This window comes from Novosphingobium huizhouense (assembly GCF_020179475.1).
Taxonomy (GTDB): domain Bacteria; phylum Pseudomonadota; class Alphaproteobacteria; order Sphingomonadales; family Sphingomonadaceae; genus Novosphingobium; species Novosphingobium huizhouense.
This window is the reverse complement of record NZ_JAILXZ010000003.1, coordinates 614,848-669,358: the sequence shown is the minus strand read 5'-3', so window position 1 is coordinate 669,358 and position 54,511 is coordinate 614,848. Positions and strand designations below refer to the sequence as shown.

General features: G+C 67.9%; 55 protein-coding genes and 1 tRNA gene (2 of these 56 running past the window's edge). 24 read left to right on the top strand and 32 right to left on the bottom strand.

What is annotated here, in order from left to right; translation table 11 throughout:
* On the top strand, positions 1-11 hold the end of the coding sequence (locus K3A85_RS15155) for a nuclear transport factor 2 family protein (RefSeq protein ID WP_225207342.1). It extends 403 nt beyond the left edge of the window; 11 of the gene's 414 nt are visible here — the last part of the coding sequence; its start codon lies beyond the left edge, outside the window; the stop codon is at positions 9-11.
* A 74-nt stretch (positions 12-85) separates the two neighbouring features.
* On the opposite strand, the gene K3A85_RS15150 is transcribed toward K3A85_RS15155, so the two are convergent.
* The 5 genes from K3A85_RS15150 to K3A85_RS15135 form a co-directional block, all read right to left on the bottom strand.
* Entirely contained in the window at positions 86-313 is a 228-nt protein-coding gene (locus K3A85_RS15150; protein WP_225207341.1) for a hypothetical protein, read from the bottom strand.
* Positions 307-429 carry a hypothetical protein gene (locus tag K3A85_RS18070; RefSeq protein WP_263624860.1) on the bottom strand — a complete coding sequence of 41 codons (123 nt, stop codon included), beginning with the start codon at positions 427-429 and terminating at the stop codon, positions 307-309. Before K3A85_RS18070 ends, K3A85_RS15150 begins: the two co-directional genes overlap by 7 nt.
* 66 nt (positions 430-495) lie before the next feature.
* Complete coding sequence (mhpA, locus tag K3A85_RS15145) at positions 496-1,953, bottom strand: bifunctional 3-(3-hydroxy-phenyl)propionate/3-hydroxycinnamic acid hydroxylase MhpA (protein ID WP_225207340.1); 1,458 nt, start codon at positions 1,951-1,953, stop codon at positions 496-498.
* Positions 1,954-2,003: 50 nt separating this feature from the next.
* Positions 2,004-2,843: a fumarylacetoacetate hydrolase family protein gene (locus K3A85_RS15140; protein ID WP_225207339.1), complete on the bottom strand. Its 840-nt coding sequence runs from the start codon at positions 2,841-2,843 to the stop codon at positions 2,004-2,006.
* A complete protein-coding gene (locus tag K3A85_RS15135) occupies positions 2,840-3,859 on the bottom strand; it encodes a VOC family protein (protein ID WP_225207338.1) in 1,020 nt (339 codons plus the stop codon). The genes K3A85_RS15140 and K3A85_RS15135 overlap by 4 nt, the downstream gene beginning before the upstream one ends.
* Positions 3,860-3,938: 79 nt before the next feature.
* On the opposite strand from K3A85_RS15135, the gene K3A85_RS15130 reads away from it, so the two are divergent.
* On the top strand, positions 3,939-4,568 hold the full coding sequence (locus K3A85_RS15130; protein ID WP_225207337.1) for a TetR/AcrR family transcriptional regulator: 630 nt from the start codon (positions 3,939-3,941) through the stop codon (positions 4,566-4,568).
* Between the two features lie 30 nt (positions 4,569-4,598).
* On the opposite strand, the gene K3A85_RS15125 is transcribed toward K3A85_RS15130, so the two are convergent.
* Positions 4,599-4,673: transfer RNA gene (locus tag K3A85_RS15125), tRNA-Gln, on the bottom strand.
* Positions 4,674-4,767: 94 nt separating this feature from the next.
* Positions 4,768-5,610: a glutathione-dependent disulfide-bond oxidoreductase gene (gene yghU / locus K3A85_RS15120; protein ID WP_225207336.1), complete on the bottom strand. Its 843-nt coding sequence runs from the start codon at positions 5,608-5,610 to the stop codon at positions 4,768-4,770.
* 95 nt (positions 5,611-5,705) lie between these two features.
* Between yghU and K3A85_RS15115 the strand changes: the two genes are divergently transcribed.
* Complete coding sequence (locus K3A85_RS15115) at positions 5,706-6,743, top strand: DNA topoisomerase IB (protein ID WP_225207335.1); 1,038 nt, start codon at positions 5,706-5,708, stop codon at positions 6,741-6,743.
* Between the two features lie 418 nt (positions 6,744-7,161).
* Positions 7,162-8,121 carry a bifunctional helix-turn-helix transcriptional regulator/GNAT family N-acetyltransferase gene (locus K3A85_RS15110; protein WP_225207334.1) on the top strand — a complete coding sequence of 320 codons (960 nt, stop codon included), beginning with the start codon at positions 7,162-7,164 and terminating at the stop codon, positions 8,119-8,121.
* A 13-nt stretch (positions 8,122-8,134) separates the two neighbouring features.
* Here the strand turns inward: K3A85_RS15110 and K3A85_RS15105 are convergent, their stop codons facing one another.
* Positions 8,135-8,812 carry an HAD-IA family hydrolase gene (locus K3A85_RS15105; RefSeq protein WP_225207333.1) on the bottom strand — a complete coding sequence of 226 codons (678 nt, stop codon included), beginning with the start codon at positions 8,810-8,812 and terminating at the stop codon, positions 8,135-8,137.
* A gap of 62 nt (positions 8,813-8,874) precedes the next feature.
* Between K3A85_RS15105 and glmU the strand changes: the two genes are divergently transcribed.
* From glmU to glmS, 5 genes are read left to right on the top strand one after another with little or no spacing between them, the layout of a single operon-like run.
* A complete protein-coding gene (gene glmU / locus K3A85_RS15100) occupies positions 8,875-10,290 on the top strand; it encodes a bifunctional UDP-N-acetylglucosamine diphosphorylase/glucosamine-1-phosphate N-acetyltransferase GlmU (protein ID WP_225207332.1) in 1,416 nt (471 codons plus the stop codon).
* A gap of 7 nt (positions 10,291-10,297) precedes the next feature.
* Positions 10,298-10,756, top strand: coding sequence for a DUF3291 domain-containing protein (locus K3A85_RS15095; protein ID WP_225207331.1), 459 nt, complete (start codon positions 10,298-10,300; stop codon positions 10,754-10,756).
* Between the two features lie 31 nt (positions 10,757-10,787).
* The gene (locus tag K3A85_RS15090; protein WP_225207330.1) at positions 10,788-11,042 is read left to right on the top strand and encodes a ribbon-helix-helix domain-containing protein; all 255 of its coding nucleotides are present in this window, start codon (positions 10,788-10,790) and stop codon (positions 11,040-11,042) included.
* Between the two features lie 3 nt (positions 11,043-11,045).
* Positions 11,046-11,411 carry a type II toxin-antitoxin system VapC family toxin gene (locus K3A85_RS15085; protein ID WP_225207329.1) on the top strand — a complete coding sequence of 122 codons (366 nt, stop codon included), beginning with the start codon at positions 11,046-11,048 and terminating at the stop codon, positions 11,409-11,411.
* An 18-nt stretch (positions 11,412-11,429) separates the two neighbouring features.
* The gene (gene glmS / locus K3A85_RS15080) at positions 11,430-13,253 is read left to right on the top strand and encodes a glutamine--fructose-6-phosphate transaminase (isomerizing) (RefSeq protein ID WP_225207328.1); all 1,824 of its coding nucleotides are present in this window, start codon (positions 11,430-11,432) and stop codon (positions 13,251-13,253) included.
* Positions 13,254-13,384: 131 nt separating this feature from the next.
* Here the strand turns inward: glmS and K3A85_RS15075 are convergent, their stop codons facing one another.
* From K3A85_RS15075 to K3A85_RS15050, 6 genes are all read right to left on the bottom strand, one after another.
* Complete coding sequence (locus tag K3A85_RS15075) at positions 13,385-14,011, bottom strand: hypothetical protein (RefSeq protein WP_225207327.1); 627 nt, start codon at positions 14,009-14,011, stop codon at positions 13,385-13,387.
* Positions 14,012-14,463: 452 nt separating this feature from the next.
* Positions 14,464-16,833, bottom strand: a complete 2,370-nt coding sequence (locus K3A85_RS15070; RefSeq protein ID WP_225207326.1) for an MSCRAMM family adhesin SdrC — start codon at positions 16,831-16,833, stop codon at positions 14,464-14,466.
* 47 nt (positions 16,834-16,880) lie between these two features.
* Positions 16,881-17,720 (bottom strand): COG1470 family protein, encoded by an 840-nt coding sequence (locus K3A85_RS15065; RefSeq protein WP_225207325.1) that lies wholly within the window; start codon positions 17,718-17,720, stop codon positions 16,881-16,883.
* Positions 17,717-18,226, bottom strand: coding sequence for a hypothetical protein (locus K3A85_RS15060; protein WP_225207324.1), 510 nt, complete (start codon positions 18,224-18,226; stop codon positions 17,717-17,719). Before K3A85_RS15060 ends, K3A85_RS15065 begins: the two co-directional genes overlap by 4 nt.
* Positions 18,223-18,894, bottom strand: coding sequence for a hypothetical protein (locus tag K3A85_RS15055; protein ID WP_225207323.1), 672 nt, complete (start codon positions 18,892-18,894; stop codon positions 18,223-18,225). Before K3A85_RS15055 ends, K3A85_RS15060 begins: the two co-directional genes overlap by 4 nt.
* A 275-nt stretch (positions 18,895-19,169) precedes the next feature.
* Positions 19,170-19,778: a hypothetical protein gene (locus K3A85_RS15050; RefSeq protein WP_225207322.1), complete on the bottom strand. Its 609-nt coding sequence runs from the start codon at positions 19,776-19,778 to the stop codon at positions 19,170-19,172.
* Positions 19,779-20,036: 258 nt separating this feature from the next.
* On the opposite strand from K3A85_RS15050, the gene K3A85_RS15045 reads away from it, so the two are divergent.
* Positions 20,037-20,972: an NAD(P)H-dependent flavin oxidoreductase gene (locus tag K3A85_RS15045; protein ID WP_225207321.1), complete on the top strand. Its 936-nt coding sequence runs from the start codon at positions 20,037-20,039 to the stop codon at positions 20,970-20,972.
* A gap of 4 nt (positions 20,973-20,976) precedes the next feature.
* On the opposite strand, the gene K3A85_RS15040 is transcribed toward K3A85_RS15045, so the two are convergent.
* Complete coding sequence (locus tag K3A85_RS15040; protein WP_225207320.1) at positions 20,977-22,026, bottom strand: NAD(P)-dependent alcohol dehydrogenase; 1,050 nt, start codon at positions 22,024-22,026, stop codon at positions 20,977-20,979.
* A gap of 127 nt (positions 22,027-22,153) precedes the next feature.
* Between K3A85_RS15040 and K3A85_RS15035 the strand changes: the two genes are divergently transcribed.
* On the top strand, positions 22,154-22,945 hold the full coding sequence (locus tag K3A85_RS15035) for an SDR family oxidoreductase (RefSeq protein ID WP_225207319.1): 792 nt from the start codon (positions 22,154-22,156) through the stop codon (positions 22,943-22,945).
* A 61-nt stretch (positions 22,946-23,006) separates the two neighbouring features.
* On the opposite strand, the gene K3A85_RS15030 is transcribed toward K3A85_RS15035, so the two are convergent.
* Positions 23,007-23,576: an SEL1-like repeat protein gene (locus K3A85_RS15030; RefSeq protein WP_225207318.1), complete on the bottom strand. Its 570-nt coding sequence runs from the start codon at positions 23,574-23,576 to the stop codon at positions 23,007-23,009.
* Positions 23,577-23,635: 59 nt separating this feature from the next.
* Positions 23,636-25,447, bottom strand: a complete 1,812-nt coding sequence (locus K3A85_RS15025) for an acyclic terpene utilization AtuA family protein (protein WP_225207317.1) — start codon at positions 25,445-25,447, stop codon at positions 23,636-23,638.
* 204 nt (positions 25,448-25,651) lie between these two features.
* On the opposite strand from K3A85_RS15025, the gene K3A85_RS15020 reads away from it, so the two are divergent.
* The 6 genes from K3A85_RS15020 to K3A85_RS14995 all read left to right on the top strand — a co-directional run bounded on the left by K3A85_RS15020 (position 25,652) and on the right by K3A85_RS14995 (position 33,432).
* Positions 25,652-26,743 carry an acyl-CoA dehydrogenase family protein gene (locus K3A85_RS15020; RefSeq protein WP_225207316.1) on the top strand — a complete coding sequence of 364 codons (1,092 nt, stop codon included), beginning with the start codon at positions 25,652-25,654 and terminating at the stop codon, positions 26,741-26,743.
* On the top strand, positions 26,740-27,945 hold the full coding sequence (locus tag K3A85_RS15015; protein ID WP_225207315.1) for an acyl-CoA dehydrogenase family protein: 1,206 nt from the start codon (positions 26,740-26,742) through the stop codon (positions 27,943-27,945). Before K3A85_RS15020 ends, K3A85_RS15015 begins: the two co-directional genes overlap by 4 nt.
* Before the next feature lie 84 nt (positions 27,946-28,029).
* Positions 28,030-29,010 carry an NAD(P)H-dependent flavin oxidoreductase gene (locus K3A85_RS15010; protein ID WP_225207314.1) on the top strand — a complete coding sequence of 327 codons (981 nt, stop codon included), beginning with the start codon at positions 28,030-28,032 and terminating at the stop codon, positions 29,008-29,010.
* A complete protein-coding gene (locus K3A85_RS15005) occupies positions 29,007-29,789 on the top strand; it encodes an SDR family oxidoreductase (protein WP_225207313.1) in 783 nt (260 codons plus the stop codon). The genes K3A85_RS15010 and K3A85_RS15005 overlap by 4 nt, the downstream gene beginning before the upstream one ends.
* 19 nt (positions 29,790-29,808) lie before the next feature.
* Entirely contained in the window at positions 29,809-31,857 is a 2,049-nt protein-coding gene (locus tag K3A85_RS15000) for a 3-hydroxyacyl-CoA dehydrogenase NAD-binding domain-containing protein (RefSeq protein WP_225207312.1), read from the top strand.
* Between the two features lie 108 nt (positions 31,858-31,965).
* Positions 31,966-33,432 (top strand): ArnT family glycosyltransferase, encoded by a 1,467-nt coding sequence (locus tag K3A85_RS14995; RefSeq protein WP_225207311.1) that lies wholly within the window; start codon positions 31,966-31,968, stop codon positions 33,430-33,432.
* Between the two features lie 12 nt (positions 33,433-33,444).
* Here K3A85_RS14995 and K3A85_RS14990 read toward each other — a convergent pair whose 3' ends face one another.
* The 8 genes from K3A85_RS14990 to K3A85_RS14955 all read right to left on the bottom strand — a co-directional run bounded on the left by K3A85_RS14990 (position 33,445) and on the right by K3A85_RS14955 (position 41,143).
* The gene (locus tag K3A85_RS14990; RefSeq protein WP_225207310.1) at positions 33,445-33,975 is read right to left on the bottom strand and encodes a VOC family protein; all 531 of its coding nucleotides are present in this window, start codon (positions 33,973-33,975) and stop codon (positions 33,445-33,447) included.
* Positions 33,972-35,420, bottom strand: coding sequence for a dihydrolipoamide acetyltransferase family protein (locus tag K3A85_RS14985; protein WP_225207309.1), 1,449 nt, complete (start codon positions 35,418-35,420; stop codon positions 33,972-33,974). Before K3A85_RS14985 ends, K3A85_RS14990 begins: the two co-directional genes overlap by 4 nt.
* 13 nt (positions 35,421-35,433) lie before the next feature.
* Positions 35,434-36,447, bottom strand: a complete 1,014-nt coding sequence (locus K3A85_RS14980; RefSeq protein ID WP_225207308.1) for an alpha-ketoacid dehydrogenase subunit beta — start codon at positions 36,445-36,447, stop codon at positions 35,434-35,436.
* Between the two features lie 16 nt (positions 36,448-36,463).
* On the bottom strand, positions 36,464-37,435 hold the full coding sequence (locus K3A85_RS14975) for a thiamine pyrophosphate-dependent dehydrogenase E1 component subunit alpha (RefSeq protein WP_225207307.1): 972 nt from the start codon (positions 37,433-37,435) through the stop codon (positions 36,464-36,466).
* 13 nt (positions 37,436-37,448) lie between these two features.
* Positions 37,449-38,663: an acyl-CoA dehydrogenase family protein gene (locus K3A85_RS14970; protein WP_225207306.1), complete on the bottom strand. Its 1,215-nt coding sequence runs from the start codon at positions 38,661-38,663 to the stop codon at positions 37,449-37,451.
* Positions 38,664-38,671: 8 nt separating this feature from the next.
* On the bottom strand, positions 38,672-39,823 hold the full coding sequence (locus tag K3A85_RS14965) for a thiolase family protein (protein WP_225207305.1): 1,152 nt from the start codon (positions 39,821-39,823) through the stop codon (positions 38,672-38,674).
* A complete protein-coding gene (locus tag K3A85_RS14960) occupies positions 39,820-40,227 on the bottom strand; it encodes a Zn-ribbon domain-containing OB-fold protein (protein WP_225207304.1) in 408 nt (135 codons plus the stop codon). The genes K3A85_RS14965 and K3A85_RS14960 overlap by 4 nt, the downstream gene beginning before the upstream one ends.
* Positions 40,228-40,372: 145 nt before the next feature.
* Positions 40,373-41,143, bottom strand: a complete 771-nt coding sequence (locus K3A85_RS14955) for a helix-turn-helix transcriptional regulator (protein ID WP_225207377.1) — start codon at positions 41,141-41,143, stop codon at positions 40,373-40,375.
* Between the two features lie 145 nt (positions 41,144-41,288).
* On the opposite strand from K3A85_RS14955, the gene K3A85_RS18155 reads away from it, so the two are divergent.
* Entirely contained in the window at positions 41,289-42,395 is a 1,107-nt protein-coding gene (locus K3A85_RS18155) for an acyl-CoA dehydrogenase family protein (protein ID WP_225207303.1), read from the top strand.
* 12 nt (positions 42,396-42,407) lie between these two features.
* On the opposite strand, the gene K3A85_RS14945 is transcribed toward K3A85_RS18155, so the two are convergent.
* From K3A85_RS14945 to K3A85_RS14935, 3 genes are all read right to left on the bottom strand, one after another.
* Positions 42,408-43,550 carry a serine hydrolase domain-containing protein gene (locus tag K3A85_RS14945; protein WP_225207302.1) on the bottom strand — a complete coding sequence of 381 codons (1,143 nt, stop codon included), beginning with the start codon at positions 43,548-43,550 and terminating at the stop codon, positions 42,408-42,410.
* Between the two features lie 113 nt (positions 43,551-43,663).
* Positions 43,664-44,452 carry a ThuA domain-containing protein gene (locus K3A85_RS14940; protein WP_225207301.1) on the bottom strand — a complete coding sequence of 263 codons (789 nt, stop codon included), beginning with the start codon at positions 44,450-44,452 and terminating at the stop codon, positions 43,664-43,666.
* A complete protein-coding gene (locus K3A85_RS14935; RefSeq protein ID WP_225207300.1) occupies positions 44,449-45,870 on the bottom strand; it encodes an aromatic ring-hydroxylating oxygenase subunit alpha in 1,422 nt (473 codons plus the stop codon). The genes K3A85_RS14940 and K3A85_RS14935 overlap by 4 nt, the downstream gene beginning before the upstream one ends.
* Positions 45,871-46,038: 168 nt before the next feature.
* On the opposite strand from K3A85_RS14935, the gene K3A85_RS14930 reads away from it, so the two are divergent.
* Genes K3A85_RS14930 through K3A85_RS14920 form a run of 3 tightly spaced genes read left to right on the top strand, consistent with a single transcriptional unit; the run spans position 46,039 to position 48,417 of the window.
* Entirely contained in the window at positions 46,039-46,821 is a 783-nt protein-coding gene (locus tag K3A85_RS14930; RefSeq protein WP_225207299.1) for an SDR family NAD(P)-dependent oxidoreductase, read from the top strand.
* Positions 46,822-46,825: 4 nt separating this feature from the next.
* Entirely contained in the window at positions 46,826-47,641 is an 816-nt protein-coding gene (locus K3A85_RS14925) for an SDR family NAD(P)-dependent oxidoreductase (protein WP_225207298.1), read from the top strand.
* A complete protein-coding gene (locus K3A85_RS14920) occupies positions 47,638-48,417 on the top strand; it encodes an SDR family NAD(P)-dependent oxidoreductase (RefSeq protein ID WP_225207297.1) in 780 nt (259 codons plus the stop codon). Before K3A85_RS14925 ends, K3A85_RS14920 begins: the two co-directional genes overlap by 4 nt.
* 188 nt (positions 48,418-48,605) lie before the next feature.
* Here the strand turns inward: K3A85_RS14920 and K3A85_RS14915 are convergent, their stop codons facing one another.
* From K3A85_RS14915 to K3A85_RS14900, 4 genes are read right to left on the bottom strand one after another with little or no spacing between them, the layout of a single operon-like run.
* Complete coding sequence (locus K3A85_RS14915; protein ID WP_225207296.1) at positions 48,606-49,382, bottom strand: SDR family NAD(P)-dependent oxidoreductase; 777 nt, start codon at positions 49,380-49,382, stop codon at positions 48,606-48,608.
* Between the two features lie 16 nt (positions 49,383-49,398).
* A complete protein-coding gene (locus tag K3A85_RS14910; RefSeq protein ID WP_225207295.1) occupies positions 49,399-49,839 on the bottom strand; it encodes a nuclear transport factor 2 family protein in 441 nt (146 codons plus the stop codon).
* Between the two features lie 50 nt (positions 49,840-49,889).
* Entirely contained in the window at positions 49,890-50,465 is a 576-nt protein-coding gene (locus tag K3A85_RS14905) for a VOC family protein (protein WP_225207294.1), read from the bottom strand.
* Positions 50,462-51,784, bottom strand: coding sequence for an aromatic ring-hydroxylating oxygenase subunit alpha (locus K3A85_RS14900; protein ID WP_225207293.1), 1,323 nt, complete (start codon positions 51,782-51,784; stop codon positions 50,462-50,464). The genes K3A85_RS14905 and K3A85_RS14900 overlap by 4 nt, the downstream gene beginning before the upstream one ends.
* Positions 51,785-51,989: 205 nt before the next feature.
* Between K3A85_RS14900 and K3A85_RS14895 the strand changes: the two genes are divergently transcribed.
* The 3 genes from K3A85_RS14895 to K3A85_RS14885 all read left to right on the top strand — a co-directional run.
* Positions 51,990-52,676, top strand: coding sequence for a TetR/AcrR family transcriptional regulator (locus K3A85_RS14895; RefSeq protein WP_225207292.1), 687 nt, complete (start codon positions 51,990-51,992; stop codon positions 52,674-52,676).
* Positions 52,677-52,794: 118 nt separating this feature from the next.
* On the top strand, positions 52,795-54,135 hold the full coding sequence (locus tag K3A85_RS14890; RefSeq protein WP_225207291.1) for an aromatic ring-hydroxylating oxygenase subunit alpha: 1,341 nt from the start codon (positions 52,795-52,797) through the stop codon (positions 54,133-54,135).
* 3 nt (positions 54,136-54,138) lie between these two features.
* Positions 54,139-54,511 carry the 5' portion of an SDR family NAD(P)-dependent oxidoreductase gene (locus K3A85_RS14885; RefSeq protein ID WP_225207290.1) on the top strand. Its footprint extends 311 nt past the window's final position, so the window shows 373 of its 684 coding nt (coding positions 1-373); its start codon is at positions 54,139-54,141; its stop codon lies off the right edge, out of view.

The window sequence follows — 54,511 nt, the reverse complement described above, 5'->3', positions numbered from 1 at the left end:
CGCTGGACTGACGTATCACCGCGGCACCAGCCGTAGCGGGATCGAGGCTATGCCGCGCAGCAGGTTGTTGCGTGCATAGACGGGCTCACCGCCTTCGATCCGGTCGTCCCCGGGCGACCACTTTGTATCGCGTGATGTCGAACCGTTCGTGCTCGTCCCGGCGGCGCTCGTCGCGATTGCCCGAGGCATAGAGCAGCAGGGCCCGCGTGCCCGCCGGAAGCTGCGTGGCTCCGACCTCGCAGGCGGTGGTGGTGAGGCGGGTAAAGCCGCGGATCGGCGATCCGAGGCTGGGGCCGAGGTAACCGATCAGCATCGTCGAGGCATGTGGACCACCGGGCCGAGCGCTCGCAACTGTGCATATACTGCATAGGGCGCGAGGGTTTCGGCGTCCGCATAGATGTCGATATCGAGCGTCGGGATCGCGGTCATCGGGTTCCTGCCGGTTGCGCCGGGCCGGCGACGGGCCGGGGCCCGGGAGCGAGGAGCCGCAGGCGCCTAGGCCTGTTGCAGTTCCCCGCCGACAAGGGCAGCGTCCCACCGCGCCGCAAGATCGCCGGGTGACCCGGTGCCGAAAACGTAGCGATCCGGGCGGACCAGCACGGCCTCGGCCTGATGAAGGTCGAGCCAGGCAGCAAGGGTGGGGGCGAAAGCGGAGAACCTCGGCGTATCGAGGTCCTCACGTGCGATCAGCCAGTGGCCGAGGCCGAGCGCATCGTCGAGCCGGCGGCCCCGCGGACAAAGCGGTTGCGGGAAGTAGCTCCCGGCGCCTGGGCTCCCGGTGAGAATCGCGCCGGTCGAGATCGGGGGATAGTCTGCGGGTCCGTCGGGCAGCTTGCCGAGCGCGCGGGCGAGGCGAAACTTGGTGTCGCGCACGAAGGCGCCCCAGCGACTGGTGGTGCAGACCATCCGTCCCATCATCACCGCCATGTCGATCGTCGCGCGCAAGTTCGGCGCGCGCTCGGGCTGGTAGCTGTCGAGCAGATCGTCCCCGGCATCGCCCCCGATCACCGAGGCGAGTTTCCAGGCAAGATTGGCGGCATCGCGCAGGCCCGAGCACATGCCTTGTCCGGCAAAAGGCGGGGTCTGATGCGCCGCGTCGCCTGCCAGCAGTACGCGGCCCTTGCGCCATTGCGATGCGATCCGGGCGCGGAAGGTATAGACCGCCTTGCGTTCGATCCGCACTGCGTCCGCAACGTCCCAGGGGGCGAGCAGGGTTTCGATGAAGGCATCGTCGCTGACCTTCTCGGCCGTCTCGCCGGGCTTGATCATGAATTCCCAGCGGTGGCGGCCTTCGCCCATCAGCACGCAGGTGGTCGGGCGCGCGGGATCGCAGATCTGCAGGTTGGCGGACGGCAAGCGGCTTGCATCGTCGACCAGGACATCGACCACCAGCCAGGGTTCCTCGAAAGCGAGGTCGTCGAAGGCGATCCCGGCGGCTTCGCGCACGGGCGAGCGCGCGCCGTCGGCACCGACAAGATAACGCGCCCGGATCTCGCGCGGGCCTTCGGGCGTCGAGAGTTGTGCGGTCACGCCCGCTGTGTCCTGGCTGAACCGCTCGATCGTCCAGCTTGGATGAAGCGCGGCGGTATCGCAGCTTGCGAGCGAGGTTCGCAAGGCCGCCTCGACCGAGGGCTGGTGGATCATGTTCGCGCCGGGCCAGCCGCCCGCCGCCATGCGGTCAGTGCGATCGAAGCGCAGCAGGACTTGCCCGCGCGCGTTGAGAAAGTCGTAGCGCGGTGTTCGCCGGCTCGTCGCGAATACCGCATCGGCCGCACCCGCTTCCTGCAGGATGCGCATGCCTTCGTGGTCGATGTGCGCGGCGCGGGGAAGCGGATAGATGCCGGCTTCCTTCTCGGCCACGATCACCCGCACGCCGCGGCGCGCCAGCAGGATCGCGAGCGTGACGCCGGTCGGCCCGCCGCCGGCGATCAGGACGTCGCAGTCGAATTCCATCGGCTTACCCCTCCCAAGGCTGCCCGCATCGTTTCGACGTCGGGGACGGTTCAGCCCTCGGCCACCATCGTCCCTTCGATGTGGCCGATCCCGTCGACCTCGCAGCGCACGACGTCGCCCGGCTGCAGGAAGCGTCGCGGATCCATCGCTGCGCCGACCCCTCCCGGCGTGCCCGTGAACAGGCAGTCGCCCGGCTCCAGCGTCATGCCCACGGAGAGATGTTCGACCTGTTGCCAGATGTCGAAGACGAGGTGGCGGGTGTTCGAATCCTGCCGCTTCTCGCCATTGACGAAGCAGCGCAGGCCGAGCGCGTGCGGGTCGCCGATCTCGTCGGCGGTGACGATCCACGGACCCATCGGGGCGTGGGTGTCGAAGCTCTTACCGAGCGACCATTGCGGTCCGGCATGTTGCCACATGCGTTCGGTGACGTCGTTGCCGACGCAGTAGCCGAACACTGCGGCAGGCGCGTCGGCGGCTGCGATGTGCTTGCCGCCATCACCGATCACCGCGACGAGCTCGACTTCGTAGTCGGCGGTCATCGTGCCGCGCGCAATCTCGATCCCGGCGTAGGGCGCGTTGACGCTGGTCTGCGCCTTGGTGAACCAGACCTGCCGCTCGGGCGTCGCCATGTTCGATTCGGCGATATGATCGGCATAGTTCAGCCCGATCGCGAAGATCTTGCCCGGGCGCTGGACCGGCGCCTCGAGCCGTACGCTGGCGAGCGGCACGCCGCCGCCGGCTGCCGCCTTCGCCTCCAGATCGGGCTTCAGCGCATCCCAGGCGCGGATGAGGTCGATCATCGTGCCTTCGACACCGGTGTCGATCACCCGGTCGCCGACGACGATGCCGGTGCGGGTCTGTCCTTCGTGGGTATAAGTCGCGAGCTTCATGCGGGCTGACCTTTCGGCTGGCGGCGGAACAGGCGCTTGAGGCGCAGCTGCAGCGCGGTGATCGTGGAAACAATGGCGGGGGGCGGTGCAACGGCGCCGGCGAACATCGGGTGCGGGCTGCCCCATTGCACTGCGAGCAGCGCGCTCATCGGCAACTTCTGCGGCGGATCGGCTGCGGTTAAGAGGTCGCCGTCGGTCCAGTGTTCGAGCTCGTTGCCGAACGGGTCCTTCCAGTAATCGAAGATCTGGCTGCCCATGACGTGCCGCCCGACGCCCCAGGCGGCGCGGTACTTGCGCGCCTTGAGATGGTCGTGACCGAGCATGAGGTCGTCGAGATTGGCGACTTCGAACGCTGCGTGAAGCAGGCCGAGCTTGCCCGGCAACTGGGCCAGGAAGATGGTATGGTGATCGGCAAGCTTGTCGCCGCGGTCGCAGCGCATGAAGGCGCCGAGCGGCACGTTCTTCGCGGCTTCGACCTCGTCCGAGGTCAGGAAGCCGAAGCGCTCCTTGTACCACGCCTCGGAGCGGCGGAAGTCGCTGACCTTGAGCACGGCGTGGCCGATCCGGCGGACATGCGCCGGTGCGGGGGTGAGGCGGATGGGCTCGCGCTGTCTGACCTTGAGCGCGGCGGTGTTGAAGGCTTGTGCGAACGGCGCCGGGGCTGGTGCTTCGACCTGCTGGCCGGCGACCACTTCGACGCCGTAGCCGTCGGGATCGATAAGGCGGACGATGCTTCCGCCGCCGGGCTCGGCGAGGCGTTCGACCGCGACGCCCTCGCTTTGTGCGAGGCGCTCGAGATCCTCGATGGAGGCCGCGCGCAAGCCGATGGCGAGAAACTTCGCCTCGCCGGGTTCGGTGACGTGGACGAAGGGGCGGCCATCGCTGCCCTTGCCATAGAGGCGACCGTCCGCGTCGAACACCGTCATCCCGAAATCCTCGAGAAAGGTGCGCATTGCGCCAAGGTCGGGTGCGGCAAAGCGCACGTGGGCGATGTCCTCGACCTTGATCACTGGCATGTCCTGTCCCGCCGACTCTGTTCTGACTATTTGGTCAATGTGATTGCAAATGACCGTCTGGTCAAGTAGCGAAAGCGCGATGGCCAGCCGCTCCGATCTTTCGCCCCGCGCTGCGCGCACGCGCGCCGCGCTGATCGCGGCGGGCTTCGACCTTCTTGCCCGCAAACCGATCGATGCGATCCCGATCGACGAGGTCGTGGCGCTGGCCGGAGTCGCCAAAGGCAGCTTCTTCAATCACTTTGCGGACAAGCCCGCGTTTGCCGACGCGATCGCCGCCGAAGTGCGGCTCGAGCTCGAAGAACAAGTGGACCGCGCTAATGCGGAGATTGCCGACCCGGTCGCGCGGATCGCCGGAGGCATGCGCGTCGCCGCCGCCTTTGCCCGAGCGCACCCGACGCGGGCCACGGTCCTGCTGCGCAGCGCGGGCCGTTCGACCGACCGCAGGCATCCGCTCAACCGCGGGCTTTCCGCCGATTTCGCTGCGGCCATCGCCCAGGGACGGTTGCGGGCCGAGGCAGAAGAACTCGGCGTGGTCTACTGGCTCGGCCTGTGCCAGGTCCTGATGACCAACCTGCTCGAACAGCCCTGCGACGAGCCGGGCGCCGAAGCCCGCGTGACGGCCATGATCGCAATGGGCCTTGCCGGCCTCGGCGTCGCGGACCGTGCTGCGGGGACGGGGGCGGGGGCGGCGATTACACGTCCGGGCTGAGCTGGCCGGAATGTCACGGCTGGAACGACCTGGCTGGGGCGGCAGGATTCGAACCTGCGAATGCCGGTACCAAAAACCGGTGCCTTACCACTTGGCGACGCCCCAGCAGGAGGCGCGCTTATACTTGGCTTTCGCGTGGTGAAAAGGGGGCTTGTGGGGTGGCCTTGGGGGCAGGCCGGGAGGGCCTGCCCCGTACGGCTCAAGCCTTTGCGAGCGCGTCGAAATCGGCGGCCGAGTGACGCTCGGCGATGCCCTTCTGGATGTTGTTGACGAGCCGCCCGCGCTGCGCGCCCGGCCTTGCGTCGATCTCCTTCACCCAGCGCCCGACGTTCTCGTATTCGTGCATCGACAGGAACGTCGCCGCATCGCCGTAGGCCTGGCCGTTGTAGAGCAGCCCGAACCACGCGTAGGTCGCGATGTCGGCGATGGTGTAGTCGTCTCCGGCAAGGAAGCGCGTCTCGCCGAGGCGGCGGTCGGCGACCGAGAACAGGCGCTTGGTTTCCATCGCGTAGCGGTTGATCGGGTATTCGAACTTCTGCGGGGCATAGGCGTAGAAGTGGCCGAAGCCGCCGCCGATGAACGGGGCCGAGCCCATCTGCCAGAACAGCCACGACAGCGTCTCGGCGCGGCCCTTGGCGTCGGTCGGCAGGAAACGCCCAAACTTTTCAGCGAGGTGGAGCAGCATCGCGCCCGATTCGAACAGGCGGATCGGTTCAGGGCCGCTGCGGTCGACCATCGCCGGGATTTTCGAGTTGGGGTTCACGTCGACGAAGCCGGTGGTGAACTGGTCGCCTTCGAAAATCTTGATCAGCCAGGCATCGTATTCGGCCTCGCTAACGCCCGCCTCGAGCAGTTCCTCGAGCAGGATGGTGACCTTCTGCCCATTGGGCGTGCCGAGCGAATAGAGCTGGAAGGGATGCTCGCCCACCGGCAGCTCGGCCTCGCGCAGCGGCCCGGCGACCGGACGGTTGAGATTGGCGAAGACACCGCCGTTGGGCTGGTCCCAGGTCCAGACCTTGGGGGGAACGTATTCTTCCGACATGGGATCGATCCTTGCTGGCAGGTGAACGCAACGCGACGGGGGGAAGTTGGGGGGCAGGGGCAGGAACCGCAAGGGGGCTGTCCCGTTCGCCGGAGATGGACAGCAAACCCCAGGCGCTGCGTTTCGGCAAGACCCGGCTGATCTACGTCGACGATTCCTTGCCCGGCATCCGCCGCCGCCGCTGCGGGCGGGGCTGGGGCTACTGGGACGCGCAGGGCCAGCGCATCACCGACCGCGACGAGATCGACCGCCTCAACGCCATCGGCCTGCCGCCCGCCTATGGCGAGACCTGGTTCTGCCCCGCCGCCAACGGCCATATCCTGGCGACCGGGATCGATGCCAAGGGGCGCAAGCAGTATCGTTATCACCCCGAGTTCCGCACCGCGCGCGAAGGCGAGAAGTTCGACGGTTGCGCCCGCTTCGGCCACCTGCTGCCGCTGGTCAGGAAGCGCGTCGAGGACGACCTCGCCGCGCCCAGGCTGACGCGCGAGCGGTGCATCGCCTCGGTCGTGCGGCTGCTCGACACCGGCGGCATCCGCATCGGCAACGAGGCTTATGCCAAGGCCAACGAAAGCTTCGGCGCGACGACGCTGCGCATGGACCACGCAGCGGTGAAGGGGCAGGTGCTGCGGCTGCGGTTCAAGGCCAAGTCGGGCAAGCTGCGCGAAATGCGCATTTCCGATCGCAGCCTCGTCCGCTTCGTCAAGAAGATGCAGGACCTGCCGGGCCAGCACCTGTTCCAGTACCTCGACGAGCATGGCGAGGCTTGTCCCGTAGGCTCGGCCGACGTCAACGGCTACTTGCGCGAGACGATGGGCGAGGACTTCACCGCCAAGCATTTCCGCACCTGGCACGCGAGCGCGCTGGGCTTCGAACTGCTCGCCGGCGCGCGCGAGAAGGTGCCGCTCAAGGCCTTGCTGCTCGAGGTGTCCGAGCGGCTGGGCAACACGCCGGCGATCGCGCGCAAGTCGTACATCCACCCCGCCGTGCTCGCGCTGGTCGAGACGCAGGAGACCTGGCGCGAGGCCTTGCGCCTGCCGCGCGCGACGCGCTGGCTGAGCCGCGCCGAACGCGGGTTGATCGCGCTGCTGGAAGAGGGCCCGCGCGCGGCCGAGCTGCTCAAGGCGGGATAGGGCAAGGGCCCACAAGTTGACAGAGTTGACACTGTTCAGCGGTGTATTTTCGCCCCCCTCTTCGGGTGGGCCCGCGCCGGGCGGCAAATGGCAAAGTTGACAGAGTTGACACTGTCCAAGGGTGAGCTTTCGCCTCTCCTTTCGGGCGGGTCCGCGCCGGGCGACAAGGGGCCAGGTTGACGGGGTTGACACAGTCCAGGGGTGGCGTTCGCAGGGGCCTGCACCGCGTTCGAGGACGCGATGCCGAAGGCATGGAATCAACGGTTTGAAAGAGCATGGTGGCGGCAGTTCTACGCGCCCGGCGGCCTGTAGGAAAGCGCCCTAGATCATTGCATATGCAAGCTACGCGCCTGACCATTCCGGGCTTGACGGCACGGCAATTCCATATCACGTTATATAACACGATATGGAGATGCATATGGCAGACGTTCTCGCGGACATGGGGCCCTCGTTTCTCGGCAGTCGCCTGCGCCGTCTGGCCGAGCGTCTCCAGTCCGGCGCGACCCAGGTGATCGACGAGGCCGGGCTGCCGTTGCAGCCGGCGCACATGGTCGTGCTCGCGGCGCTGCGGACCGGGCCGATGACGGTCGGCCAGCTCGCCGAGGCGGCGGGGATCAGCCAGCCGGGCATGACGCGCAGCATCGGCCAGCTCGAGCAGCAGGGGATCGTCGCCGAGGAACCGGGCGGCGATCAGCGCACCCGGCGGATGGCGCTGACGCCGGCCGGGCGCGAGGCAGCACGGCGCGCCGCTGCCGACATGTGGCCGCGGATCGGCATGGCGGTGGAAGACATCCTGGGCGAGGGCACGCGGCGGTTCATGGCCGAGCTGGCGGCGATCGAGCGCGCGCTCGATGCGGCCTCGATCGCCGAGCGCGCGAGCCGGATGACGCCGCAGGGCCTGACCTTGCTGGAATACGACGACACGCTGGCGGCCGATTTCCACGACATCAACGCGCAGTGGATCACCGCGATGTTCGCGCTCGAGCCGACTGATCGCGACGTGCTGGAAAACCCGCGCGCGCGGATCATCGATGGTGGCGGCACGATCCTGTTCGTCGCCGCGCCCGGCTTGGGCGTGGTCGGCACCTGCGCGCTGCAGCAGACCGGCAAGGGCAAGTTCGAGCTGACCAAGATGGGCGTGCGCGAAAGCGCGCGGGGGTTGAAGGCGGGGGAATTCCTGCTTGCCGCGATGATCGAGCGCGCCCGTGCGATGGGCGCCGAGCTGCTGTACCTCCTGACCAACCGGCGCTGCGAGGCCGCGGTCCATCTTTACGAGAAGCTGGGCTTCGTCCACGACGCGCAGATCATGGCCGATTATGGCGCGCGCTACGAACGCTGCAACGTGGCGATGCGCTATCCATTGCCAGGGAGAATGTGAAGGAGGGCCGCGCTCACCCCCGCCCGATCGCCTCCAGCGCGGGGATGAGGTCGTCGAAGTGGTCGATCGCCGCGTCGGCGCCGAGGTCGTCGGGGGGCACGTCCCAGTAGCCGAAGCGGCAGGCGACGACGGGGAGGCCGGCGGCGCGGGCGGCGCCGATGTCGAAGGTGGTGTCGCCGACGAAGGCGCCGCGCGTGCCGCCGCAGCGCGCCATCATTTCGTGCAGCATGTCGGGCGCGGGCTTGGCGCGGCCGGGGCCCAGTGTGTCGCCGCCGATCACGCAGGCGAAGCGATCGAGCAGGCCGAGTTCGTCGAACAGGCGCACGGCGAGGCGCTCGGGCTTGTTGGTGGCGATGGCGAGCTTCACCCCGCGTGCAGCGAGCGCGTCGAGCATCGCCTCGCCGCCGGGGAACAGGCGTGAATGAACGGCAATGTTGGCGGCGTAGGAGGCGAGCAGGCCGGCCTGCAGTTCGGGGAAGGCGGCCTCGTCCACCCCGCCGCTCGCGACGAGCGCGTTGCGCAGCATCTGTGTGGCGCCGCCACCGATGAAGCGGCGCACTTGCGCCAATGGCACGGGCGCGCGACCGGCAAGCGCGAGCGCGTGGTTGAGCGCGTTGCCGAGATCCTGCGCGGTATCGAGCAGGGTGCCGTCGAGATCGAAGCCGACCACGTCGAATGAGAAATGCGTCATGTTGCGCGCACGTGCCGGGCCGTTCTGGAAACTGCAAGCAAATGCTGGCAATAGCCCGTGCCATGACCCAGGCTTCCTCCCCGCCCGCCGCTCCTCTCGCCGCTCCTCTCGCCGCCCCCCTCGCGGCCCCTCTCGCAATCGTCGTGCTCGCTGCGGGCAAGGGCACCCGCATGAAGAGCGAGCTGCACAAGGTGCTCCATCCGATCGCCGGGCGGCCGATGCTGATGCACCTGCTGGCAAGCGCGGCGCAGCTCGCGCCCGAGCGGCAGGTGGTGGTGGCAGGCCACGGCCGCGAGCAGCTCGAAAAGGCATTGGGCGGCGCGGCGACGATCGCGGTGCAGGACCCGCAGCTCGGCACGGGGCACGCGGTGCAGCAGGCCGAGGGCGCGCTGCAGGGCTTCGGCGGGGATGTGCTGATCCTTTATGGCGACGTGCCGTTCGTGCGCGCCGGGACGATGCGCGCGATGCTGGAGCGGCTGCACGGGGATGACAATCCGGCGGTGGTGGTGCTGGGCTTCGAGCCGGCCGACACGCTGCAGTACGGGCGCGTGATCGCGCACGATGGCGTGGTGGCCAAGATGGTCGAGCACAAGGACGCGACCGAGGAAGAGCGGGCCTGTCGCTTGTGCAATTCGGGGCTGATGGCGGTGCGCGGCGCCGATCTGTTCGGCCTGCTGGCGCGCGTTGGCAACGACAATGCGCAGGGCGAATACTATTTGACCGACATCGTCAACGTGGCGAACGGCGACGGGCGCGTCTGCGCGGTGGTGGTCACCGACGATGCCGACGAGGTCATGGGCATCAACAGCCGCGGCGAGCTGGCGGTGGCCGAGGCGCGCTGGCAGGACAGGCGCCGCGCCGCCGCGATGGCCGACGGGGCGACGCTGGTCGCGCCCGAAACGGTGTGGTTCGCCTGGGACACGCAGGTCGGCCGCGACGTGACGATCGAGCAGAACGTGGTGTTCGGCCCGGGCGTGACGGTGGCCGACAATGTCGTGATCCACGCCTTCAGCCATGTCGAAGGGGCGAGCCTGGCAAGCGGCGTATCGATCGGGCCGTTCGCGCGGATCCGTCCCGGCTCGGTGCTGGAAGAGGACAGCAAGATCGGCAACTTCGTCGAGATGAAGGCGGCGCGGCTGGGCAAGGGGGCCAAGGCCAGCCACCTGACCTACCTCGGCGATGCGGAGGTGGGCGAGGGCGCCAACATCGGGGCGGGCACGATCACCTGCAACTACGACGGCTATTTCAAGCACAAGACGGTGATCGGCCCGCGCGCGTTCATCGGCTCTAACTCGGCGCTGATCGCGCCGGTCAAGATCGGCGCCGACGCGATCGTGGCGGCGGGCAGCGCGGTCAGCCGCGATGTCTCGGACGGCGAGCTGCGGCTGGTGCGCGCCGAACAGCTGATCAAGCCGGGCTGGGCCGACCAGTTCCACGACGCGATGAAGAAGAAGAAGGCGGACAAGGCGAAGGGGTGAGGTCACCATGCCGATCGCCCAGATCAACGTCGCGCGGTTCCGCGTCGCCAAGGACGATCCGGCCAACGCCGACTTCATGGCCGCGCTCGATCACGTGAACGCCATGGCCGAGGCTGCGGACGGGTTCGTCTGGCGGCTGATCGGCGAGGGCGAGGCCAACGACGCGACGGCGATCGAGGCGGTGGCGGGCGATCCCGACTTCATCGTCAACATGTCGGTGTGGCGCGACGTGCCTTCGCTCGAAGCCTTCGCCTATCGCCAGGCGGACCATCGCGCGGTGCTGGCGCGGCGCAAGGACTGGTTCGACCCGATCGAGCCGTCGATGGCGCTGTGGCCGGTGGCGGAAGGCCACGAGCCGAGCGTGGCCGAGGGGCTGGCGATGCTGGCGAAGCTGGGCACGGAAGGGTCAAGCGATGCGGTGTTCACCTTCCGCTGGTGGCGCGAAAACCGGCCCGCCAAGGCTTGACGATATCATGATATGATATCATGATATCGCTATGACCCGCATTCTCGCCGATCTGCCCGACGAAGATATCCGCTGGCTCGATGCGCGCGCTGCCGAGCAGGGCAAGTCCCGCGCTGCGCTGGTGCGCGAGGCGGTGGCGACCTACAAGGCGCAGAGCCCGGCTTCGGGCAGCAAGGAGTGGATCCAGCGCGGCGCCGGGTACTGGAAGAATCGCACGGATATTCGGGACGGCGTCGAGTACCAGCGCGCCATTCGCGAGGATCGTCGCTCCTACGACGACCTCTGATCCGTGTCCGACCCGTTTTTCGACACCAACATCCTGATCGACTGGCTGCTGGATCGCCCGCAAGCGCTGGCGGAGCTCTCGCGCTATGCCCGTCCCCGGATCAGCCGCATCGCCTGGGCCGAAGTTCTCGCCGGCGAGCCGCTCGAGACGCGCGATCATGTCCGCGAGTTAATCGCGCCGTTCGAAATCGTAGAGGTGGACGGACGTATAGCGCTGACGGCGTCGGACATTCGCCATCGCACCCGAATGAAACTGCTCGATGCGCTGATCCTCGCCACCGCGCAGGTGAACGGCGCGATCCTGGTCACCCGCAATATTAAGGACTTCCCGGCCGAGATGCCGGGCATCCGCGTACCCTATACCCTCTAAGCGAAGGCAGTTGCTCCCATGTGCGGAATCATCGGTATCGTCGGCAAGGAACAGGTGGCCGACCGCCTGGTCGATGGGCTCAAGCGGATGGAGTACCGCGGCTACGACAGTGCGGGGATCTGCACGGTCGAGAACGGCGCGCTGGTGCGGCGCCGCGCCGAGGGCAAGCTCGCCAACCTGGTGCTCGAACTTGCACGCAACCCGGCCTCGGGCACGATCGGCATCGCCCATACGCGCTGGGCGACCCACGGCGCGCCGACGACGAGCAACGCCCACCCGCACGCGACCGGCGAAGTGGCGCTGGTCCACAACGGCATCATCGAGAACTTCCGCACGTTGCGCGAGGCGTTGACCGCGCGCGGGCGCAAGTTCGAGAGCGAGACCGACACCGAAGTGGTCGCGCACCTGGTGTCCGAGCAGGTCGAGGCGGGGCTTTCCCCGCAGGAGGCGGTCAAGGCGGTGCTGCCGCAATTGCGCGGCGCCTTCGCGCTCGCCATCGCGTTCCGTGCCCACGACGACATGCTGATCGGCGCGCGGCTGGGTTCGCCGCTGGTGGTGGGCTATGGCGAGGGGGAAACCTACCTCGGTTCCGACGCGCTGGCGCTTGCGCCGCTGACGCAGAAGATCAGCTACCTTGAAGAAGGCGACTGGGTGGTGATCACCCGCGAAGGGGCGCAGATCTTCGATGCGCAGAACAACCCGGTGACGCGCGCGGTGGTCGCCTCGGGCGCGACCGCGGCGGCGATCGAGAAGGGCGAGTTCCGCCACTTCATGCAGAAGGAAATCTTCGAGCAGCCGACCGTGGTGGCGCAGACGCTGCGCAGCTACCTGCGCCGGATCGACCAGACCGTGGCGCTGCCGCAGATCGACTTCGACCTGTCGACGATCAACCGCGTGACCATCGTCGCCTGCGGCACGAGCTTCTACGCGGGGATGGTGGCGAAATACTGGTTCGAGCAGTTCGCGCGCCTGCCGGTCGACATCGACGTGGCGAGCGAGTTCCGTTATCGCGACCCGGTGCTCGAGCCGGGCGGCCTTGCCCTGTTCATTTCGCAGAGCGGCGAGACCGCCGATACGCTGGCGGCGCTGCGCCACTGCAAGGCGGCCGGGCAGACGATCGCCGTCGTCGTCAACGTGCCGACCAGTTCGATGGCGCGCGAGGCCGACCTGCTGCTGCCGACGCACGCCGGGCCGGAGATCGGCGTTGCCTCGACCAAGGCGTTCACCTGCCAGCTGGCGGTGCTGGCGGCGCTCGCCGCGCACCTTGCGGTCAGGCGCGGGCGGCTGTCGCGTGCGGAAGAGGCCGACCTCGTCGACCAGCTGGTCGAGACGCCCGCCGCGCTCAACGCAGCGCTTGCCCACGACGGCGAGATCGCAGCAATGGCGCACCTGATCGCGCCGGCGCGCGACGTGCTGTACCTGGGCCGCGGGCCGGACTATCCGCTGGCGCTCGAAGGCGCGCTCAAGCTCAAGGAAATCAGCTATATCCACGCCGAGGGCTATGCCAGCGGCGAGATGAAGCACGGCCCCATCGCGCTGATCGACGAAGCGGTGCCGGTGATCGTGCTGGCGCCCTCGGGGCCGCTGTTCGAAAAGACCGTCAGCAACATGCAGGAGGTGCGCGCGCGCGGCGGCAAGGTGGTGCTGATCTCGGACGCCGAGGGCATTGCCGAGGCGGGCGAGGGCTGCCTCGCCACGATCGAGATGCCCAAGGTACATCCGCTGATCGCGCCGCTCGTCTATGCCGTGCCGGTGCAGCTGCTCGCCTACCACGTCGCGGTCGCCAAAGGCACCGACGTCGACCAGCCGCGCAACCTTGCCAAAAGCGTCACGGTGGAGTGACGCGACCGGCAAAAGCGCGCGTCACCGTGGAGTGACGCGGCAGGCGAAGCGAAAAGGCCGCCGCGAACCGATGTTCGCGACGGCCTTTCGTCCGTGGATGGTCCGGCGGGGGTGAGCCCGCCGGCGGAGGATCAGGGCATCGACACCGCGTAGGTCACGCGGCCGGCGTTGAGGTTCACGCCGCCGTAGGTGCCGGCTGCGACGATGTTGGTGTTCTTGTAGCTGAAGGTCCACTTGGCATCGAGGTTGGTGACCTTGGTGCCGCTGGTCGGCGTCAGGTTGATGCTGGTCGTCGCGTTGTCGGCCAGCGCCGGGTGGGCCAGCGCGGTCGTGCTGGTGTTGGTCGCCACGCCGACGTTCATCTGCGCCCACGAGATGCTGTCGCCGTTGCCGTTGCTCAGCGGACCGGTGGTGGTCGAAGAGAAGGCGATGGTGCCGTTGTTGCCGGTGACGCGGGCGGTGACAACGCCGCCGGTCAGGTCACCGCCGGTGCCGGCGACCGAGGTGCCATCACCGACGTTGGCGGCGGGCACGGCGAAGACCAGGTTGTCGATGTTGGTGTTGTTGGCAACGTTGGTGCCGGTGCCCACGCGGATGTAGACGAACTTGGGAATGGTGATCGTGAAGTCGAGGCTGGCCGACGCGGTTAGCGGCGAACCCGTGCCGGTCACGAACTTCGATTCCGCGTGCGCGGCCGGGGCCATCGCCACCGATGCGGCCAGCGCGAAAAGCGACGCGCTAAGGATCTTCTTGGTCATCAAACTAGCTCCACACTCTTGCAACCGGCCCCCCCTCATCGGTGGCCTCACTGAGGAAACTGCCCCAAAATGGTTTAAAAGTCATTAATGGTAAATTTTGGACGAGAATGAAATTCGTAAATACACCAATGCCGAGCCGAATTATAACTCTAGTTAGTCCGAAAATATCTTCGGTATAATTTATCAACATTGACTTCCCGTCTTCATGACAAGCGAGGATCGATCAACAAATTATGCCAAATATTGTGAAAGGGTGTTCGCTGTAAAGGTCCCACATTTGACGAAATGATCAAAGTCGAGATCCGTCCATTGTGATTCCATCTCGGACGCCGTCCGCGGCGATTTTGCTGCGCGACAGGCGCGCTCGCCGCCGAAGTCGCGAGCGCGGCGAAAATAGTTAACGTTGATCGTGGCAATCCATTGCGGAGCGGACGGGAGTTAACCGTCCCCGATCATTCCCGCGCGGCAGCGATGTCGAGCTCGGTGACCCTGCGGACGCCCACGTCGACGGTCTGGAGGTAGTAGCTGCGCCCGCCCGGCGCGTCGGGCAGCACGATCGTCCAGGGCAGCGGCAGCGCATCGGCGTTGAGCGTGATGCGGTGCGCGCCCTCGGCGACGTGGTCGAAGCGGTAGTAGCCGTTCTCGTCGGTGCGCACGCCCTGGATGCCGTCGATGAACACCAGCACGCCGGGCGCGCCCTTTTCGTCCGGGTCGCGGCGGCGGTTGCCGTTGGCGTCGAGATAGACCCGCCCGACCAGTTCGCCCGTGCCGGCATAAGGGTAGCGGGTCAGCCCGTTCGAGGGAATCGCGCTGCCCGCCGACATCGAGTAGCGCAAGGTGAGGTAGCCCGCGACCAGCCGGAAGGTGCTTTTCTGGCGGCTGTTCAGATCGTCGGGCAGCGTCCCGATCGGCGACTGCGAGGGATCGCTGAGGCCATAGCGGCTGAGCGTGTTCGAGCGGGTGTTGATGAACGAGGCGATCAGCGACCACTTCGAGGACAGCCGCGCCGACGCGGTGATGTTCGCGGTCAGCGTGCGCCCCGACTGGGTCGAGAGCATGCTGAGGACGCCGCCGCCGGCATCGACCGGCCCGTAGATGCTCGAGGCGAGCGAGCTGGCGCTGTTCGAATAGACCACGCTCGCATCGAAACCGACGCCGCTGAACGGGTTGGCCCCGGCATTGAGCCCGATCGAGACGCTGTTGGTGCTGCCACGGGCAGGCGAGACCTGCGTGCTGTCGATCATCTGCGTTTCGCGCCGGTGGTCGAAGGCGATCTGGGTGGTGAGCCGCGCGCCCGCCGGCAGCGAGGGCGGCAGCTTCCAGTTCTGGTTCCAGCTGAGGCGATAGAGGTCGTAGGTCGGCACGCGGCTCCAGCCCACCTCGGCGCGGGTGGCGCCGAAGCGGTTGGTGAAGTCGACGTAGCCGAGCACTTGCGCCGAGACTTCGCCCTGCGACGCGCGCACTGCCGAGTTGATCCCGACGTCGGTGGTGAAGGTCAGCTGGCGGCGCGCGTCGGCGGTCAGCAGCAGGCCGTCGGTGCCCTTGCCGTCGACCGAGCGGACCGCATCGACGCTGCCGGTCCAGCGCCAGCGCTGCGAGGCGGTGCTGTAGCGGTAATAGCCGCCCCAGGCGTTGCTGATCACCGCCGCGCTGCCCCAGGCGAGGTTGGGGGCGAAATAGTAGAGTCCGCCGGTCTGGGTGGTGCGGCCCGACCGGCGGCTGCCGTCGATCCATGCGCCCGCCGCGATCCCGTTGCTGCCGAGGAACGAGGCGCTGCTGCTGCGCGCCTCGATGTCGGAGACGATGGCGTTGGCCTGAAGGCGCCATCCCGGCGCACGCCAGGCGATGCTGGCGAGGCCCGCGCGCGAGGAGAGCGTCGGCGCCGCGCCGCCCGCACCGCCGAAGATCACGCCATAGGGATCGCGCGAGTTCTCGAGCGCGATGGCCTGGAACGCGCCGGTCAGCGTGGGCGTCAGCTCGGTCTGCGCGCCGCCGGTCGCGGCGATGCCCGAAAGGCCGGTGAAGTTGCCCAGCCGCAGTCCCCCGAACAGGCCCGGCTCGCCCATTGCGAAATTGACGGTGGTGGTCGGCTGCGGGTTCTCGTCGACCTTGGCAAGGTCGATCGGGCGGTAGCGGTTGACCACCAGGTTCGCCCCCAGCAGCGGGGTCGCCGGCATGTAGAAGCGCGGCTGCAGGTTCATCAGCCCCAGCACCGGCGCCGAGAGCGTGCCGACGGTGGCGTCGGCCAGCCAGCCCTTGCCGAGCGAGAAGCGGCGGTCGCTGAGCGCGAGCGTGCCCTGGATCTTGTTGGGGCTGCCCGGGAGGCTGCGCGCGGTGCTGCCCCACCACAGTTCGCCGTCGATCCCCAGCGTGCCCCAGTTGTCGGTCTGGGTGCGCCCCGACAGCGACAGCCCGACCTCGCGCTGGACGCGATCGGCGCCGTTGGTGTCGAGCCCTTCGATGCGCGTGCGCGGCGAGATCAGCGTGCCGCCGAGTTCGGCGACGAGCGAGCGAATGCGGCCGCCGAGCTTGCGTTCGGGCTCGTCGACGCGTTCGGTATCGGGCGCGAGCGAGCCGCCGGCGATCAGCTTGTCGGCATAGGCGGGCTCGCTCTTGTCCTTGCCCTTGGCGTCGTCGTCGGCCCAGATGTCGTCGAAGTTGCCGAATTCGACGCTGGTGTTGGCGCCGGCGCTGGCGTTTTCGTCGGCGTTGCCCGCCGAGGAGAGCCGCACGGTCGTCTGCCCCGCCGCGGGCAGCTGCGGGACCAGCAACGCGCTCGCGACCGCCAGCAGCGAACCGGCATCGCGCCGGAACGGCCGCACGACGGCGCAGACGATCGCAAGATCACGGGACCGGGCGGCAGGCGCCATCAGGGTTCGAACGTGGCCTGGAACGAGAAGGCGGTGACCGAATCGTTCATCGTGCCGCTGACGCGCAGCGGGAAGGCGATCGGATCGGGCTTGACCGGCGGGGCGGCCTTGTCGGCTTCGACCGCATCGTTGCCGTTGTCGACGTTGAGCGCGATGGTCCGCGTCTCGCCCGGCAGGATCGGCAGGGTCGAAGGCGCGAGCTCGCGGCGCACGCCCTTGGCGTCGATGCTCTTGAGGAAGGCCGAGAGCCGGCCGTGCGCCGACCCGGTGTTGCGCACCGAGAGCACCGGGGTCTGCACCCCGTTGATCGTGGCGACGTCGGCCTTGACGATTTCGAGCTTGGGCTTGACCCCGCCGACCGAGACATAGACCAGCACCGCGATCTGCGCCGAGACGGGAAACTCGATCCCGCCCGACTTGATCTTCTCGTCGCGCCCGCCGACGACGATGGCGAAGCGGCATTCGACCGGCGCAGTGCCCGGCGGCGGCGTGACCTCGAAGCGGTAGCGCAGCTGCGATTTGGCCTGGAGAGTCGCGTCGCGGCGCTCGATCGCCACCCAGGGGCGGCAGGAATCGGGCTTGAGCGCGTCGATCGTGCGGACCCCGCCATCGGGATTGAGCTCCCACTCGGCGGTCGAGAACCGCAAGTCGGTGGCGAGCGCCGAGGCGTTCGACAGCTCGACCACGCCGCGCACCGTCTGCCCCGCCTCGGCAGAGAGCTCGAAGCGCGGCGGCGAGACCGAGAGCGCGAACTCCTCGGCGCGGGCGGCATGGGGGAGGACCGACAGGGCGGACGCGAGCGCAAGCGCGCGCACCGGCTTGCGGGTGGCAGACATCATGGATCGACCTCGATTTCGAAGCCGAAGGCGAGCGCCTGCGGCTGGACCAGACGGGTGCTGTCGACCTGCAGCCGCAGGTCGAGCAGGTCGGTGAGCAGCGGGCCCCGCACCGCGCCGTTGTAGACCAGCGCGCGCTCGCCCGAGAGCAGTTGCCCGGGCAGCAGCTTGCCGCCGCTGGTCCAGATCGCGCGCACGCTGGTGCCGGTGCCGCGCGGCAGGACCATGTAGATCCGGCCCGTGCGGCCGATGTAGGGCGCAAGGTTGAGCTGGACGCTGACCTTGGTCCCGGCCTCGACGATGCGGGATCCCGAGTTGCCGGGCTTGGGCAGCCACTTCATCTCGAGATAGGGGTTGAGCACGAACGTGCCGGTATCGTCGACGCGCATCGGCGCGCTGGCGGTGGCGGTGGCGGAGGCGGGGGCGGCACTCGTTTGCGCGCGCGCCGGTGCGGCGACGAGCGGCGCGAGCACGAGCGCGCCGGCAAGGGGCAGGGCGGCGCGGATCACGGCAGCGAGAGCGTGTAGACCGCGCGGCCGGTGTAGGTGCCCGCCGCCGGGATCGTGCTGTTGAAATAGGTGAAGGTCATGCACTGCTCCTCCCAGGTGTTGGGAGAGATCGTGCCGAGCGACTGGGTGCCGCCGTTGAAGGTGCCGTCGGGGAACTGGAACACCGTGTCGCCATTGCCCGACATCGTCCAGCGGATCTGGCTGAACGGGATCGTGCTGGTGCCGCTGGTCAGCGATGCGGGCGTGGTGACGGTCAGCGTCGCGTTGTTGTTGCCATTGGTGCGCGACCATGCGCCGATGTAGACCTGCGCCGGCGGGTTGCAGTAGGCAAAGCCGTCGATCGGGCTTTGCGCGACGGTGCTGTTCGAGGTCATTTCGCGGCTGGTGCCCGAGCCGACGTCGGCGGCGGCGATGGTCACCGAAACGGTGTTGATCGTGGTATTGTTGGCCGGCGTGCCGCCCTGGTTCGACGGGGCGTTGTAGCCGCCCGCGCCGATCTGGAGGAAGATCGCGCGCGAACCCGATGCGATGGTGATGACGTAGGCCTGCGCGACGTCTGGGAGAAGCGCCAGCGCGATCGTTACCGCCGCCGCGGCCGCAGCGCCTGCACCCCGGCGAGCATCGTTCCCGCGCCGCCACCCCCCGTGACTGTGCGCAACCCTGATCATCGTCAATCCCTGTCCCGACCCCGTGCTGCGCCGATCCCGCGGCGCCAACCCGTCATCGCCAATCCGGTTACCGTGCATTGTCGCCTTGGCAGGCGGCGGCTCCACCCCGGCAAAGCCGAAGCAGGTCCGTTCGCGTGCACCGAAATTCTTGCAGAAGCGCGCAGCAGGCGCAAGGCATCTGCGCCGGACAGCGCGATCCGATGGTAAACGGTGTGTCCGGATTTAGAGCTATTTAACGTTCGGTGCGGTCGCGTTCCGAACGCTCGGGAGGGGGCTCAGGGCATCGAAAGCGAATAGATCAGGCGGGTTGGGCCTGGTTCGTCGGCAGGCAGGGGGCGAAGGCCTCCGGTCTTGCGCGGCGCCGTCGGCGCGAGCGAATAGGTCCAGTTCGCATCGAGTTCGGTGATCCGGCCGCGCGTGACCGGCAGCACCCGCGCGCTGCTGGCGTCGTCGACCAGCGAGGGATGCTCGAGCATGTGCACCGCCGCACCGTGATCGGCCGCGACGACGAAGCGCGACCAGCCGCGCCCGAACGCCGCCGCGCTCAGCGACAGGCTGCCCGCGTTGCCCACCACGCGCGCCGAGATCAGCGACCCCGCCGGCGCGGTGCGGGTCCCGGTCGCGCCGGTGGCATCGATCGTGGTGACCGACAGCGTCGGGCTCGAGCCGGGGAGCGCGCCGCCGGTGCCGAGCCGCAGGAACGCGACATTGGGCACGATGATGGTGAAATCGAGGTGCGCGCTCGCCTTGGTCGGGCTCGCCGTGCCGGTCTCGAAGCGCGAATCCGCCCGCACCAGCGCCGGCCAGAGCAGCAGGGCGCCCCCGGTGAGCGACACCAGCAGCGAGGCCGCGGCGGCAAGGCGGCGGGATCGGCGCGGGGACATGGCGCGGAACGGACCTTTCGACATCGGGCGGCAAGAAGCTGCCGGGGCTGCAACGGGCTGCCGGCAATCTGGTGCCGGCCTCCTGCGATCCGGGTGAAGGCATCCCTGCGGATGATTGCGGGGACACGCGGTAACCCTGTTTTTTGCGCGACCGATGTCGTTCTTTCAGGTCCCCCCGGATGGAGCAATAACTTTCGTTTGCTGAAATGTCTCTAAACGAGAATTGATTGGGCGGTTGATTAAGGGCAGGACAGGCGCATGTTCGAGCACCTTTCCGCCCCGCTGATGTGCGCGCCGATGAGCATCGCCTCCTCGGTCGAGCTTGCCACCGCCTGCGCCCGGGCCGGCGTGATCGCCGGCTGGCAGGGCGGCACCTACACGCAGATGGACGAGTTCGAGCGCTATCTTTCGGCGCTTGCGGCGCAGCCCGGGCCGGGTCCCGCCATCGTCAACCTGCCCGCGCGGATCGCCACCGAACCGACCGGGCCGGCCAAGCTCGACCTGCTCGAGCAGCACCGCGTGCCGCTGGTGCTGACCAGCCTCGGCGATCCCTCGGCGGTGGTCGAGCGGGTGCATGGCTGGGGTGGCCGGGTAATCCAGGACGTGACGACCATGCGCCATGCCGAAAAGGCGATCGCGGTCGGTGTCGACGGACTTATGGTTACCTGCTCGGGCGCGGGCGGACACACCGGGTTCCTCACTCCGCTGGCTTTCGTGCCGGCGGTGCGGCGGATCTGGGACGGGCTGCTGATCGTGGCCGGCGGGATCGCCGACGCCGCAGGCATGGCCGGCGCGCTGGCGCTGGGCGGCGATATCGCCTGCATGGGCACGCGCTTCATCGCGACGCCCGAGAGCGGCGTGGTCGAAGGGCACCGCCGCCACATCGAACGCGCCGGGGTGGACGGGATCGTCGTTTCGGCGGCGATCAATGGCGTGCCCGCCAACTGGATCCGGGATTCGCTGGCCGAAGCCGGGCTCGACGAGATGACGATCCGCTCGCCCGGCAAGGTCGACTTGCCCGAAGGGCTGGTGGGCTGGCGCGATACGTTCAGCGCCGGGCAGAGCGTGGGGCTGATCGACGGGGTCGAGCCGGTGGCCGGGCTTGTCGCGCGGCTGGCCGCAGAATTCGCCGCGCGCATCCCCGGCGACGGCTGGCGCAAGCGCCTTGCCGCCGTCGAGGCCGGCTGGGGCTGAACCTTCAGGCGGGGGCGAGCGTGGCCATGTCGATGACGAAGCGGTACTTCACGTCGGCGCGCTCCATCCGCTCGAAAGCGTGGTTGATCTCGTCCATGCGGATCATCTCGATTTCGGGCAGGACCTGATGTTCGGCGCAGAAATCGAGCATCTCCTGCGTTTCGGGAATGCCCGCCACGCCCGAGCCGGAAACGGCGCGGCGGCCGCCGAGCAGCAACCCGGTATGCAGTTCGGGCATCATGTCGATCATGCCGACGATGCAAAGCGTGCCGTTGCGATCGAGCAGGAACAGGTACTTGGTCACGTCGTGGCGGACGGGCACGGTGTCGAGCACGAAATCGAACCGGCGCGTGGCGGCGCGCATCGCGTCCTTGTCGCTCGACAGCAGGACCTCGTCGGCGCCAAGCAGCTGCGCATCGGCGACCTTCGAGGGCGAGCCGGTGATCATCGTGACGTGGGCGCCCAGCGCTTTCGCAAACTTGACGCCGAGGTGGCCCAGGCCGCCGAGACCGATTACCGCGACGCGCGTGCCCGGACCGACCTTCCAGTGGCGCAAGGGCGACCAGGTGGTGGCGCCGGCGCAGAGCAGCGGGGCGGCGGCGGCCATGTCGAGATTGTCGGGCACGCGCAGCACGTAGGGTTCGGCAACGACGATGTCGGCCGAATAGCCGCCGTAGGTCGGGCTGCCGTCGTGGCGGTCCTTGCCGTTGTAGGTGCCGGTGTTGCCCTTTTCGCAATACTGCTCGTCGCCGCGCGTGCAGGCATCGCAAGTGCGGCAGGAATCGACCACGGTGCCCACCGCCACCCGGTCGCCCGGAGCGAACCTGGTGACGCCTGCGCCGACCGCGCTGACGATGCCGACGATTTCATGGCCCGGGACGGCGGGGTAGACCGTGCGACCCCAGTCGTTGCGCGCGGTGTGCAGATCGGAATGGCACACGCCGCAATGGGTGATGCGGATCGCCACGTCCTCGTCGCGCAGCGCGCGGCGTTCGATCGTCAGCGGGGCCATTCCCGAATCCGGCGCGGTCGCGCCCCAGGCAGCAGTCGACATGCTCGTTCTCCCGTTTCGCGCCGCGCGGGCGCGTTGCAGGTTGCAACGTATAACACGCCGAGGATTTGGCCAGCCCGCGATGGCGGGTGAGGCGGCAAAACGGTTCCATTGCAGGAGAGGAAGCACAATGAAGATCGACAGTTCGGTTTCCGCGGTCGTCACCGGGGGTTCGTCGGGCCTTGGCCGCGCCAGCGCCGAAGCGCTTGCCGGGGCAGGCGCCAAGGTCGCCATCTTCGATATCAACGAGGACTGGGGCCAGAAGGTCGCCGCCGAGATCGGCGCGACGTTCGTCAAGGTGGACATCACCAGCGAGGAGTCGGTGATCGCAGGCTTCGAAGCCGCGCGCGCGGCTAACGGGCAGGAGCGCGTGCTGGTGCACTGCGCGGCGACGATGAAGGGCGGCAAGACGCTTGCCTGGGATCGCGAGAAGGGCGCCTACAAGCGCTTTTCGACCGAGGACTACACCTATTCCGCGCACGGCGTGCTGATCGCGAGCTATCGCCTCGCTTCGCTGTCGGCGTTGGGCATGGCGAGCCTCGAGCCGCTCGAGGACGGCGAGCGGGGAGTGATCACGCTGACCGCCTCGGTCGCGGCGCAGGACGCGCAGATCGGGCAGATCGCCTATGGCTCGCTGAAGGCGGGCGTGAATGGCCTCGTCCTGCCGATGGCGCGTGACCTGATGGACATCGGCATCCGCGTCAATTCGATCATGCCGGGCATCTTCGCCACGCCGCCGATGCTGGCGGTGAAGGACCGCGCACCGGCGATCTTCGAAGGACTGGAACGTTCGGTGCCGTTCCCCAAGCGGCTCGGCCGCCCGCCCGAGTTCGGCAGCCTTGTGCTCGAACTCGTGCGCAACGGCTACTTCAACGGGCAGAACCTGCGCCTCGACGGCGCGATCCGCATGCCGCCGAAGTAAGCGAGGAAAGGGGCTGCGCAACGCAAGCGGCGCGGCCCCGGCTCCTGCCTGCCGATGGCGCTCAGTCGGCGACCAGGCCCTTGGCGAGCCAGGCTGCGTGGAGGTCCGTGGCGACCTGGTCGCCGCCGGTCTCGGCGCGCTTGATCCACTTGAGCGCGGCCTCGGGGTCCTTGTCGACGCCGCGGCCCGCCATGTAGAGCTGGGCGAGGATGCGCATGGCGATCGGGCTGCGCTGGCGCTCGCCGGTGGGGGTGACGGTGTCGCCGAACCCGATCCGCGAGCTGCGCACCGCCTGGGTCATCATCGTGCGCCCGCCGAGCGAGCTCGACGTCTTGATCGGATCGCCGACCATCACCGCCAACACGCCGAGCACCTTGGCGAAGTCGACCGGCCTGTTCGCCATGTGGCTTTGCACCAGGCGCAGGCCGGCATCGTTGCTTCCCGCCTCGAACCAGCAGCGCACCGCCGTCTCCTGCTCGGGCGAGAGCACCACCGCAGGGTCGGCAGGGTAGGGGGTGTTGGGGCAGTCGTCGCCGGGCATGCGGACCGGGCCGGGGCGGAACTGCGCGTGGAGCGGGGTGGCCGCGAGGAGTGCGGCGAACAGGCCGAGACGGACGAACGTGCGTGTCATGATGGAAAACCTTCCGGTTCGATCGAGCCGTGACGAGGAGTGCAGCAAAAGCCCGCGCCTCACAAGCGGGCGCCCTGGGACACGAGCCGCGCCGGAACCTTGACCGGCATGTCGAGCAACTGCTGCGCCTTGCCCTTGGCGAGGGGGTCGAGGCGCAGGGAGGAGAACTGCCCGCCGCCCAGGGCATCGAGGAAGTGGAGGTTTACCGCATCGAGGCCGGGCAGGTCGTAGCGCAGCACGGCAGGGTTGGCGCCGCCTTCGAATTCGTGCGCGAACCATTTGAGCATGGCATCGGGCGAAAGCGCCGCGCGGATCCACGGCAGCGCCTCGGGCTTGCGGGCGATGACGCCGATGTTGAAGGCATCTCCCTTGTCGCCGCTGCGGCCCCAGGCGACCTCGACCAGCGGGACTTCGACGAGCTCTTCGCCGCGCGCATCGGGTTCGGCGGGCGGGACGGGGCGTTCGATGGCGGACGCATCGAAGACGGGGGTGGGGACGGGTTCGGTCAGGGTTTCCTGGGCCTCGCCCAGCGTGATGGTGACGGGCACGGCATCGCGGGCAATGGCGACCGAGAACACGCGGAACACCGGGGTGACTTGCGCGCGGGCGCCGAACCAGCCGGCGGTGCCGACCGACATCGAGGTGGTGGGGCTGTCGAATTCGCGCAGGAAGGGTTTGAAGGCCTCTTCCTCGTCGTGCTCGGCGGCGAGCTTGTAGACCACTTCGCGCGTATCGGTGTTGCGCGCGTTGGCGCCGTAGCTCGATTCCGCGCCGATCAGTTCGATGCGGCTGGCGCGATAGGGGCCCATGTTGCGATCGCGCAGCATGCGGTTGCAGCGCGCGAGCACCGCTTCGGCCTGGCGCTGCGCCTTCTTCGCGGCATCGCGACCGACCAGCGCCATGAAGCCGATGCAGCGGAAGCCATCGGCCCAGGTGACGCAGACCTTGTACTTGCCGGTGGGCGCTCGGCCAATCGAGCCGGTGACGCGCACGCGGTTTTCGCCGACCTGTTCGAGGCGGACTTGCGTGAAATCGCAGGCGACGTCCGGCAGCAGATAGGCCTGCGGGTCGCCGACTTCGTAGAGGATCTGTTCGGCGACGACCGCCTTGTTGACGAGGCCGCCGGTGCCTTCGGGCTTGGTGACGACGAAGCTGCCGTCGGCGTGCATTTCGACGATGGGATAGCCGATGTTCTCCCAGTCGGGCACGTCCTCCCAGTCGGTGAACAGCCCGCCCGATCCTTGCGCGCCGCATTCGATCACGTGGCCGGCAAGGCTGGCCTGCGAAAGCTTGTCGTAGTCGGTGGGCGCCCAGCCGAATTCGTGGATGCAGATGCCGAGCGTGAGCGCGGAATCGACGCAGCGGCCGGTGATGACGACATCGGCGCCCATCGCCAGCGCCCGGGCGATCGGGCCGCCACCGAGGTAGGCGTTGGCGGTGATGATCTTGTCACGCGGCGGGAAGGGCGCGTGGGTGAACATCTCGCTCTGGTCGGCGATGTCGTCGAGACGGCCGAGCATGTCGTCGCCTTCGACATAGGCGATCTTGAAATCGGGGTAGCCCGCTTCGGCCGCGATCGCCTGCATCCGCGCGACGCAGGCCTTGGGGTTCACGCCGCCGGCGTTGGTGACAATCTTCGTGCCGGTGGCCTTGAGCGCAGCAAGGTTGTCCTTCCACACCCACTCGGTGAAATCGCTGGCATAGCCGAGATCGGCGCGGTGGCGCTTCATGCTGCCCAGCGCGGACATCGTCGCCTCGGCGAGGTAGTCGAGGATCAGGTAGTCGCAGCCGCCGGCGATGAGCTGGGCAGGCGCGACGCTCGAATCGCCGAAGAAGGCGCAGGCGCCGCCGATGCGCACGGTTCTGGTCACGGTGATCCTCTCTCGGTGCTTGTTTAACCGATGGATTAACACGGTGCGAGGCGGTGGCAACCCGTTAGTGCAGGACAGGCGGCGGAGGCGATTTCCCCGCTTGCCTTGCCCGGGCTTCCGGTCCAGTTTAATGGGGCGATTAAACAAATCGCCGCGCCGGGGCCAAACCGGCGTCCGGCATTGCAGGGACAGGAAAACGCAAGGATGTCGATCCTTTACGACGAGGGGCAGCAGGCTATCGCGACCGAATCGCGGCGCGTTCTGGAAGCCCGGGCGAGCAAGGACCGCTTGCTCAAGCTGCTGACGACGACGGGCGAAGTGGACAAGCCGTTCTGGGATACGGCGGTCGAGCAGGGCTGGACCGGCCTTGCCATCCCCGAAGAGCACGGCGGGCTGGGCCTGAGCCTTGCCGAGCTGGGCCTGGTGGCGCAGCAGGCGGGCGCGGTGATCGCCGGCGCGCCCTATCTGACCGTGGGCTATGGCGCTTCGCAGGCGCTGGTGGCGAGCGGCGTTGCCGAGGCGCAGGCCGCGTGGCTGCCGAAGCTGGCGGCGGGCGAAGCGATCGGTACCGTGGCCTTTGCCGAAGGTACCGCGCCGCTGCCGGCCAACCCCAAGGTGACCTTCGCCGACGGCAAGCTGACCGGCACCAAGCCGGGCGTGACCGCAGGGATCACCGCCGACGTCGCTGTCGTGCTGGCGAGCCATCAGGGCAAGCCGGCGCTGGTGCTGGCCGAGCTTGCGGGCGTGACGCGCAACGCGATCGACAGCTACGACAACACCCGGCTCTATGCTGACCTGGTGTTCGACGGCACGCCGGCGACGCTGCTCGTCGAAGGCGAGGCGGCATCGACGCTGGCGCTCGACCTGCTCGCCCGCATGGCGGTGGTGACGGCGCACGAACAGACCGGCGCTGCCGAAGCGCTGCTGTTCACCGCGCGCGACTACGCGCTGACGCGCAAGGCCTTCGGCCAGCCGATCGGCGCGTTCCAGTCGGTCAAGCACCGCATTGCCGAGCTTTACGGCTTCGTCGAGATCGCGCGGGCCAACTGCATCCACGCCGCCGCGAGCGAGGGCAAGGCGAACTTCCTGGTCGCCGCCGCCGACGCGCGGATTTCGGCGACCGACGCCTATGACACCGCCGCGCGCGATACCGTGCAGATCCACGGCGGCATCGGCGCCACGTGGGAAGGCGGCCTGCACCTGCACATGCGCCGCGCGCGCAGCCTTGCCGTCGAGCAGGGCAACCTGATGTTCTGGGAAGACCTTCTGGTGGATCACCTGGGAGAAGCGGCATGACCGATTTCGAAGCCTACCGCGCCAGCGCGCGCGAATTCCTCGAATCCGTGGCCGGCGAGTTCGGCAAGGACGCCCGGCGCGGACTGGACGTGGAGCAGGACCTGGCGCTTGGCCGTCGCTACATGGCGACCAAGTACGACGCCGGGTTCGGCGGGATCAGCTGGCCCAAGGAATATGGCGGGCAGGGGCTGACCCACACCCACAAGCTGATCTTCGACACCGAGGAAGCCAAGTATTCGATGCCGGTGGTCTATTTCGGCATTTCGCTGGGCATGCCGGTGCCGATCCTGATGCATTACGGCCAGGACAAGGACTTCGTGAAGGAGCGCATCGTCAAGGCGCTGCGCGGCGAGGAAATCTGGTGCCAGCTGTTCTCCGAACCTTCGGGCGGATCGGACCTTGCAGGGCTGCGCACCCGCGCCGAAGTCGACGGCAACGGCTGGCGGCTCAACGGGCAGAAGCTGTGGACCAGCTGGGCGCAGTATTGCGACTATGGCGTGATCGTGGCGCGCACCGATCCCACCGCGCAGAAGCACAAGGGCCTGACCTACTACTGGGTCGACATGAAGGCGCCCGGCGTCGAGGTGCGGCCGGTGAAGCTGGCGGCGGGGGACAGCCACGTCAACGAAGTGTTCTTCGACGACGTGCGCCTCGAAGACAGCCAGCGGATGAGCCCGGTGGGCGGCGGCTTCGCCGTGGCGATGCACACGCTGATGATCGAGCGCTACATCGCGACCGACAGCGCCGGCTTCGGCCCGCCGCTCGACGTGTTCGTCGAACTGGCCAGGACCACCGACTACAACGGCCGCCCCGCCATTTCCGATGGTCGCATCCGGTCGCAGATCGCGCGCAACCACGCGATGCGCGCAGGGCTGGAATCGATCACCGCGCGCGCCATGCTGATGATGCAGGCGGGCATGGAAGCGGGGCCGGAAGGTTCGCTCAACAAGCTTGTCGCCGTGCGCAGCCGGCAGCGGCTGTCGGAGCTGGCGATGGACCTCAAGGGCCAGTCGGGCTTCGCCTACAGCGAGCACAACTCCCCGCGCGAGGATTGGACCAACAGCTGGATCAGCGCCCCCACCGGCCGCATCGCCGGCGGCGCGGACGAGATGCTGCTCAACACCATTGCCGAGCGCATCCTCGGGCTGCCGCAGGATCATCGTCCGGACAAGGGCGTGCCGTTCAACCAGATCCCGGCCTGACGCGCCGGCAAGGTCTTGCCCGTCGCCTTTGAGGGAAGGCGGCGGGCATCCCTTTTTCTAGAAGCTTCGAGGGGGGCATTGCCCATGGCTTTCAAGACCCGCATCACCGAAATGCTCGAGATCGAGCATCCGATCGTCCAGGGCGGCATGATGAACGTCGGCACCGCCGAGATGGCTTCGGCCGTGTCGAATGCGGGCGGGCTCGGCATCGTCACCGCGCTGACCCAGCCGTCCCCTGAAAAGCTGCGCGAGGAAATCGAGCGCACGCGGAGCATGACGAGCAAGCCCTTCGGCGTGAACATGACCGTGTTCCCGACGATCAATTCGCCCGACTACAAGGCCTATGCCCAGGCGATCATCGATGGCGGGGTGAAGGTGGTCGAAACTGCCGGCACCCCCGCCGTGCGCGAGATCTGGGAGCAGCTGAAGCCCCACGGCATCAAGATCCTGCACAAGTGCACCGCGGTGCGCCATGCCGTTTCGGCCGAGAAGGCGGGCGTGGACGTGATCTCGATCGACGGCTTCGAATGCGCCGGCCATCCGGGCGAGGACGACATTCCGGGCCTGATCCTGATCCCCGCCGCCGCCGACAAGGTGAAGATCCCGCTGCTGGCGAGCGGTGGCTTCGGCGACGGGCGGGGGCTGGTCGCGGCGCTGTCGCTGGGGGCCGAAGGCATCAACATGGGCACGCGCTTTTGCGCCACGGTCGAAGCGCCGGTGCACGACAACGTCAAGCAGGCCTATATCGACAACGACGAGCGCGGCAGCCACCTGATCTTCCGCAACTTCAAGAACACCGCGCGCGTGGGCAAGAGCGCGGTTTCGGACGAAGTCGTGCGCCGTCTGGCCCAGCCGGGCGCGGTGTTCGAGGACGTGCGCGAACTGGTCGCGGGCACCGCGGGCAAGGAGCTGCTCGAAACCGGCGACCTGTCGAAGGGTGTGTTCTGGGCCGGCATGATCCAGGGCCTGATCCACGACATCCCGACCTGCCAGGTGCTGATCGACCGGATCATCGCCGAGGCCGAAGGCATCATCGAGGGCCGCCTGCAGGGCTTCCTGAAATGAAGATCGACACCAGCATCGCGGCGGTGGTGACGGGCGGGGCCTCGGGCCTTGGCCGCGCAACCGTCGAGGCGCTGGCGGCGGCGGGCGCGAAAGTCGCGATCTTCGACCTGAGCGAGGAACTGGGCGCCGAGGTCGCCGCGGCGACCGGCGCGCTGTTCGTGAAGGTGGACGTGACCGACGAGGCTTCGGTCGAGGCGGGCTTTGCCACGGCGCGCGCTGCGCATGGTCAGGAGCGCGTGACCGTCCACTGCGCGATGGTCAACCGCAAGGGAAAGACCGTGGGCCGCAACCGCGAGACGGGTGCCTTCACGCGGTTTTCCAGCGAGGACTATGCCTTTGCCGTCCACGGCATCCTGACCGCGAGCTACCGCGTGGCGTCGCTGTCGGCGCTGGGCATGGCGGGGCTCGATCCGCTTGAGGACGGCGAGCGCGGCACGATCGTGCTGACCTCGTCGGCAGCGGCGCAGGATGCGCAAGTGGGGCAGGTCGCCTATGGCTCGGCCAAGGCGGGCGTTTCGGGCCTCGTGCTGCCGATGGCGCGCGACCTGATGGACCTCGGCATCCGGGTCAACGCGATCCAGCCGGGGATATTCAATACGCCGCTGCTTGCGCGCAACACGCAGAAGGTGCTGGACGGGCTGAACGCTTCGGTCCCGTTCCCCAAGCGCATGGGCAAGCCGGAGGAATTCGCCAGCTTCGCGATGGAGCTGGTGCGCAACACATACTTCAACGGGCAGAGCATCCGCCTCGACGGCGCGATCCGCATGGCCCCGCGATAAATACGAGAGGAACGTTTCAATGGGTCAGGTAGGCACCACCGAAGTCGTCGACGGCATCGGCATTCTCACCATCGACAATCCGCCGGTCAACGCGTTGAGCGCGGCGACGCGTCAGGCGCTGGCCGACGGCTTCGGCGAGCTGTTCGCCAACGACGAGGTCAAGGCGGTGGTGCTGATCTGCGCTGGCCGCACGTTCATCGCCGGGGCCGACATTTCCGAATTCGGCAAGGAAAGCTCAGGACCCGACCTTGCCACGGTGTTCAAGGCGATCGAGGACGGCAGCAAGCCGGTCGTCGCCGCGATCCACGGCACGGCGCTGGGCGGCGGCTACGAGACCGCGCTCGTCTGCCATTACCGCATCGCGGTGCCCTCGGCCAAGGTCGGCCTGCCCGAGGTGAACCTCGGCCTGCTGCCGGGCGCGGGCGGCACGCAGCGCCTGCCGCGCATCGTCGGCGTTCCGGCTGCGCTCGACATCATGACTGGCGGCAAGCCGATCGGCGCGAAGAAGGCGCTGGAACTCGGCATGATCGACGCGCTGGCCGAAGAGGGCAAGCTGCGCGAGGACGCGATTGCCTTCGCGAAGAAGCTGGTGGCCGATGGCGGTCCGCTGGTGCGGGTGCGCGACCGCCAGGAAAAGGTCGAGGAATCGCGCGGGAAGCCCGAAATCTACGCCGACTACCTCAAGGCCAATGCCCGCGCCTTCCGCGGCTTCAAGGCGCCGTTCAACATCGTCAAGGCGATCGAGGCTTCGGCCGAACTGCCCTTCGACGAAGGCATCGCGCGCGAACGCGAGCTGTTCCTCGAACTGGTGACCAGCACCGAGAGCGCGGCGCAGCGCTACTACTTCTTCGCCGAGCGCGAAGGCGCCAAGGTGCCCGACCTGCCCAAGGGCACGCCCGAGCGCGAGATCAAGAAGGTCGGCGTGATCGGCGCCGGCACGATGGGCGGCGGCATCACGATGAACTTCCTCAACGTGGGCATTCCGGTGACGCTGGTCGAAATGAACCAGGCAGCGCTCGACCGTGGCGTGGGCGTGATCCGCAAGAACTACGAGAACACCGCCGCCAAGGGCCGCATGACCGCCGAGCAGGTCGAACAGCGCATGGCGCTGATCACCCCGGTGCTCGGGCTCGAGGCGCTGGCGGACGTCGACCTCGTGATCGAGGCGGTGTTCGAGGAAATGGGCATCAAGAAGGACGTCTTCGGCAAGCTCGACGGCATCTGCAAAAAGGGCGCGATCCTCGCTTCGAACACCTCGTTCCTCGACCTCGACGAGATCGCTTCGGCGACCAGCCGCCCGCAGGACGTGGTCGGGCTGCACTTCTTCTCGCCCGCCAACGTCATGCGGCTGCTGGAAATCGTGCGCGGTGCCAAGACTGCGGACGACGTGCTGGCCACCGCGCTGAAGGTCGCCAAGACCATCGCCAAGGTGCCGGTCGTGTCGCGCGTCGGGCCCGGCTTCATCGCCAACCGCGTGATGGCGCCGCGCTCCTACGCCGCGAACGCGCTGGTGCTCGAAGGGCCGACGCCGGGCGAGATCGACGCCGCGATCTTCAACTACGGCTTCGCCATGGGCCCGTTCGCGATGACCGACCTTGTCGGCCTCGACGTGATCGGTCGCGGCAGCAACGAGCGCACGCTGTCGGGCGACCTCGTCAAGCTCGGCCGCCTCGGTCAGAAGTCGGGCGGCGGCTTCTACGACTACGACGAAAAGCGGAAAAGCTCGCCGAGCCCGGTGGCGGCGCAGGTGATCGCCGACTTCGCCAAGTACAAGGGCGTCGAGCCCAAGGGTTCGCTGAGCGAGCAGGAGATTGTCGCGCGGCTGCTCTACCCCGTGGTCAACGAAGGCGCCAAGGTGCTGGAAGAAGGCGTGGCGATCCGCGCGAGCGACATCGATGTCGCCTGCATCCTCGGCTACAACTGGCCGCTCTATACCGGCGGCCCGATGTTCTGGGGCGACACCGTCGGCCTTTCGAACGTGGTCGAGGGCCTCAAGGCCGCAGGGATCGAGCCGTGCAAGCTGCTGGTCGAGAAGGCGGCGAGCGGGGGCAGCTTCACCCGCGGGTAAGCGCCGGCGCGCAGTGACGGACAAGGGGGGAGGGGCGTTCCGCGCCGCTCCCCCTTTTTCATGCTTTGCTAACCATGTGGCAAGGCTTTGCCGCTATCGCGGCGAGCCATGGCCACGCTTCCGCCCCTTGCCTCGAGCCCGCCGCGCGCGCGCCTGCTGCCGCTTTCGGCCGACGCCTGGACGCTGCTGGCGATCGTCGCGGCCTCGCTGCTGCTGCGCATCTGGTGGTTCGGCAGCCCGGTGGTGGACCACGACGAGCAGTTCTATTCGCTGGTCGGGCGCGAGATGCTCGCCGGCAAGATCCCCTATGTCGACGTGTGGGACCGCAAGCCGATCGGGCTGTTCCTGATCTTTGCCGCGGCGCATGCGCTGCTGGGCGCTTCGAGCGCCGCCTACCTGATCATCGCCGAGCTTGCGGCGGTCGCGGGGGCCTGGCTGGTCTATCGCCTCGCCACGGTGCTGGCCGATGCCCGGACCGCGCGGGTGGCGGCGCTGCTCCACGTGATCGCGATGTTCACTTATGGCTGTCGCGGCGGGCAGGCCGAGCTGTTCTTCACCGTGCCTTGCCTTGCCATGACCTGGCTGCTGATCCGCCATCCGGGCTCGGTGCGCGCGATGGCGGTGGCGATGCTGCTGGGCGGGATCGCGATCCAGATCAAGTCGAGCGCGGCGCCGTTCTGCCTGGTGTTCGGCCTTGCGGTCCTGTTCGAGCGCTGGCGGCTGATGCGTTCGTGGCGTGCGCTGGCGGGCGAGGCGCTGCTCTATGGCACGTTGGGCCTGGCACCGACGCTGCTCGCGGTGCTGGTCTATGCCGCGCTCGGCCACCTCGATGCCTATCTCTATGCCAACTTCGTCTCGGTGTTCGACCGCCCGGTGGTGATGGGGCGCTGGTCGCCCAAGACCCCTGGGGTGATCGGGCCGATCGTGCTGGCGATCGCGAGCGGGGTCTGGGCCTTCTTCCGCACCGGCCGCAGCTATCCGCCGCGCGCGTACGCCATTGTCGCGGTGACCGCGCTGGGCACGCTCGCCGGCATCTATGCGACGCAGAACGTGCTGGCGCACTACTACGCCTTCCTCGTGCCCTGGGCGCTGCTGCTGGCGGTGCCGTTCATGGACCTGCGCGCGCGCGCGGGCCGGTGGGGTGCGGTGATGCTTTGCGCCGCCTTCGTGCTCGCCTCGAACGTGCCGGCGCGCCTGTCGGAAATGCGCGCCGACCGCGCGGGCTTTGCGAGGCTCGCCGCGCTGATCGGGCGCGACGGCCAGGCACGGGGGCTCTACGTGTTCACCGGGCCGGTGGAGCTCTACCCCGCGACCGGCAATGATGGCGGGCGCTATCCCTATCCGTCGCACCATTCGAACCAGCTCGAGATGGGCGGGCTCGGCATCGCGCAGCGCACGCTGGTCGAGCAGGCGCTGGCGCGCCACCCCGCCTTCATCCTCGCGCGCAAGGACTATGCCGAGTGGCCCGACGCGTTGACCGTGCCGCTGGTCGAGGCGACGCTGCAGCGCGACTATCGTCCGGTCGGGACCGCCTCGATCCTCGGCGACGACCTGGTGCTCTATCGTCGCCGCTGAGTACGCCGGGGTTCAGCCGAGCGTGCGCAACGGCTCGCTGCCGTCCCAGTCCTTGCCCGCGTCCTTGATCATCTGGAAGATGGCGTCGGCGCCGGTCATGTTCTGGAGGATTTCGACGACATGCCCGGGGCCGGCGCCCGGATCGACGTAGATCACCTCGCCGTCCTCGCCGACCTTGCCTTCGACGAGGATCTCGGCCCCGGCCTCGGCGCATACCGCGCGCGCTTCGGCGATGGAATCGACGAAGATGCAGACGTGGTGCAGCTGGTCGGTCACCGCATATTCGCCGGTGTAGATCGACGGTTCGCGGTTTTCCGGGCGGATGAGCTCAATCTGGACATCGCCCCAGTAGGCGATGGCGATGGAAAAGATCGCGCCCGTCGGCACGCCCTTGTACTTCGCTTCTCCCAGCGCGACGTTCTCCATCAGGTAGAACGGCCCTACGCCCATCGTCTGTGTCCAGTAGCGCAGGGCCGCGTCGAAGTCCGAGGGCAGGTAGGCGAGCTGGCCGACCGGCCCGAGCTGGTGGATCTTGCGGGTCATTGGAACAGCCCTTCGGGCGCTTCGATCAGGCCCTTCAGCGTCTGGAGAAACTGCGCGCCGGCCGCGCCGTCGATGGCGCGGTGGTCGACCGACATGGTGAACTGGATCCGGCTTTCGAAGCCGATGTCCCCGTTCGGCAGCTCGACCGCCACCTTGTTCACCCCGCCCACGGCGAGGATCGCGCCCTGCGGCGGGTTGATGATCGCATCGAACTGTTCGATCCCGAACATGCCGAGGTTGGAGACGGAGAACGTGCCGCCGTCCATGTCCTCGTAGCCCAGGCGGCCGGCCTGCGCCTTGTCGATCAGGGCGCGCGTGGCGGCCGCGATCTGGGCGATGTGCATACGGTCCGCCTGCCGCACGATCGGCGTGACCAGGCCCTTGGGACTGGCAACGGCGATGGCGACATCGGCATGCGGGAACACGTGGACGCTGTCACCATGCACCTGCACGTTGACGTCGGGGTGCCTGACCAGCGCCAGCGCCACCGCCTTGACCAGATAGTCGTTGATCGACGCTTTGACCCCGAGCACCATGTTGGCGGTCTTGCGCAGGGCGATCAGTTCGTCGACCGCGGCCGAGACGCGCAGGTAAAAGTGCGGGATCGTCTGCTTGGCTTCGGTCAGGCGCTTGGCAACGACCTTGCGCACCTTGTCGAAAGGCTGGACCTGCGGGCGGTTGTCCACCTGCTCGAACGGTGCGCCGAACACCGGGGCGCCGGCCGGAGCCTTCGGCTTCACCAGCGCCAGCACGTCGGCCTTGCTGATGCGGCCGCGCGGGCCGGTCCCGGCAAGGCCCGACAGGTCGATGCCGTTCTGCGCGGCGATGCGGCGCGCGAGCGGCGAAGCGAAGATCGCGCGGATCTCCTCCGGCAGCAGCGCCGCGCCGCGATAGCTGGCGGAGCGTTCGGGCTTCAGCGCCTGGGCGACATCCTGGTAGGTGATGCGCCCGTTGCGGCCCGACCCTTCGATCCCTTCGATGTCGACGCCTTCGGCTTCGGCAAGTTTGAGCGCTTCGGGGCTGATCGGACGGTTGGTGACGATCTTGATCGGCTGGCGCGCAGGGGCCGAGGCGGCTGGCGCAGCCGGGGCAGGGGTGGGCGCTTCGGCAGCTGCGCCCGCGCCGGCCTTGGCCGCGACGGCGGTGTCGGCAGGCTTGAAGGCTTCGACGAAGGCATCGACTTCGGCGTCGGTGGCGTCGGCATCGGCGAACACGGCGAGGAGGGCCCCCACCGGGTGCGCGTCATCCCCTGCGGGGACGAGCAGGCGCTTGAGCACCGCGTCGTATTCGGCCTCGACCTCGTTGGTGATCTTCGCGGTTTCGATCAGGCAAAGCGTCTGGCCCTTGGAAAAGGCCTCGCCTTCCTTGACCATCCACTCGGCGATGGTCCCCTCGGTCATCTCGATGCCCCACTTGGGCATGCAGAAGGGGCGTATATTGGCCATGGCGTTACGCTCCTCAGCGGTACGAGAGAACCTTGCGCACCGCCGCCTCGATCTTGTCGGCCGAGGGAAGGTAGGCAGATTCCAGCTCGCGCGCGAACGGGACGGGGGTGTGCGGCGGGTTGACCGCCTGCGGCGGCGCCTTGAGGCTGGCGAAGGCCTTGTTGGCGACGGTCGCGCAGATGTCGCTGGCGAGGCTGCAGCGCGGCGGCGCTTCGTCGACGACGACGAGGCGGCCAGTCACTTCGACCGAATCGAGGATCGTCTCCTCGTCGATCGGGCTGGTGGTGCGCAGGTCGATCACGTCGCAGCCGATGCCTTCGGCGGCGAGCTTGTCGGCCACCGCTTCGCAGAAGCCCAGCAGCAGGCCGGTCGAAACGATCGTCACGTCCTCGCCCGCGCGGCTGAGGCGCGCGTGGCCGAAGGGGATGGTGAAGTCCTTGTCGTCGGGCACGTCGCCGGTGACGCCGTAGAGCGCTTTGTGTTCGAGGAAGATCACCGGATCGTCGTCGCGGATCGCCTGGCGCAGCAGGCCCTTAACGTCGGCGGGCGTGCTGGGCATCACGACCTTGAGGCCGGGCATGCCGGTCAGCATCTGGTGGACCGCCTGGCTGTGCTGGGCGGCGGCGTTGTAGCCCGCGCCATAGGCCATGCGGATCACCGCCGGGCACTTGGTCTTGCCGCCGAACATGTAGCGGAACTTGCCGATCTGGTTCCAGATCTGGTCCAGCGAAACGCCGATGAAATCGGCGAACATCAGCTCGGCCACCGGACGCTTGCCCGACAGCGCAAGGCCCGCCGCCGCGCCGACGATGGCGCTTTCCGAAATCGGCGTGTCGATCACTCGGGCCGCGCCGAACTTGCCGAACAGGCCGGTCGAGGTCGACCAGATCCCGCCGATGGCTTCGGGGCCGCCGGGCGTGCCCATGCCGCCGACGACGTCTTCACCCAGCACGACGACGTTTTCGTCGCGCTCCATTTCCTCCGCGATCGTCGTCAGGACGGCGTCGCGATACATCATCTTGGTCATCGGTCCGCTCCCCGGCTCAGTACGAAATGTAGACGTCTTCGAGGACGTCTTGCGCGGTCGGGCGCGGGGCGGCCTTGGCCTGGCGAACCGATTCCTCGATTGCTTCGAGCACTTCGGCATCGAGCGCGTCGAGATCGGCGTGGTCGAGCAGCTTGGCCTCGGTCACGTTTCTGCGGAAGTTCTTGAGGCAGTCGCGCAGTTCGCGGATGCGGTCGAGCTCGCCCGGCCCGCGATAGCGCTGCGGATCGCCCTCGAAGTGGCCAAAGAAGCGTTCGGTGTCGAACTCCACTGCCGCCGGGCCGTTGCCGGCGCGCACGTAGTCGAGCACTTCGCGCATCGTCTCGTAGACCGAGAAGAAGTCGGTGCCGTCGCCGCGCCAGACCTTCATGCCGAACGCTTCGGCGCGGCTGGCGATGTCCTTCTGCGTGCCCACGGCATATTCGAAGCCGGTGTGCTCGGAATAGTGGTTGTTCTCGAACACGAAGATGCACGAGGCCTTGGTCACCACCGCCATGTTCATCGCTTCGAAGGTCGTGCCCTGGTTGCACGCGCCATCGCCCGAGAAGGTGATCGCCACCGCGCCCTTGCCGTCGAGCTTGCAGGCGATGCCCGCGCCGACCGCGATCGGGGCGCCGGCGCCGACGATGCCGTTCGCGCCGAGCATGCCCTTGTCGACGTCGGCGATGTGCATCGAACCGCCCTTGCCCTTGCACAGGCCCTCGCGGCTGCCCCAGATCTCCTTCATCATCCCGTTCACGTCGCAGCCCTTGGCGAGGCAGTGGCCGTGGCCGCGGTGGGTGGAGACGATCTTGTCGTCTTCGGTAAGGTGCTCGCACACGCCGACCGCGACGGCTTCCTGGCCGCAGTAGAGGTGGGTGAAGCCGGCGATCTCGCCGGTCTGGATATCCACGTGGAGCCGTTCCTCGAACTCCCGGATCACCTTCATCTGTCGATAGGCGCGCAATAGCGCCTCGCGGCTCAGCTGCATCCTGCTCTTTCCCTCACAGTCCGAGTACGGTCTTGGCGATGATGCCCGACTGCACTTCGTTGGTTCCACCAAAGATCGTCCACGCTCTCGAATTGAGATAGCGCGCCGCCGCGACCTGCGCTTCGCGGCCCTGCACCGGCTGGGGTGCATTGTCGCCGTAGAGCGGACGGATCGTGTCGAGCTGGAGCCCCGCAGCGCCCAGCGCATCGACCGCGAGCAGGTCGACGTCCTGGCGCAGGTTCGAGGCGAGCAGCTTGGTCAGCGAAGTCTGCGGTCCGGGCGGGCGGCCCTTGGCCACTTCCGACAGGATCTTGAGCTCGATCATCTCGAGCGCCTGGACTTCGAGCCGGACCTTGGCGACGCGGCGCTTCCAGTCGCGGTCGTCGGCGAGCGCCCCGCCGAAGCCGTCGTTCTGGCCTTGCGCGATCCGCTCGACCTGGTCGAGGTCGTAGCCGAGCTTGGGCGCATGGCACGAACCGCCGCGCTCGTTCTCGAGCAGGAACTTGGCGAGCTTCCAGCCGTCGCCTTCCTCGGCGACGCGGTTCTCGACCGGCACGACGACGTCCTCGAGGAACACCTGGTTGACCTCGTGGTCGCCGGCGAGCGTCAGGATTGGGCGGACCGAGACGCCGGGCCGGGTCATGTCGATCAGCAGGAAGCTGATGCCGGCCTGCTTCTTCACCTCGGGATCGGTGCGCACGAGCGTGAACATCATGTTCGCCCAGTGCGCGTGGGTGGTCCAGATCTTCGAGCCGTTGACGACGTAGTGGCTGCCGTCTTCGCTCAGCACCGCGCGGGTCTGCAGGCTGGCAAGGTCGGAGCCCGAGCCCGGTTCGGAGAAGCCCTGGCACCAGTAGTCCTCGCCCGAGAGGATGCGCGGCAGGTACTTCGCCTTCTGTTCGGGAGTGCCGAAGGTGTAGATCACCGGGGCGACGAGCTTGAGGCCGAGCACGGTGAGGTTGGGGGCGCCGGCGAGCGCGCATTCCTTCTCGAAGATGTAGCGCTGCACCGGGCTCCAGCCGGTGCCGCCGTGTTCCTTCGGCCACTGGTAGGCAAGCCAGCCCTTTTCGTTGAGCACGCGGTTCCAGTGCTGGCCGACGTCGGGCTCGACGAACACGGTGGGCGAGGCTGCGGCGCCGTCCTTGACTTCCGCCGGCAGGTTGGCGGCAAGGAACGCGCGCACTTCGTCGCGGAAGGCAAGGTCTTCGGGGGAAAGCTCGATGTCCATCGTGGGTCTTATCGCTCGAGGATGGTGACGGCCGAAACGCCCGGCGCGCCGTAGACATGGGTGTAGGCGGTGCGCGGCTCGCCGGGCACCTGGCGCCCGCCGCCCGCTCCGCGCAGCTGCACGACGTTCTCGTAGACCTGGCGCAGGCCCGAAGCACCGATCGGTTCGCCGCAGGCAAGGCAGCCGCCGTCGGTGTTGACCGGCAGCGCGCCGCCGATCTCGGTGCGGCCTTCGGCAAGCCAGGCTTCCTGATCGCCGTCCTTGCAGAAGCCGTTTTCGGCCATGTGCATGATCTCGGCGCCGGCCTCGGTGTCCTGCAGCTGGGCGATCGCGATGTCCTTCGGGCCGATCCCGGCCATCTCGAAGGCGGCGGCCGAGGCGATCTGCGTGGCGGTGGCGGTGCCGCCGCCGATCTCGACCGAGGGGGCGAAGACCTCAAAGCTCTTGGGCGGGCGCGTGCGCATGGCCGCGGCCTTCAACCGGATCAGCGGCTTGCCGAGCTCGCGCGCCTTCTTCTCGCTGGCCAGGATGAGCGCGACGCCGCCTTCGGCGGGCGAGCAGAACATGTACTTGCTGTAAGGATCGGAGACCATCGCGCCGTCGAGGATCTCTTCCAGCGCCACCGGTTCGCGCCGCCAGGCGTGGGGGGCGTGCACCGCGTTGCGGAACGCCTTCTCCGCGACCAGCCCCAGCGTGCGGCGGCTGATGCCGTGCAGGTGCATGTAGCGGGTGATCTTGTTGGCGAAGAACTGCGTGGTGACCATGTAGCCGGCATCGCCGTACCAGTCGGGCAGGTTGTATTCGGACGGCAGCGCGTTGAACGCGCCGCGCGGGTGCTTGTCGAAACCGACCGCGAGGCCGAGCTCGAACTCGCCCGACTTGATCGCCATCTGCGCCGAGAACAGCGCCGAGCCGCCCGCCGCACAGCCATTGCGGACATTGATAAACTGCATGCCCGTCAGGCCCAGTCGTTCGACCATCGTGTCGGGATTTCCCGCCGCGTCCGAGCCGCCATAGGCGAACTGGAGCTCTTCCCAGGCGACGCCTGCGTCGGCGAGCGCCGCGCGCACCGCGAACACGCCCTGGTCGAGCCCCGAGACGCCATCGGTGCGCCCGAACGGGTGGATGCCGATGCCGACGATGCAGACGTCGCCGCTCATGCTGCTGCTCCTGTGGTCTGGCCAAGGGGTTTGAAGGCGTGGATCAGCACGGGTTCGGGCGCATCGGGATCGAGCGGGACCAGCGTCAGCTCCAGCGGCATGCCGATGGCGATGTCCTCGAAGGCGACATCGACGATGCGGCTTTCGACGATCACTTCGCCGGGCAGCTCGACATAGCCGACCGCCCACGGCTGGAACGCCTCGGGCCCTGCATAGGGCGGGCTCTTGGGGCGGAAGCGCTGGATGGTGTAGGACCACAGCGTGCCGGTGCGCGACAAGGTGTGCGGCTGGTAGTCACCGCCGGGCGGGCAGGGGAACACGACGCGGCCGGTTTCGGGGTCGAGCCCGCCGATCAGGCGCGGTTCGGACTCGTTGGTCCAGATCCCTTCGGCGATAGCGCGCATTCCCGTCCCGATCCCGTTGTCGATTCCTTTAATGACGCCCTTAAAGCGCCACCGGGCAGGCGAGGACGACTCTGCAAAACGCTAGGGTTACACCTTTTGTCAGGTCGGAACCGTGACGGCCGCGCCGGCCCGTGCCGCGCCTCACTCAGCTGTTGAGCGAAATGTAGCCGAGCTGCGCCGCCTTGAAGACGGTCTGGCTGCGGTTGACCGCGTTGAGCTTCATCGAGGCGTTGTGGATGTGGAAGCGCACCGTGGCGCGGCTGCGGCCCATGATCATGCTGATCTCGAGGTCGGTCTTGCCGATCGCCGCCCAGCGCAGGCATTCGACCTCGCGCTTGGACAGGCGCGAGCCGGGCGGCAGCGCCTGGACCGAGCCCATCGCATGGACGTAGCTGGCGATGAAGGTGCGCGCATAGATGCCGAAGGCGTCGCCGTGGGCGAGGAACTCGTCGTCGAGCTCGGTCACGGTGGGATCGAGCGGGTTGAAGCTGACCGCGCCGATCTGGCCGAAGGGCAGGTGGACCGGCACCACGATCGCCGCGCGGGTCATCGCCCGGGTCTCGAAGTTGGTGAGGTCGATGGCGTTGAGGTAGTGGTTGGGCTGACGCGTGTGAAAGCCGTTGGCGTTGACCCAGAACGGCTCGCTTTCGAAGCGGCAGGCCGAGGTGATCGGCGAATCGAGCGCGATGCGCGAATTGCGCCACCACACCTTCTCGTCGTTCCAGCCGAACACGTCGTTGGCGAGAATGTTGCCGTCGGCGTCGACCGGCGTGCGCTTGTCGGCGATATCGTGGGCGGGGGCGGCGCGCATCCCGCACCCAAGGGCAATCGCGTGCAGGGCCTCGGCCGCGCGCCGCACGTCGGCGGGCCCGCCGATCCGCACCTGGTCGATCGATTCCACCGAAAGCACCCGCAAATCTCCCAATATTTTCGTTGCTCATAGGGGGCTTCGCGGGCCCGAACAATCGCCACGTTCCTGCAACCGGCCTAGCTTTTTGCAGAGCGTGGCGCGCCCGCGCGCAGTGGTAGGGCTCCGCTTCTGACGGAGAGAGGGAACCAGCGTGAACTTCGACCTCACCGAAGACGAGGAAATGCTCAAGGCGCTCGCCGAGCGCTTCGTCGAGGATCACTACGACATCGACCGTCGCCGCGCCTATGCCGCGACCGACGAAGGCTTCTCGCGCGCCAACTGGGCGCTGCTGGGCGAGCTCGGCCTGATCGCCGCGCCGTTCGCGCCGGAGCACGGCGGGCTCGGCCTCGACGCCACCGCGATCGCCACGGTGTTCGAGGCGCTGGGCCGCGGACTGACCGTGGAGCCGCTGATCGACAACGTGCTGGTCGCCGCGCGCCTGTTCGCGCAAGGGGCGGACGACGCGCTGCGCGAGGCCTGGCTGCCCGAACTGCTGGCCGGCACGCGCCGCGTCGCGCTCGCCCACGCCGAGCCCGGCAGCCGCGACGGCCGCCTGTGGGTCGAGACCCGCGCACAGGGCAGCGGCGCCGAGGTTCGGCTGACGGGAACCAAGAGCTGCGTCGTCGCGGGCGCCGGGGTCGACGGCTTCGTCGTCTCGGCCCGGTCCGCGGGCGCGGCGGGCGATGCCGAAGGCCTCGAACTCCATTTCGTCGAAGCAGGCGCGGCAGGCGTGACCGCCACGCCGTGGCGCATGGCCGATGGCTCGGTCGCGGTGCGGCTCGAGCTTGCAGCGGCGCCCGCCACCGCGCTGGGCGGCGGCCATGCCGCGCTCGTGGCGATCGAGACGCTGGCCTCGCTCGCCCGCTCGGCCGAGGCCCTGGGGATCATGCAGCGGCTGTTCGACGACACGCTCGACTACTTGCGCACGCGCAAGCAGTTCGGCGTGACGCTCGGCTCGTTCCAGGCGATCCAGCATCGCATGGCGACGCAGTACGGGGTGATCGAACAGGCGCGCGCGCTGCTCAACCTGGCGATGGTGAGCGACGGCACCGACGGCTTCGCCAAGGCTGTGGCCGGTGCGCGGGCCTATATCGCACCCGCATCGGTGACGCTGGGGCACGAGATGATCCAGTTCCACGGCGGAATGGGCGTGACCGACGAACTGACCATCGGCCATGGGCACAAGCGGCTGCTGGTGCTTTCGCGCTGGCCCGACAGCCCGCTCGCCGCGCTCGACCGCTTCGCCGACGCGGCCTGAGCGCCGCCGGGATCAGTCGAACGGATGCAGGCGGTCGCGCAGCGGCCTGCCGATCTCGACGATCGCCTTGTTCGCCGCTTCGTTGCCGGCGTTGATCACCAGCAGGGTGATCGCATTGCGGCGCGGCATGATGCGGATGTCGGCGAGCCAGTGGCCGTTGCTGCCCGAATGGGTCAGCAGCTCCGGCTTGCCGTCCGCTCCGGTCTTGACGCCCCAGCCGAGCGAATAAGGCGGCACCACCGCGCTGTGCAGGCGGGCATAGGTCGCGGGCTTGAGCAGCTTGCCGCGCCCGTGGACCCCGTCGAGTTGATCCTGCGCGAACAGCAGCCAATCGTGCAGCGGCAGGCTGACGAGGCCGGCAGGGCCGATCAGGCCGGGATTGTCGCTGCCGGGCGTTGCCGGGTCGAGCGCGACGAGCTTGCCGCCGGGAACTTCCTCGTGCCCCCAGGGCTGGTCGTGGGCGTGGGGCAGGGCGGGATTGCCGAAGCCGGAGTGCATCATGCCGAGCGGTTCGAACACCTCGGTCGCGACCAGCTCCTCCCACGACTTGCCCGTCCGCGCCTCGGCGATCGCGCCGGCGATGACATAGCCGAGGTTGGAGTAGGCGAAGGCGCCGACCGCCGAGGCGGGCGGGCGCGAGAGATAGGCGCGGGCGACCCTCGCGCGCTGCGCCCGCAGGTCCGCGCCCGTCCCGGCAATCGCAAGGACTGCGTCCAGATCCTTGTCCTCGGTGACCGGCAGCAGCCCGGCGGTGTGGCTGAGCAGCTGGGCGATCGTCACCTTTCGCAGCTCCGGGGCCATCGTCGCGGCCCAATCGGGAAAGGCCTCGCCCATGGTCTCGTCGAAGCCGAGCAGGCCGCGCTCGACCAGGCGGGCGATCATCGTCGCGGTCATCGCCTTGGTGTCCGAGCCGATGTGCCAGCGGTCGTCGAGCGTGACACCTTCGGGGTAGCCTGCGGCGCGCAGTCCTTGCGCGGTTTCGGCGACGATGCGGCCGTCGATCTGCACCAGCGCGGCCACCGCCGGCAGCGCGTTTCTCGCGCGCGTTTCGGCAACGGTGCGCTCGAGCAGCGCCTGCCAGCTCTCTTCCGGCGCAGCGAGCGCGGGCGTGGCGAGGGTTGTCAGAGCAATGGCAAGCAGAATACGCAGCGGCATCGTGAGGCCTCGTTGGCGCCGCCCGGAAAAGGAAAGGGCGGCACAGCGCTTGTGCGCCCGGCCGCCCGTCTTGGCAAAGCCTCCGGTCGGAACCGCAGGCCCTCCCGTCGATCTCACGCCGCCTTTGGCGCGCGCTCCTTGATCCAGCCGATGCCGCGGCGCAGCAGGTCGTAGAACACCGGCAGGTCCCAGGCGCAGCGGTCCACCGTCGGCCACCAGTCGAGCATCGGCTGCAGGTCGTAGTGGCCGCGGCAATGGCCCAGCGTGTTGTAGAGCACCGCGCCCTTGCCGTGCGTCTTGATGTACATCACCGGGTGCGTGCCGAGCGCGTCCGCCGCCTCGACGAAGCCGGTGCCGGGTTCAGTGCACTCGGTTTCCAGCAGCACGTGCAGATCGCCATGGCATTCGAGGTGGTAGAGCTCGTCGGTGGTGTCGAACGGCTCGATCCCCTGCGTCAGCGGGTGGTCGTGGTCGGCGACGGTCACCGTGTAGGGCGCGATCGGCGGGTGGCTGATGAACTGGCTGCCGAGCAGGTCCATCATCAGCGGCGCCCAGCGCGGCGCGTCCCACAGGTCCTTGTTCGGCCCCTCGGTCAGGAAGCGCAGCACCGAGTTGGTGCCGTGCAGCGCATACCAGCGCCCGCCCGCCTGGAGCCAGCTGCGCAGCGCCTCCTGCGCCTTGAGCGAAGGCGTCACGTCGCAGGTGTAGGTGATGAGGATGTCGGCCGCCTCGATCGCGGCGATGTTCTCGTAGTCCTCGAACACGCGGGTGCGCACGCGCGGGTCTTCGGCCAGCAGCTTCAACAGCTCCAGCCGGGCGAAGTCCATGTCGTGCCACACGCCGCCGCAGACCAGCACGCAGTCGATCCGCGGCGGATGGCTCTCTGTCGCGTCTTCGCTCATGCCTTGGCGCCCAGCTCGCCGTTCAGGTACTTGTCGAGCGTCTGGTGGAACTGGCGGATGCGGATTTCCTGGTAGTCGCCGAGGTTGACCTCGCCGGTCTTCGAGACGTGGAGGCCGTCCTGCACGTAAGGCAGGTTCTCCATGTCCTGCTCGAACACGTGGCCGAGAACGCCGAGTTCGGGCGCTGCGGTCCACTTCTCGTCGGGGCCGAGCAGCTTCATCGGAACGCCGCGCGGGATCGGTTCGCCCTTCTTGACGCGGGCGAGGATCCGCACTTCCATCAGGCAGGTGTCGGGGGTCTTTCCGGGACGCCAGCGATAGACGATGTTGGGCATGAACCCGCCCCACGGCGCGAAGTTCGGGAACACGTTGTAGACCAGGCCATCGAGCAGTTCGGCGTCGGTGGCGTGATCGTGGTCGTAGCCGGTTTGTTCGGTATAGCCCTTGCGCATCGCCGCGCCGAGCGCTTCGCGCGCGGTCATGCCTTCGGGCACGGTCACCGCGAAGGGATCGCCGCTCGATTCGTAGTTGTCGGCGCTGCGGCCGTTGTACTTGACGAATTCGTCGACGATCCACTGCTGGCTGCGGCCTTCGCCGTCGATGTGCGGGCTCATGATGCCGAAGGGCACCAGGTTGACGTTCACGTTGTCGCCCCAGGTCCAGTAGGCGCTGTTCGCGTCACCGGTGAAGGGCAGCAGCTGCGGGTGGGTGACGACGGTGTGCCAGGCTTCCATGAAGGCTTCGGCGGTGACCTTCCAGTTCGCCGGCACTTCCTTGGCGACGTAGATCACCGTGGTGCACTCCTCGTGCCGCCAGCGCTTGAAGAACTCGGGGATCGGGGCGAGAAATTCCTCGAGGGTCGGCCCGCCCTTTTCCTCGCGCAGGAAGATGTATCCGCCCCAGCGGCCGACTTCGGCCTCGGGCAGCGCCATCTTGTCGGCTGCCAAGTGCTTGAAGTCCCACGAACAGGGCATGCCGTCGAAGCTGCCGTCCTTGTTCCAGGCAAAGCCGTGGAACGGGCAGACGAACTTGTCGGCCGCGCCATCCTCCGTGCGCAGCTTGCGCCCGCGGTGGAGGCAGACGTTGTGCATCGCCTTGACCGAGCCGTCGTCCTGGCGGCTGATCAGCCACGAGCGGCCGGCATTTTCGAACACGGTGTAATCGCCCGCTTCGGGGATGTCCTCCTCGCGCGCGGCGAACTGCCAGACGTAGGGCCACATCTTCTCGCGCTCGAGCTTGGCGAAGGCTTCGCTGGTGTAGCGTTCCGCCGCGAGCGGCTCGCTGCCGCGGTACTGGTAGCTTTCCTCGGTCAGCATCGCAGGCGCGGGCCGCGAGTCCTGCGCGAGCAGGTCCTGCCAGCTGATGCCGTTGTCGCAGCGGGCGAGCCCGCCGCCAATTTGGGGGTCACTCTCGGCCATCTTATCGAATCCTCGCCCGGTCTGGATATTTCCGTCAATGCTGCCGGTTTTGCCGGTCCCGCGCGCGCGCGTCACCTTGCGAAAAAGCATAGGTTGTTTGCAGTCACCATCGGCCTACCAATCCGCGCAAGGGATTTCTGGTAGAGCCGGACACCGGCGGGAGAGAACATGGCTGGAAGACTGGAAGGCAAGGTCGCGCTCGTCACGGGCGGGACCACGGGGATCGGTGCGGCCTCGGTGCGCCGGCTCGCCGCGGAGGGCGCCAAGGTGTTCTTCACCGGTTCGAAGGAGGAAGCGGCCCGCGCGCTGTGCGAGGAAACCGGCGCGCGCTTCGCCGCCCACCGGGTGCAGGACGCAGCCGGTTGGCCCGGCCTGATCGACCAGGTGCTCGGCGCCTTCGGTCGGCTCGACATCGCCTTCGCCAATGCCGGCACCGAAAGCGGCGACGCCAGCATCGAGGACGTCGGCATCGATGGCTGGAACAACGTCGTCGCGGTCAACCAGACCGGCGTGATGCTGACCGTCCAGCACGCGATTCGCGCAATGAAGGCCAATCCCTTCGGCTCGGGCGGCTCGATCATCGTCAATTCCTCGATGAACGCCACGCGCCCCTTGGGCAACTACGTGACCTATTCGGTGACCAAGGCGGCGGTCTGCGCGCTCGCCAAGTCGGCGGCGGTGCACTGCGGCCAGAAGGGCTACAACATCCGCGTCAACGCGATCCTGCCCGGCGTGGTCGAGACCGAGCTGATCATGGGCATCCTCGCCGCGCAGGCCGATCCGGACGCCGCGCGCGCGATGTACAACGCGATGTCGCCGATGGGCCGCATGGCCAAGCTCGAGGAAATCGCCGGGCTCGTCGCCTATCTCGCCTCGGACGAGGCGGCCTTCGTCTCGGGCGCGGAACTGGCGATCGACGGCGCCACCACCGCCGGCATGATGGGAGTTTGAAGTCATGGAATTGTCTGCCCAGCGGCTGAAGGGCCGCGTCGCCTTCGTTTCCGGGGGCCTGCGCGGCATCGGCCTTGCCTGCGTCGAGCGCTTCCTCGCCGAAGGCGCCGAAGTCGTGCTCTCCGATCTCGATGCGCCCGACAGCGCGCTTGCGACCGAGACGATGGCCCGGCTCGGCCAGGCGGCGAGCTACGTCTCGGCCAACGTGGCGAAGGAAGAGGACTGGGAACGCGCCGTCGCGCTCGTCAAGGAACGCCACGGCAAGTGCCACGTGCTCGTCAACAACGCCGGCGTCGACCTGACCGGCGCGGTCGAAAGTCTGTCGATGGAAGGCTGGCGGCGGATCATGTCGATCAACGTCGACGGTGTGTTTCTGGGCGTGAAGCACTTCACCCCGCTGATGGCCGAAAGCGGCAAGGATGTTCGCGGCGGTTCGTCGATCATCAACGTCAGCTCGATCATGGGCCTTGTCGGCATGAACGAGGTTTCGGCCTACAACGCCACCAAGGGCGCGGTGCGGCTGTTCACCAAGGGCATCGCCATCGAATTCGCGCAGAAGCAGACGCCGATCCGCGCCAACTCGCTGCATCCCGGTTTCGTCGAGACGCCGCTGCTCAAGGCCGGCTTCCAGCGCTGGGTCGACCAGGGCTTTGCCGAAAAGCCCGATGATCTGGTGGCGGGCGTCGTCGCCTCCACGCCGATCGGACGTTTGGCGCAACCGAGCGAGCTTGCGAGTGCGGCATTCTTCCTCGCTTCGGAGGATTCGAGCTACATGACCGGCGCGGAGCTGGTCATCGACGGGGGATGGACCGCACAATGACGATCGCACTCGACAACGTGGTGGCCGTGGTGACCGGCGCGGCTGGCGGCATCGGCCGCGAACTGGTCAAGGCGCTCAAGGCCGCGAACGCGACGGTGATCGCGACCGACATGGCAGATTCCGCCGAGATCGACGGCGCCGACGCCTATATGCGCCACGACGTGACCAGCGAACAGGATTGGGAAGCGCTCGCCGGCAAGATCTACAAGGACTATGGCCGGCTCGACGCGCTGGTGCACAACGCCGGCATCTCGATCGTCGAGAAGTTCGAGGACACCAGCCTCGAGGCGTTCCACCGCGTCAACGCCGTGAACGTGGACTCGATCATCATCGGCACGCAGGTCCTGCTGCCGCTGCTGCGCGAAGGCGGCAAGGCGCGCAAAGGCGGCGCCTCGGTGGTCAACTTCTCGAGCGTCGGAGGCCTGCGCGGCGCGCCGTTCAACGCCGCCTATTGCACCAGCAAGGCGGCGGTGAAGATGCTGAGCAAGTGCATGGGCGCCGAATTCGCGGCGCTCGGCTACAACATCCGCGTCAACTCCGTGCATCCGGGCGGGGTCGATACCGGCATGCTCGGCTCGATCATGGACCGTTATGTCGAACTGGGCGCGGCGCCTTCGCGCGAAGTGGCGCAAGCCAACATGGAGGCGCGCCACCCGATCGGGCGACAGGGCCGTCCCGACGAGATGGGCGGCGGCGTCGTCTATCTGTGCAGCGAAGCGGCCAGCTTCGTCACCTGCGCCGAATTCGTGATCGACGGCGGCTTCAGCCAGGTGTGATCGGGTTCGGGCGCAGGGGCCGAACCCCCACCCCCGACCCCTCCCCACCGGGGAGGGGGGAATGGACATCGGTCGATTGACCACCCCTCCCCGGCGGGGAGGGGCAGCGAGACTTGCGCCGCGTCAGCGGCGCTAGTCGCAGCGGGGTGGGGGCTCGACGCTAAAGTCAAAAAGCCCGCCCGCAAGCATCAGCGCGTCAGGTAGCCGCCTTCGACTGCAAGGCTGTGGCCGGTGACATAGCTCGAGGCGTCGGAGCAGAGCCATGCGCTTGCTTCGGCCACTTCCTCGGGCCGGCCGAAGCGGCCGAACAGCGACAGGGCAGGGGCGAAGTCTTCCTCGGTATTGCCCGTCGTAATAAGCGCGCCGCGCAGCATCGGCGTGTCGATGGCGCCCGGCAGCACCGCGTTCACGCGGATTCCCTTGCCGGCATAGTCGAGGCTGCCGACCTTGGTCAGGCCGATCACCCCGTGCTTGGCAGCAACATAGGCGGGATTGTTCGGCTGCGGACGCACCGAGCTGACCGAGCCGATGTTGACGATCGAGCCTTGCGTGCCCTGGCGCAGGATCTGCGCGATCTCGTATTTCATGCACAGCATGACCGAGCGCAGGTCGACGTTCATCACCCGGTCGAAGGCCGCCATGTCGGCTTCGTGGATGGGCAGGGTGTCGGGGGTGATCGCGGCGTTGTTGACCGCGCAGTCGAGCTTGCCGAACACGGCGACCGCTTCTGCGACGAGCGCTTCGACCTGTGCTTCGTCGGCAACGTCGCAGCGGACCGCGTGGGCTTCGCCGCCCGCCGTGCGGATCGCTTCTGTGGTGGCGGCGGCGGTCCCGGCGTTGATGTCCGAGACGATGACCCTGGCGCCACGCGCGGCCAGCAGGTGCGCGGTGGCAGCGCCCATGCCCACGCCAGCGCCGGTGACGATGGCGACTTTGCCCGCAAGGTTCACAAGATCGGGATTCATCCTGGTGCTCCTCGTCCTACTTCGCGTTGTCGAGCGTGCCCGACAGCGGCATCAGGAAGTCCATGGTGTAGCGCGTCGCCTTCCAGCCGGCGGCGGTGCGGCGCACGTCGAAGTAGTAGCGGCCGTTGACGGTGACCGTGCTGCCGTCCTTGCCCTGGCCCATGCCGATCACGTAGGCGCGCATCGATGCGGTATCGCCGGCATAGGCGGTGACCGCAAAGTTCGTCAGGTAGTGCGCATGGTGCGCCATGTTGGCGAAGACGTTGCTAAAGAAGCCGCGGATGCCGTCGTGGCCCTCGAGCGCGGCGAGGCCAATCCCCGATAGGTCGAACACCGCATCCTCGGTGAACACGTCGAGGATGCCCTCGACATTGCCGATGGTGTCGACCGCGTGGGCATAGGCGATCATCAGATCCTGGATCGCGAGGCGATCCTCGATCGGGCAGGGGATGGACAAGGCTTCTCTCCCGTTGTGGCGCGCCCTGGCGGTCGCATTTTCTCTTAAAATCAGGCGAACAGGGGGCGGAGCGGGTCGGTCGTGCCGTCCCAGTCGCGCGCGGCCTGCGCAATGCGGGTGAAGGCTTCGGTCTGGCCCGCATCCTCCTCGACGATCTCGATCATGCAGCCGAGCGCCGCCGAGGTGTCGATGTAGCAGAAGCGCATCGCCCCGAACCGGCCGTCGACCGCGCTGATGAAGCCCTGGTCGAGATAGCGCCGGCGCGTCGCGTCGTAGGCGTCGGTGTAGATGCAGAAGTGGTGGAACCCCTGCGCCCCCTTGGCGATCGTGTCGCGATAGGCGCTGGGGCGATCGCAATGCTGCTGGATCAGCTCGATCTGCGTGCCGCCGGATTGGGCGAGCGCGACCGAGAAGTCGATGCCTTCGGCCGGTTGCCCGCGATAGTCGAGCTCGGCCAGCTGGATGTGGGGGACGAGGAAGAACGGACCGATGCCGGTGGCCCTGGTCCAGGCCTGCGCGGCCGCCTCCACGTCATCGACGATGAAGGCCGCCTGCATCAGGTGTGGCCCGGTGCGGCCGGGGACGACCGCCGGCAAGGCGGCCGCCCCCTCTGGCACTGCGCTCACGCGCCGCCCTTGACGTAGTCGTTGAGCAGTTCGTGGAAGCGCTGCACGCGCTTTTCCTGGTTCGGCAGGATGCAGCCCTTGAACCCGCGCGAGTTGAGGCCCTGCTGCTGCGTCGTGCCGATCGACAGGTCCTGGTCGGCGACATAGCCGACCGAAACGCCGTCGCCGTAGACGCTGTGGCGGTGCGCCGCGTCGTGCCGCAGCGGCAGCGGGCCGATCGGGGTCTCGACTTCGGTCATGCCCTCGACCGGCGGATAGAGGCACCAGTGCTGGAACACGCACTTTTCGGGGTCGGTCGGGTGCGGCTCGGTGCGCAGGATCTGGCACTGCTCGGGCGACATCGTGATCGTGAGGTTCGGAAACAGCGTGCAGTGGAAGTAATCGACCAGCTGCTGGTCGGTCATGCTGTCGTAGTTGGTGTAGCCGCGCTCCTTGCCGAACTTGCGCTTGGCGTCGATCACCGCCTGGCGGATGTCGCCGGCATGGCCGTTGTAGTCGTCGGGGTTGATCCCCCAGGCGCCGGCGATGGCGTCGAGCGGCGCGGGCACCTGGCCCGCATCGAACGGCTGGCGCGTGGTCGGCTGGTGGCCCTTCATCCACATCGAGTTGTGGCCCGAGGGGTACATCTCGAACAGCGTGTCGGGCAGGCCGTCGTTGATGAAGGTCGACAGCTCGGGGTGAATCGTCGGGAGGTGGTAGCTCTCGTTGAAGTTGTCGCGGATGATCTTCCAGTTGAACTCGCAGTCGGCCGAGAGGTTGATCACGCGGATCCAGTTCTCGAGGCCATAGCCCGCGAGCCGTTCGGGGAAGGGGCTCAGCCATTCGTGCAAGGGGGCGACGTCGTCGTCCATGCACCAGAACACGAACGGGCCCCAGGTGTCGCAGCGCAGTTCGGACAGCTTCGTCTTGCCGCAGGGGTTGCCGCCGGGGAAGTCGTCGGGGTCCTGGACGTGAACCAGCGTGCCGTCGGGATCGAACTGCCAGCCGTGGTAGCCGCAGGTGATCCGCGGGGTCGAACCGGCGTCACCCAGGATCAGGCGGTTACCGCGGTGCGGGCAGGTGTTGTAGAACGCCTTGATTCCGCCATCGGCCTGTTTGACCATGATGACCGATTCCTTGCCGAAGTTGTGGCGGATGAAGTCGCCTTCCTCCTCCAGCTCGGCGAGCACGCCGCCAAGGTGCCAGACCTTGGGCCAGAGCCGCTCGTTTTCGAGCGCCATCCACTCCTTGCTGATGTAGCGGTCGGCGGTGATCGTGTCGCCGCGCACCGGGGGATCGAACTCCTTGGAATAGCGCGACATCGGCTGTTCGACGGTCATTGTGAACCCTTCCTCTCCAGGGCGCGGCGGCGCGCGCCCGAAACGTTCCTCGAGGCCCGTCATCGCGCGCCCCGTTCCGGTCCCGCCACTCGCCAAAGGCGCAGGTTGCCCGGAAGGGTTTTGCCGGCAAAACAGGCACTCTTGCCGGTTTCTTTTGCCATTGCGCGCGGAAACCCGGAACCTAAGGTTTGTGCTAGGAGCGACGATGGCGACGACGATGCAGCAGCGGATGCTCGAGGCGATGCTTCCCGCCGACCTCGCCGCCGAGCCCGAGCGCTGGCAGCAGCGCAAGAGCGTGCGCACACGGATCCGGCTGGTCGAGGCTGCGATCGACTGCCTGGTCGAGGAAGGCTACGCCGGGCTGTCGACACAGAAGGTGGCCGAGCGCACCGGCGCCTCGCGCGGGGCGATGCACCACCATTTCGCCACGCGCATGGACCTTGCCGCGGCCGTCGTCGAGCACGTGTTCTATCGCCGGATGCGCGGCTTCCTCGACGACTACCTCGGTTCGGTGGCGGGCGCGCGCGACGAGGCGCTGTTCGAGATCAGCACCGAGGCCTACTGGCGCAGCGTGCAGACGCGCGATTATGCCGCCTATGTCGAACTGGCCGTGGCGGCGCGCAGCGACGGCGATCTCGAGCGCGTGTTCCTGCCCGCGGCCCGGCGCTTCGACGCGGTGTGGATCGGCGAGATGATCGAGAGCTTCCCGCAGTGGCAGGCGCGCTGGGAGACGATGAAGCTGGTCAACGATTTCGTGGTGACCGCGCACATGGGCCTGCTGCTCAACCTGCCGGTGATCGGCGAGCGGCGGGCCGCGCTGGTCCGCCGGCTGGTCGCGCGCACCGTCGCCATGCTCCACGCCGAGGCGGCGGCGGGCGCGTTCGAGGTGTAAAAACAATCCGTATGGACTATAATCTCCCCCTTCTGCCAGTATCGCGGCAGAGGAGCGCTGCGCCAGAGCAGGGCGCCAGAGCGGCATCCGCAGCAGAACGGACCAGCGGGAGACGACGATGAACGAGACCAGCGCCAGCTTCGCCGCGCTCGACGGCCGCGATCCGGCCAACCTGCGCGGCAATCCGATCACCGGCGATCGCTACTATTCGAAGGAGTTCGCGCAGAAGGAGTGGGACGGCCTGTGGACGCGCATCTGGCACGTCGCCGGGCGCACCGCCGAGATCCCTGAGCCGGGCGACTTCCTCGTCCACACCTTCATGAAGGAATCGGTGCTCTGCATCCGCCAGGACGACGGCTCGATCCGCGCCTTCTACAATTCCTGCCGCCACCGAGGCATGCGCATGGTCGGCGAAAGCTCCTCGCTCGATGCGATCACCTGCCCCTACCACGGCTGGCGCTGGGGCAAGGACGGCGTGCTCCAGTTCGCGCAGGACGCGCACGATTTCCCGCAAGGGAACCCCTGCGGGAAATTGAGCCTCAAGGAGCTGAAGTGCGACACCTGGGGCGGCTTCGTCTGGTACACGATGGACCCGCAAGCCGAGCCGCTGCTCGATTACCTCGATCCGATGCCGCAGCTCTACAAGGCCTACCCCATGGACACCGCCGTGCGGGTCGCGTGGTACCGCATCGCGCTCAACGCCAACTGGAAGTTCGTCACCGACAACTTCTCGGAAAGCTACCACACCCGCACCGCGCACCCGCAGGTGCCGCCGTGGATCGACCAGGACGTCGACACCGCGCGGCACGAGATGTGGCCGCGCGGGCACGGCCGCACCGTCCAGCCGATGCGCCCATCGCTCTCCGACCGCCTGCCCGAGGGCGTGCCGCATCCGTTCGAGGCGATCCTGCGCCAGTGGGACATCGATCCTTCCGGCTACGCTTCCTACGAGGACATGGCGATGCAGGGCTGGCGCGATCTCAAGGCGGCCAAGCGTCGGCTTTGGCAGGAGCGGGGCTATGTCCACTATGAGCACATGGACGACGAGCAGATCACCGACAGCCCGCACACGGTGATCTTTCCCAACGTCACCATCAGCTTCCTGCCCGACAACCTGATCTTCTTCCGCAGCGAGCCGCACCCCGAGGACCCGGAGAAGTGCTTCTTTGACTTGTGGTGCATGGCCTTCCCGGTCGAAGGGCAGCAGACCTGCCAGTCGATCATGGCCGGCGAAAGGCCGCTGCGCGAGGTCCAGACCTGCGAGCATCGCGATTTCGACGGCGGGCGCGGCATTCCCGAGCTTGCCGGGCAGATCGTCTACCAGGACATGGAACTCGCCGAAGGAATGCAGGCGGGCATGCATTCGAAGGGCTATGAAGACGCCTACCTGCCTGCGCAGGAAACACGCGTGCGCTTCTTTCACGAAGTGCTCAACGACTGGATCGAAGGGAGAAGGTAAGCCATGGCAACCGTAGCAATCACCGGCGCCGCGCGCGGCATCGGGCTCGAGCTCGCCCGCCAGCACATCGAGGCGGGGGACACGGCGATCGCGCTGGCGCGCTCTGCCAGCGCAGCACTGGCCGACCTCGCCGCTTCGTCGGACGGGCGGCTCCGCATCGTGGCGATGGACGTCGCCGACGACGCCTCGGTCCGCGCTGCCGCGAGCGCGAGCGGCGACGATCCCATCGACGTGCTCTACAACGTCGCGGGCGTGACCGGCCCGTCCTCGGAAAAGGAGCTCGAAACCGCCGACTGGCAGGCGTGGAACGACACCTTCAACGTGATGGTGCAGGGGCCGTTGCGGGTGCTGCAGGCTTTCCTGCCGCGCCTTGGCG

Coding starts and splice junctions, on each gene's coding strand:
- K3A85_RS15055 (WP_225207323.1), bottom strand. CDS start 18,894: ATGATCAGGGTTGCGCACAGTCACGGGGGGTGGCGGCGCGGGAACGAT.
- mhpA (WP_225207340.1), bottom strand. CDS start 1,953: ATGGAATTCGACTGCGACGTCCTGATCGCCGGCGGCGGGCCGACCGGC.
- K3A85_RS18070 (WP_263624860.1), bottom strand. CDS start 429: ATGACCGCGATCCCGACGCTCGATATCGACATCTATGCGGACGCCGAA.
- K3A85_RS15130 (WP_225207337.1), top strand. CDS start 3,939: ATGGCCAGCCGCTCCGATCTTTCGCCCCGCGCTGCGCGCACGCGCGCC.
- K3A85_RS15135 (WP_225207338.1), bottom strand. CDS start 3,859: ATGCCAGTGATCAAGGTCGAGGACATCGCCCACGTGCGCTTTGCCGCA.
- K3A85_RS15150 (WP_225207341.1), bottom strand. CDS start 313: ATGCTGATCGGTTACCTCGGCCCCAGCCTCGGATCGCCGATCCGCGGC.
- K3A85_RS14945 (WP_225207302.1), bottom strand. CDS start 43,550: ATGCCGCTGCGTATTCTGCTTGCCATTGCTCTGACAACCCTCGCCACG.
- K3A85_RS15115 (WP_225207335.1), top strand. CDS start 5,706: ATGGACAGCAAACCCCAGGCGCTGCGTTTCGGCAAGACCCGGCTGATC.
- glmS (WP_225207328.1), top strand. CDS start 11,430: ATGTGCGGAATCATCGGTATCGTCGGCAAGGAACAGGTGGCCGACCGC.
- K3A85_RS14990 (WP_225207310.1), bottom strand. CDS start 33,975: ATGACCCGCAAGATCCACCAGCTCGGGCCGGTCGGCCAGCTCGCCTAC.
- K3A85_RS15020 (WP_225207316.1), top strand. CDS start 25,652: ATGTCGATCCTTTACGACGAGGGGCAGCAGGCTATCGCGACCGAATCG.
- K3A85_RS15105 (WP_225207333.1), bottom strand. CDS start 8,812: ATGACGCATTTCTCATTCGACGTGGTCGGCTTCGATCTCGACGGCACC.
- K3A85_RS15095 (WP_225207331.1), top strand. CDS start 10,298: ATGCCGATCGCCCAGATCAACGTCGCGCGGTTCCGCGTCGCCAAGGAC.
- K3A85_RS15065 (WP_225207325.1), bottom strand. CDS start 17,720: ATGATGTCTGCCACCCGCAAGCCGGTGCGCGCGCTTGCGCTCGCGTCC.
- K3A85_RS14920 (WP_225207297.1), top strand. CDS start 47,638: ATGACGATCGCACTCGACAACGTGGTGGCCGTGGTGACCGGCGCGGCT.
- K3A85_RS15110 (WP_225207334.1), top strand. CDS start 7,162: ATGGCAGACGTTCTCGCGGACATGGGGCCCTCGTTTCTCGGCAGTCGC.
- K3A85_RS15140 (WP_225207339.1), bottom strand. CDS start 2,843: ATGAAGCTCGCGACTTATACCCACGAAGGACAGACCCGCACCGGCATC.
- yghU (WP_225207336.1), bottom strand. CDS start 5,610: ATGTCGGAAGAATACGTTCCCCCCAAGGTCTGGACCTGGGACCAGCCC.
- K3A85_RS15045 (WP_225207321.1), top strand. CDS start 20,037: ATGTTCGAGCACCTTTCCGCCCCGCTGATGTGCGCGCCGATGAGCATC.
- K3A85_RS14970 (WP_225207306.1), bottom strand. CDS start 38,663: ATGGACATCGAGCTTTCCCCCGAAGACCTTGCCTTCCGCGACGAAGTG.
- K3A85_RS15040 (WP_225207320.1), bottom strand. CDS start 22,026: ATGTCGACTGCTGCCTGGGGCGCGACCGCGCCGGATTCGGGAATGGCC.
- K3A85_RS15090 (WP_225207330.1), top strand. CDS start 10,788: ATGACCCGCATTCTCGCCGATCTGCCCGACGAAGATATCCGCTGGCTC.
- K3A85_RS14960 (WP_225207304.1), bottom strand. CDS start 40,227: ATGCGCGCTATCGCCGAAGGGATCTGGACCAACGAGTCCGAACCGCGC.
- K3A85_RS15035 (WP_225207319.1), top strand. CDS start 22,154: ATGAAGATCGACAGTTCGGTTTCCGCGGTCGTCACCGGGGGTTCGTCG.
- K3A85_RS14925 (WP_225207298.1), top strand. CDS start 46,826: ATGGAATTGTCTGCCCAGCGGCTGAAGGGCCGCGTCGCCTTCGTTTCC.
- K3A85_RS14900 (WP_225207293.1), bottom strand. CDS start 51,784: ATGACCGTCGAACAGCCGATGTCGCGCTATTCCAAGGAGTTCGATCCC.
- K3A85_RS15030 (WP_225207318.1), bottom strand. CDS start 23,576: ATGACACGCACGTTCGTCCGTCTCGGCCTGTTCGCCGCACTCCTCGCG.
- K3A85_RS14915 (WP_225207296.1), bottom strand. CDS start 49,382: ATGAATCCCGATCTTGTGAACCTTGCGGGCAAAGTCGCCATCGTCACC.
- K3A85_RS15005 (WP_225207313.1), top strand. CDS start 29,007: ATGAAGATCGACACCAGCATCGCGGCGGTGGTGACGGGCGGGGCCTCG.
- K3A85_RS15050 (WP_225207322.1), bottom strand. CDS start 19,778: ATGTCCCCGCGCCGATCCCGCCGCCTTGCCGCCGCGGCCTCGCTGCTG.
- K3A85_RS14985 (WP_225207309.1), bottom strand. CDS start 35,420: ATGGCCAATATACGCCCCTTCTGCATGCCCAAGTGGGGCATCGAGATG.
- K3A85_RS14940 (WP_225207301.1), bottom strand. CDS start 44,452: ATGAGCGAAGACGCGACAGAGAGCCATCCGCCGCGGATCGACTGCGTG.
- K3A85_RS15010 (WP_225207314.1), top strand. CDS start 28,030: ATGGCTTTCAAGACCCGCATCACCGAAATGCTCGAGATCGAGCATCCG.
- K3A85_RS14965 (WP_225207305.1), bottom strand. CDS start 39,823: ATGAGCGGCGACGTCTGCATCGTCGGCATCGGCATCCACCCGTTCGGG.
- K3A85_RS14895 (WP_225207292.1), top strand. CDS start 51,990: ATGGCGACGACGATGCAGCAGCGGATGCTCGAGGCGATGCTTCCCGCC.
- K3A85_RS14935 (WP_225207300.1), bottom strand. CDS start 45,870: ATGGCCGAGAGTGACCCCCAAATTGGCGGCGGGCTCGCCCGCTGCGAC.
- K3A85_RS14930 (WP_225207299.1), top strand. CDS start 46,039: ATGGCTGGAAGACTGGAAGGCAAGGTCGCGCTCGTCACGGGCGGGACC.
- K3A85_RS15015 (WP_225207315.1), top strand. CDS start 26,740: ATGACCGATTTCGAAGCCTACCGCGCCAGCGCGCGCGAATTCCTCGAA.
- K3A85_RS15075 (WP_225207327.1), bottom strand. CDS start 14,011: ATGACCAAGAAGATCCTTAGCGCGTCGCTTTTCGCGCTGGCCGCATCG.
- K3A85_RS14975 (WP_225207307.1), bottom strand. CDS start 37,435: ATGCAGCTGAGCCGCGAGGCGCTATTGCGCGCCTATCGACAGATGAAG.
- glmU (WP_225207332.1), top strand. CDS start 8,875: ATGACCCAGGCTTCCTCCCCGCCCGCCGCTCCTCTCGCCGCTCCTCTC.
- K3A85_RS14890 (WP_225207291.1), top strand. CDS start 52,795: ATGAACGAGACCAGCGCCAGCTTCGCCGCGCTCGACGGCCGCGATCCG.
- K3A85_RS15000 (WP_225207312.1), top strand. CDS start 29,809: ATGGGTCAGGTAGGCACCACCGAAGTCGTCGACGGCATCGGCATTCTC.
- K3A85_RS14995 (WP_225207311.1), top strand. CDS start 31,966: ATGGCCACGCTTCCGCCCCTTGCCTCGAGCCCGCCGCGCGCGCGCCTG.
- K3A85_RS14980 (WP_225207308.1), bottom strand. CDS start 36,447: ATGACCAAGATGATGTATCGCGACGCCGTCCTGACGACGATCGCGGAG.